Below are 57,063 nucleotides of genomic sequence, written 5' to 3' on the forward strand. Positions count from 1 at the left end.
GCGCGCGTGTGACCCCGACCCGGCCACGACGGATGCCTCGGTTGACGGCATCACCCAGTGCAACGGCAGCGTCAACGGCGGGGGCGGGTCCATGACGTGCGTGGCAGCGACGACGAGCACCTCCAACAGTGCCTTCGCCTTTCTCGTCAACCAGTGCAACGACTCCGCAAACGGTGCAGGGGCACGCATCGAGTGCACGGTCGACATCAGCACGGTGGTGCTGCCGGCCGCGGAGGTGCCCGTCACGCCCGTCGTGCCGGAGGTCCCGATCACTCCGGTCGTCCCGGAGGCGCCGGCCGGGTCCGACGCACCGCAGGCAGCCGCTCCGACGCTGCCCGCCACCGGGATGGTCGGGATGCCCGGGGTCACCCTCGCGGCGGTGCTCGCGCTCCTGGTCGGTACCGGCCTATTCGCGATTGCCGGTGTCCGCCAGACGGCGCGTCGTCGCATCGCGGGCCCCCCGCAGTAGTGCGGGTGCGGGAATACCCCGCGCACCCCGTACGCTCGACTACTCGTGACTGATAACGCACGTGGCAAAGCGCCAACCACGTCCTCCTCGGCGACGACCGCGGCCCCCCGCGATCTCGCAGCACCCTCTGACCCCCGCATCGCGCGTCGCGCGCGCTGGGCCTCCCTCGTCGGCACGTCGCTCGAGTCGTACGACTTCTACATCTACGCCTACTTCGCGGCGTTCTTTGTCGGGCCTCTCTTCTTCGAGCCGCTCGGCGGATTCGGGGCGACCCTCGCGTCGTTCCTCTCGATCGCACTCGCGTTCGTGATCCGCCCCGTCGGCGCGATCATCTTCGGCCACATCGGTGACCGCCTGGGCCGCCGAACCACGCTGATCGTCACCGTGACGATGATGGGTGTCGCCACGGGCCTGATCGGCGTGCTGCCCACCTACGAGCAGGCCGGCTGGCTCGGTGCCGCGATTCTCGTGCTGCTGCGCCTCGTGCAGGGCATCTCGCTCGGTGGCGAGTGGGGCGGCGCGGTACTCATCGCGACCGAGCACGAAAGCCGCGCCAAGCGTGCGTTCGCCGCCGCCATGCCGCAGCTCGGCTCGCCCATCGGCTCGATTCTCTCGGCCGGCGCGTTCATCTGGCTTACCCTCGCCCTCACCGACGAGCAGATCGGCGAGTGGGCGTGGCGCCTGCCGTTCCTCACCGCGATCCCGCTCTTGCTCGTCTCGCTATACCTGCGCATCTCGGTGACCGAGACGCCGGTGTTTGAGGCCGTGCGGTCGACGAACAGCCGACCCCGCGTGCCGCTGACAGAGTTGCTGAAAAGCCAGCCCGTGACCATCCTCGTCGCGGTCGGCGTCGCCTTGCTCGGCATCGGCTCGTACTCGCTGATGAACACCTACACGATCAACTACGGCGTCGCCGTGCTCGGCTTCGAGTATTACGAGCTGTTGATCGCCACGACGATCGGCGGCTTGCTGCAGTTGATCACGATCCCGCTGTTCGGCCACTGGGCGACTCGCATCGGATCGGGTCAGGTCATCGCCTGGGGCGCCCTGGGCACGCTGCTCGTCGCCTTCCCGATCTACTTCTTCCTGCAGTTCGCGAGCTTCCCCGTGCTCGTGGCGATGATGGTGATCGGCGGCATTCTGCCGACGATGAGCTGGGCGGCCCTCGGGGGCATCTTCACCGAGCTGTTCGACGAGCGCTACCGCTACTCGGCGCTCGGCTTCGCCTACTCGCTCGCCGCCGTCGTGTCGGGCTTCGTTCCGGCCCTGACGCTCACGATCGGCGAGCTCTCGGGCAATGCCTGGTGGCACCCCGGCATCGTGCTCGCCGCGATGAGCGCCATCACGCTCGTCTCCGCGCTCGTCGCAATCCGGATGCGCGTGGATCGCGACGAGGACGACCCGGCCGACGCGCGCATCTCCGCCGACGCCACCGCGGCTTAACCGCGACTCGCACACCGCTGACGGGGGCCGGCACCATCGCCGGCCCCCGTTTTCGCGCCGGTACACTGAACGCCGACCCCACACTCAGGCACCTTTACCTTTTGACACGGTGCCGCCCATAGCGAAGCGAGTTTTCGATGTCTCACGCCGCCCTGCCCGACAAGCCCGCCCTCGAAGGACTCGAAGCAAAGTGGGGTGAGGCGTGGGAGCGCCAGGGCACGTACCGCTTCGATCGGGCCGCGGCCGAGACGGCCGGTAAAGACTGCATCTACGCCGTCGACACTCCCCCGCCGACCGCCTCGGGTTCGCTGCACATCGGGCACGTGTTCAGCTACACCCACATGGACCTCGCCGCGCGATACCAGCGCATGCGCGGCCAGCACCTCTTCTACCCGATGGGCTGGGACGACAACGGCCTGCCCACCGAGCGCCGCGTGCAGAACTACTACGGCGTGCGCTGCGACCCGTCGCTGCCCTACGACCCCGACCTCACCCCGCCATTCGAGGGTGGCGACAACAAGTCGTCGAAGGCGGCCGACCAGGTGCCCGTCAGCCGCCGCAACTTCATCGAGCTGTGCGAGAAGCTGACCGTCGAAGACGAGAAGCAGTTCGAAGACCTGTGGCGCGCGCTCGGCCTGAGCGTCGACTGGTCGCTCACCTACCGCACGATCGGTGACGAGGCGCAGCGCGCCGCCCAGCGTGCCTTCCTGCGCAATCTCGCCCGCGGCGAGGCCTACCAGTCGGATGCGCCGACCCTGTGGGACGTCACCTTCCGCACCGCCGTCGCCCAGGCCGAGCTTGAAGACAAAGAGATGCCGGGTGCGTACCACCGGGTGTCGTTCCACAAGCCCGACGGCGGCACGATCGAGATCGAGACGACCCGGCCGGAACTGATCGCGGCGTGCGTGGCCCTCGTCGCGCATCCCGATGACGAGCGCTACCAGCCGTACTTCGGAACGACCGTGACAACGCCGCTCTTCGGCGTGGAGGTGCCGGTCGTTGCCCACCGCCTCGCACAGCAGGACAAGGGTTCGGGCATCGCGATGGTCTGCACCTTCGGAGACGTCACCGACGTGATCTGGTGGCGCGAACTCGACCTGCCGACGCGCCCCATTCTGGGCAAGGACGGCCGGATCCTCGCCGACCCGCCCCCCGGCATTGAGGGTGCGGCCCAGGGGGTCTACGCGGAAATCGCGGGTAAGACCGTGTTCAGCGCGAAGGCCCGCATAGTCGAGCTGCTCAGCGAGTCAGGAGACCTGCACGGCGAGCCGCGCGCCATCACCCACCCGGTGAAGTTCTTCGAGAAGGGCGACAAGCCGCTCGAGATCGTCACGACCCGCCAGTGGTACATCACGAACGGCGCGCGTGACGAGGCCCTCAACGCCCGCCTCATCGAGCGCGGACAGCAGGTCGCCTTCCACCCCGACTTCATGCGCGTGCGCTACGAGAACTGGGTCGGCGGCCTCTCGGGCGACTGGCTCATTTCGCGCCAGCGCTTCTTCGGCGTGCCGATCCCCGTCTGGTACCGCCTCGACGAGCACGGCGAGATCACCGGCGAGCCGATCGTGCCGAGCGAAGAGCAGCTGCCCGTCGACCCGTCGTCGATGGCGGCACCCGGCTTCGACGAGTCGCAGCGCGGCGAGCCCGGCGGCTTTGTCGGCGAGGTCGACATCATGGACACCTGGGCGACGTCGAGCCTGACGCCCCAGATCGCCGCGCGCTGGGAGGACGACCCGGCCCTGTTCGACCTGGTCTTCCCGTACGACCTGCGCAGCCAGGGTCAAGACATCATCCGCACCTGGCTGTTCTCGACTGTGCTACGCGCCGAACTCGAGCACGGCACGATCCCGTGGAAGAACGCGGGCATCTCGGGGTTCATCGTCGATCCCGACCGCAAGAAGATGTCGAAGTCGAAGGGCAACGTGGTCACCCCGGCCGCGATGCTCGAGACGCACGGCTCGGACGCTGTGCGCTACTGGGCCGCGAGCTCGCGCCTCGGCACCGACGCCGCCTTCGACCCGCAGAACCCGAAGCAGATGAAGATCGGGCGGCGCCTCGCGATCAAGGTGCTGAACGCGGCGAAGTTCGTCTACTCGTTCCCGGCGCCCGAGGCTGCGACTGCGGGCAGCAGCGCGGTCACCGAGGCGCTCGACGTCGACATGCTCGCGACCCTCGCGCAGGTCGTCGAGACCGCAACGGCCGCGTACGACGCGTACGACCACGCCCGTGCCCTCGAGACCACCGAGCAGTTCTTCTGGACCTTCTGCGACGACTACCTCGAACTCGTCAAGGAGCGCGCCTACGGCTCGCAGGGCGAGGCGGGGCAGGCGAGTGCCGTGGCCGCCCTGCGCCTCGCGATCGACGTCATGCTGCGCCTGCTCGCGCCGGTGCTGCCCTTCGCCACCGAGGAGGTCTGGAGCTGGACCCACGAGGGCAGCGTGCACACCGCCGCGTGGCCGACCGTCGACGAGATCGGCGTCGATGCGACGGCGGGCGGGCTGCTGGCGCTCGTCTCGCAGGCGCTGATCGGGGTGCGCCGCGCCAAGACCGACGCGAAGGCCTCGCAGAAGACGCCGGTCACCCGGGCCGTACTCGCCGGCCCGGCGCTGCTCACCTTCGCCGCCGACGACCTGAAGGCCGTCGGGCGCATCGCCGAGCTCGAACTGACCGAGGCCGACGAGATTGCCGTCGTGTCGATCGAGCTGGGCGAGCTTCCCGCCGCCTGACCCGACGCGCGACGATGCGGGGCGCGCACAGCGTCGGCTGGCGCGCCCCGCATCGTCTGCGCCACACTTGTCCGATGCTGACCGTGCGATTCGCCGCCGACGGCGATGAGGCGCGCTGGCGCGAACTGTTCACGGCCTACGGCGTCTTCTACGAGACCGCGTTCGACCGCCCCGTTCTCGATGGCGTGTGGCGCTGGATTCGCGACCCCGAGCATCCGCTGATCTGTTTCCTGGCAGAGGATGCGCGCGGCCGCGTCATCGGATTCGCGCACGTTCGGGAGCAATCCGACACGTTCACGGCGGGCCACGGGTGGTACCTCGACGACCTCTATACCGACGAGAATGCGCGGGGGACCGGCGCCGGAACCGCCCTGATTGACGCGATCGCCGCGCACGCTGCCGCCCACGGCGGCGGCACCCTGCGCTGGATCACCGCCGCGGACAACGAGCGCGCACAGCGCGTGTACGACCGGCTCGCCGAACGCACCACCTGGGTCACCTACGAGAAAGAGGTCTAGCCGCCATGCAGTTGGGAACACGATGGGCCGTCGGCGATGCTCCCCCGGCGCAGTTGACGCCTGAGGTGTTGGCGGCGATCCGCCAGGTCGAGGGTGAACTGCTCGGGCTCGACGTCACCGACTGGCGCTGGACGTTGACGTGGCTCGAACGCCGCCCGGTCGTGCAGCTCGACGACGGCACGACGATTCGCGTAGCCGCCGACGGCGAGGTGCACGTCTCGAACGAGGAGGCCTAGCGGCGGCGGACGCCGCACGCCGTGAACGTGCAACACCCCGCGTCACGCGGCGGGAGGTCGGAGATGAGGTGCTCCGGCCGATGGCGGATGCTCGGACATCCGGTGTGCCATCGGTGCGTGCGCCGCGTGGCGCGGGGTGCTGGTTGTCGAACAGCCGCTACGAGGTGATGCCGTAGCGGTAGAAGGCCAGTGCCTTCTGCCGGTCATTCTCTGCGCGAATGCTGAGCGCCTGCTGATCGTGAGTTCGATGTTGCCTGTCTGCTTTTGCCCACGCGATGAGTGCCAGGCCGAGAGCGCGCGCCACGCGGCGTACGACCGGCCGGCGCACGGCGCGCGGCGAGGCGATGACGGGGATGCTCATGGTCGTCATGACGCGTCCTCCTCGGTGATCTCGTGCCCATCGAGCACGGGGAATGCGAAATATTGAATTTGGACGGGTCGGGAACCGACGACCCGTTGACCGCGGTGCTCACGCGCGAAGTCGGCAACGAGCTGCATGATGCGCTCATTGAACTCTTCGAGCTGAGCCGCGGTCACGTGGACACTGGCGGAGTTGAGCACGGTGGCCTCGTGCCACTTTTTGTCGAGGCGCTCAAGACCCCCGTCGATGATCGAGCGGACGCCCGACTCGCGGTGGTGCAACCACTCACGCATGATGACGCGGTTGGCCTGCCGACCCGCCTCGGACTCCATCGCGTCGGGGCTCGACAGGTGGATGCCGCCGGGGGTGCGCTCCCACCACCGCTCGCGGGCCGTGCCGCGCCCCTCGACCTCGCGCACGTAGCCGTGCTTCTCGAGTTGACGGAGGTGGTAGCTCGTGGCCCCGCTCGACTCGCCGAGACGATCACCGAGGGTGCTCGCCGTGTGCGGGCCGTACGTCGACAGCGCCTCGATGATCTGCACGCGCAGGGGGTGAGCCAGCGCCTTCAGCCCGTCGAGGTCGGCAATGCGGCCTTCGGGGTGCTCGGTGTCGGTCATGACATCAGGATACGATCGCAAAGACATCTTTGCAAGTACTTCTTTGCAATGACTTTTTTGCAATGTGTACTTTGCAAGGAGTTCTTTGCGGGCGCACCCTAGGGTGGCTGTCATGACCAATCCGTTCTTCGCTCCGAGTACGCTCCCGTACCAGCTGCCTCCCTTCGCCGAGATCACCGACGATCACTACGCCGAGGCGATCGAGGCCGGCATGGCCGAGCAGCGCCGCGAGATCGAGGCGATCACCGCGCAGGCGGATGAGCCCACGTTCGCGAACACGATCGAGCCGCTCGAGCGCAGTGGGCAGCTGCTCGGGCGCGTGCTGCGCGTGTTCTTCAACAAGTCGAGCGCTGACTCGAATGACGCGACGAACGCACTGGAAGAGCGCTACGCCGCGCTTCTCTCGGCCCACGAAGACGCCATCAGCCTCGATGCAACCCTGTTTGCCCGCATCGACGCGCTGTACGCGCAACGCGACAGCCTCGACCTCAGCGACGACCAGCGCTACCTCATCGAGCGCCGCCGCACCGAGATGTTCCTCGCCGGCGCCGGGCTCGACGATGCCGCGAAGGCGCGGCTCAGCGAGCTCAACGGCCGCCTGTCGACGCTGTCGACCAAGTTCCAGAACAATCTGCTCGCCGACACCAACGACCTGGCCGTCGTGGTGGACGACGTCGCCGAACTTGACGGCCTCACCTCGGGCGAAATCGCGGCCTGCGCGCAGGCTGCGGCCGACCGGGGGCTCGACGGCAAATACCTCATCACGCTCGTCCTGCCGACGGGGCATCCGTACCTGGCGTCCCTCACCAACCGCGAGCTGCGTGAGCGCGTGATGCGCGCATCCCGTGCCCGCGGCAGCCGCGGAAACGACCACGACAACCGCGAGGTCTTGCTCGAGATGGTGCGCCTGCGCGCCGAGCGCGCCGAGTTGCTCGGCTTCGACAGCCACTCCGCGTTCATCACCGCCAACCAGACCGCGAAGACCGCCGACAACGTCGCCGCGATGCTCGACAGGCTCGCGCCCGCCGCCGCCCGCAACGCCCTCGCCGAGCAAGAGAAGCTCGAGGCCATCGCCGGCCACCCGATTGAGGCGCACGACTGGGCCTTCTACAGCGAGAAGGTGCGCGCCGCCGAGTTCGACGTCGACACGGCAGCGTTGCGCCCGTACTTCGAGGCCGAACGCGTGCTGCACCACGGCGTGTTCGCCGCGGCCACGCGGGTCTTCGGCATCACCTTCGCCGAGCGAACAGACCTCGTCGGCTACCACCCCGAAGCGCGCGTCTTTGAGGTGTACAACGAGGACGGCTCGGAGCTCGGCCTCTACGTGCTCGACCTGTACACCCGCGACTCGAAGCGCGGCGGCGCGTGGATGAACTCGTTCGTCGAGCAAAACGAGCTGCTGGGTCAGCGCGCGGTCGTCGTCAACAACCTGAACGTGCCGAAGCCCTCGGCGGGCGAGCCGACCCTGTTGACCTTCGACGAGGTGAACACGTTCTTCCACGAGTTCGGCCACGCCCTGCACGGCCTCCTCGCGCACGTCACGTATCCCTCGCAGGCGGGCACGAACGTGTTCCGCGACTTCGTCGAGTTTCCCAGCCAGGTCAACGAGATGTGGATGCTCTGGCCCGGACTCGTCGAGGACTACGCCCGTCACCACGTCACCGGCGAGCCCATTCCCGCCGAGACGATCGAGAAAATTCGCGCCAGCGAGACCTGGGGCGAGGGCTTTGCGACGAACGAGTACCTCGCGGCCTCACTGCTCGACCAGGCCTGGCACCGCCTCTCGGCAGAGGAGGCCAACGCGGTTACCGACGTCGCCGCCTTCGAGGCCGCGGCCCTCGCTCGGGCTGGCCTCGACAACCCCGCCGTGCCGACACGGTACAGCTCGACGTACTTCGCGCACATCTTCGCGGGCGGTTATGGCGCCTCGTACTACGGCTACATCTGGAGCGAGGTGCTCGACGCCGACACCGTCGAATGGTTCAAGGAAAACGGCGGCCTCACCCGCGCGAACGGCGACCGCTTCCGCGAATACATCCTCGGCATCGGCGGCACGCGCGACCCGCTGGAGTCGTATCGCGAGTTCCGCGGCCGCGAGGCGGTCATCGAGCCGCTGCTGACCCGCCGAGGGCTCGCCGCCTAGCCCCCTGAGAGGTTCCCGGCAATGCCGGGCATGCCTCGCGAGCCCGCGCGTAGCCTGACGTCACACACGAGCCGTAACGGCGTCGACGAGTAGGGAAGCGAGAGTTCAATGGACATGCGAATGATGATGGCCGGGTCGATGGCGCAGACCATGGACATGGCCGCGATGCAGAACCTCATGGAGGCTGCCTCCGCGTGCGAGCAGGCCTGCACGATGTGCTCGAACAGCATGATGGAGATGGACGGCATGGCGCGCTGTGCCGCCATGTGCTCCAACTGCGCTGACATGAGCAACACCATGATGCGGATGATGATGCGCCCGGCCGGCATGAACGCGACCGTCATGATGGCGTCACTGGAGGCCTGCAAGGCGATGGCTCAGGCGTGTATGGAGGAGTGCTCGAGCCACGCAGACATGAGCGACACCTGCCGGATGTGCGCGATGGCCTGCTCGGAATTGGTGGATGCCTGCGACGCCATGATGGCGTCGATGCGCTAAGCCTTAGCCCGCGAGTTCGGCACCCGCGCGCAGCACACTGTACGTCTGGGTGCCGACCCGCAGCACCCCGTACACCTCGTGAACCGCCACAGGGGTGCCAGACGGCAGCGCGCCGCGAAGATCGGCGTGATTCCAGACGATGGTGGTCGCCTCGCCGTCGAGATTTGCCAGCTCGACCCAGCCTGCGCCGTGCGCCGACACGATCACCGCGTCACGCCACTTCCCGGGGGTCGCCGCGGCGAGGCGATTCTGGATCGGTGAGACCGCGTGCCCCGGGGCCGTCGACGGGCACATCTCGCCGCACGCAATCAGCGCGTGCTGACGGAGTGACGGCGAGGGCTGGTCGGCGAACATGCGCCCACGGTACGGACGATCATCGCCAGCGGCCAGCGTCGCTGTCACACGACGAAACAGACGGCCCTCGCCGCTAGAACCAGAAGCCGAGCGTCGGCGGCGTTGGCGTCACCGCCATCCGGGAGAGGCGCTCGACTGCCGTCGGCTCCCCCGCCAGGCGCCCCGCAGCCGCCAGCGTGATCGGGCTCGCACCGCCGAGCAGCACGGAGCTGAGCGCGGCGACGCCGAGCGTGATGTCGGGGTTCTCGGTGCTGCTTGACACCGTCGCGCGGCCATCGGCATCGACGTCGAGCGCGATACGCCCCGAGGCGAAGTCGAGGGGGTCGGCGACGTCAAGCACAAGCCGACCCGCCTGCTGCCAGGTGCGGCCCTCGAGGCAGCGCGGCAGATCGAGGATGCGCGCCCACAGATGATCGGTGACCGACCGCGTCTGAACCGCGCGCGCATCCGCCACCATGAAGCGGACGGGTTCGTCGACGCTGCGATTGACCGCGACGACCTCGTGCACGAGGTCGAGCTCGAGAAGGTACCGCCACAGCGCCGCGTACGCGTCGTCGCTCGCCGCGATCAGTTCGATGACCTCCACGGGGTGCTTCGTGAAGTCGGGACCCGAGTCTTTCACCCGGTACACCGCGAAGCCCTGCGGCGCACCCGCCTCGTCGTCGTAGCGCACGGCACGAATGCTCGCGGCGCTCGAGGCGTCGGATGGGCGCAGGCCCAGCTGGCGATCCCAGAAGCCACCCCACGTCGCGATGCTGCCGTGGGCGCGAGCGCGCTCCTCAATGGCGGGCCCGAACTCGCGCACGGCCTCCCTCGACACGAGGTGGAGGCGGCCGGCAGGCGTCGGCCCCACCCAGTCGGCACGCGTCGTGTCGACGACCAGTTCGGCCGCCCAGGTGGCGGGGCCGAAGCCGTACCGGCCGTAGATGGTCGACTCCGATACGGTCAGCACGGCGATGGGAGAGCCGTGTGCGGCGGCGGTGCGCAGCTCGCCCTCGAGGAGCGCCCGAGCGATGCCCCGTCGGCGATGGGTGGGCGCGACGGTGACCATGCTGATGGCCCACGATTCGAGCGAGCTGCCGCCGGGCATTCCGAGGGGGCTCGTCCAACTGTCGACCGTGGCGACCGGCACGAGCGGTTCTGCGGCCATGTCGTCGTAGACGCCGATCGACCGATTGTCGGCGAAGCCGGGGCGTCGCTCGCCCAGGCGCTCAGCGGTGAGCTGCTCGCCGTAAAAGCCGCGCGATACCGCCTGAGAGAAGCCGTCGTGGCGTTCGGGGTCGTCGCCGACGAGCTCGTACCGCAGGCCCTGCTCGGCGAGGGCCGCCGCCGAACGCTCGTCGGCGGGCAGGGTACGAAAGTCGCCAGTCATGCGCTCAGCGTAGTGATCGGCGCAGCGCCTCGATGATGCTCACCTCAACCGGCACACCGTCATCGGCCGCCCGCCGACGCAGCTCGTCGGCGAGCGATGCGGGAACCGTCACGGTCAGCGCGTCACCGCTCGATGTCTGGCCGCCCACCACCGTCTCGGTGCCCGCGCTCGCTGCGTCTGCGCCATCACGCAGGAAGATCGCGAGCACCGGCACGACGACGGTTCCGAGCGCGTCGAGAATTCCGACGACGCCGGCCACCCTCCAGTAGAGCTCGGCGTCGGGCCCCGGAATGTCGCCGTCGGTCAGGATCGGGAGGATCAGCATCACGGCGACCACCGCGATCGCCACCAACGTCAGCGCGAGCCCAACCCGAATGACCCGGCGCCGCCGCCCCGCCAGCAGCAACAGCAGGTTCGCGTGCGCGACACTCACCGCGAGGATGCCCGCGGTCGCAAACGCGCGCAGCCAGTCATCGAATCCCGGCGCATCCCAGTCACGCCAGATCAGGACGAGCCCGAAAACGAGTCCGGCAGCGCTCGCAAGCAGGCCGACCGCGGCGACGACGCGCATCGCGCGGTCGGCGACGGCGAGGTGGCACAGCGCCGTAATCGAGAACGCCCCGACGAGCACGGTGGTGAGCACGACGCGGCCCTGCGTCTCGCCAAAGTCGCCGCCGAGGAGCGCCACAATGCCGACGAGCGCGGCGGCCGAGAACGAGATGATGATGCCGTAGATGGCACCCCGGCGGGCCGCGGTGATGATGTGAGGACTCATGGGTGGTGCCCGTCCTTTCGCTCGGCGTCTCTGCCGGCTATGACGCGCGAGTGCGGGTCACGAGCATCACGATAGCCCCCGCGACGAGCCCCCAAAAGGCACTGCCGATACCCGCGACGACGACGCCGGAGGCCACCACCACGAGCGTGACCGCGGCGACGACCCGAGTGGGGGGCGCCTCAAACGCCGCGACGAGTCCTGAGGCGAGCGCCGAGAAGAGCGCAAGCCCCGCGACCGCGATGATCAGGATCGGCGGCGCGGCCGTCACGAGGGCCGTCGCCGCGCCCGCTGTCAGTCCGAGCAGCACGTAGGTGACGCCGCCCGCGACGGGCGCAACCCACCGCTTCGCGGGGTCAGGATGCGCGTCGGGGCCGCCCATCAACGCTGCGGTGATCGCCGCCAGATTCAGCGCGAAGCCGCCGAACGGCGCCGCGACCACGGTCGCCGCCCCGCTCGACGCGAGGATCGCGCGGGCCGGCACCTCGCGGTAGCCGAGCGTTGAGAGCACGGCGAAGCCCGGCACGTTCTGCCCCGCCATCGTCACGATGAACAGCGGCACCCCGAGGCTCACGATGACGGCGGCATCGAAGGCGGGCGGCGTGAGCGTGATGACCGGCGCGAGGGGTGCGTCCGCGACCGCGTCGGCGCCGGTCACGACGATGCCGATGATCGCGACGAGCATGGCCGCCGGCACCGCCCACCGCGGCGCGAGGCGCAGCAGCACGAGCCACACGACGATCACGGGCACCGCGAGCAGGGGCTGCTCGACGAGCGCGGTGACGGGAGCGATGCAAATCGGCACGAGGATGCCGGCCAGCATGGCCCCCGCGATCGGCATCGGGATGCGCGTCATCGCGCGCCCGAGCGCCGGCCACAGCCCCGTGATTGTCAGCAGCACCCCGCAGATGAGAAACGCTCCGACAGCGGCCCCGTAGTCGTCGGTCACCCCCTGGGCGGCGACGAGCACGGCGGCCCCGGGCGTCGACCACGCGAACGACAGCGGCTGCTGGAACCGCCACGACAGCAGGCCCGCGAGCAGCGCCTGCGCGATGCAGAGGGTCAGCAGGCCGCTTGCCGCCTCGGCGGGCGAGGCGCCCACGGCGACGAGCCCGGCGATGACGAGCGCAAACGAGCTGGCGAAACCGGTGAGGGCCCCGATAACGCCCGCGATGATCGGCTGCAGCACGAGGCTGAGCCTAGCCGCGCAGCTCGCCGCACCCGGTCATGCGGCCGGGTACGACAGTCGCGTAGTGGGTGCCGAACTCAGCGCCCGTAGCGGTACCAGTGGCGCACGTGATCGCGGTCGTGGCGAGCCTGCCAGAACTCGATCTCGGTGGGGGTCAGCGCCCAGGCGGCCCAGTCGGGGTTCGCCTCGCCGTCCGTCGCCGGGCGAGCGCGCCAATCGGCCGCCGCGACGTCGGCGGGGAGCTCTTCCACCTCACCGGTGACGCGCACCTGGCGGCCGCGCTGTGGCCAGAAGAAGGTCATGGCGGCGCTGGGGTTGGCGGCCAGGTCGATGCCCTTGCGGGTCGATCGGGCGCCGGCGAACACCCAGCGGCCCGCATCGAGGTCTTTCAAGATCAGCGTGCGCGCGGTGACGTGGCCGGTCGGGCCGGCGGTGGACAGCGTGAAGGCGTGCGGCTGCACGAGGCCGTGGGCGAGCGCATCGTCCAGCCAGCGCAGGAAGAGGATCTGCGGGTCGTCGGGCGCCTGCGAGCGATCGAACACGGGCAGGTCATCCGGGAAATCGGGCAGGGTCCGAAGGCGAGAGCGCAGCGATTCCGACATGAGCGAAGCGTATCCCCCATCACTGATTCTTCTGGGGTGTTTCGCGCCTGTGAGAACACCGCGTGCCGCCACGAGGAATTTGCGGCGACGGCATCCCGTCGCGTTCACTCAAGACATGCCCTCTCGCGCCCGCCGTGCTGTCATCATCGTCGGGACCGCGTTCGCCCTGCTCGGCCTCCTTGTCGCGGGCTTCCTGGTCTGGGCAAACCTGCCGTATCGGGCCGACCCCGATGTGTCACTCGCCGTCTGGCGCAGCAATGCCGTGCAGATCACGGGCACCGACCGCGGCTACGTGATCGAGCCCACGACGGCAGGCGGCGAGGGCGACGAGCTGGGCCTGGTGTTTATCCCCGGCGCCCGGGTCGAGCCGTCCGCGTACCTCTACAAGATGAGCGGGATCGTGAACGCCACCGGCATGACGGTCGTCATCACGCGCCCCACCCTGAACTTCGCCATTCTCGACACCCGCCCCCTCGAGACGTTCACGGCGGACGCTCCCGACATTGACCGCTGGCTGGTTGGCGGGCACTCGCTCGGCGGCGTGCGGGCGTGTCAGTGGGTACAGACCGCCACTGAGCCCTCGGACGCACCCGCCTCCCCTGACGTGGTGGGGCTGATGCTCTTTGGCAGCTACTGCGACACCGACCTCTCGAACTCGCAGCTCGCTGTCGCGTCGTTCGTGGCGACACATGACGGCCTCAGCACCCCCGACGACATTGCCTCGCGGGCGAACCTGCTGCCCGGCGAGACCGTCACCATCACTCTCGACGGCGCGAATCACGCGCAGTTCGGTGACTATGGCACGCAGGCGGGCGATGGCGAGGCGACCGTCACGACGGAGGATGTTCAGGCGCAGATCGCGCGCGCGACCGCCGACTTCGTCAGCGGCCTCGACCCCTAAGCATCACGCCGCACGACTCGAAAGGCGCAGCTCGTCGCGCACCGCTCGCGGCGCGCGCGGGCTGTTCTACGCGGACTTTTCGCGGCGAGCCGGGCGCCGCGGCACGATGGTCGGCGCGGCGTTCTCGAGCACCGCTTCGCGGGTGACGATGACGCGCTGCACGTCGTCGTTGCTGGGCACGTCGAACATGATCGGGCCGAGCACCTCTTCGAGGATGGCGCGCAGGCCGCGTGCGCCGGTCTGCCGCAGCACGGCGAGGTCGGCGATCGCGTCGAGCGCCTCTGGCGAGAACTCGAGTTCGACGCCGTCAATCTCGAACATGCGCTGGTACTGCTTGACGAGCGCATTGCGCGGCGTGGTGAGAATGTCGATGAGCGCGTCGCGGTCGAGCGGCGACACGGTGGTGACGACGGGAAGGCGCCCGATGAATTCGGGAATCAGCCCAAACTTGTGCAGGTCTTCGGGCAGCACCTCGCTGAAGAGGTCGAGCTCTTTCGATTTGTCGTGCAGCGGCGCACCGAAGCCGATTCCGCGCTTGCCCGCACGCTGGCTGATGATGTCTTCGAGCCCGGCGAACGCGCCCGCGACGATGAACAGCACGTTGGTGGTGTCGACCTGGATGAACTCTTGGTGCGGATGCTTGCGGCCGCCCTGCGGGGGAACGCTCGCGACCGTGCCCTCGAGAATCTTCAGCAGTGCCTGCTGCACGCCCTCGCCCGATACGTCGCGCGTGATCGACGGGTTCTCGGCCTTGCGGGCGATCTTGTCGACCTCGTCGATGTAGATGATGCCGGTCTCGGCACGCTTGACGTCGTAGTCAGCGGCCTGGATCAGCTTCAGCAGGATGTTCTCGACGTCTTCGCCGACGTAGCCGGCCTCGGTCAGCGCCGTGGCATCGGCGACCGCGAACGGCACGTTGAGGCGCTTCGCGAGCGTCTGCGCGAGGTACGTCTTGCCGCAGCCGGTCGGGCCGATGAGCAGGATGTTGCTCTTGGCAATCTCGACCTCGTCGGCCTTCTGATCGGCCGGCTGAATGGTCTGGGCTGCGCGGATGCGCTTGTAGTGGTTGTAGACGGCCACCGACAGCGCGCGCTTGGCGGCCTCTTGCCCGATCACGTACTCACCGAGGAAGGAGTAGATCTCGCGCGGCTTCGGCAGTTCGAAGTCGGCGGATGCCGCCTCGCCCGACTCGGCGAGGCGCTCTTCGATGATCTCGTTACACAGCTCGACGCACTCGTCGCAGATGTAGACGCCGGGCCCGGCGATCAGCTGTTGGACCTGCTTCTGGCTCTTGCCACAGAACGAGCACTTGAGCAGGTCGGCGCTCTCTCCGATGCGAGCCATGAGCGCCTCCTTTCTCTGACCGCGGGCGGTGTGCGTCGAGCCTAACCCCCACCACCGACGTTCGTGCACGCCCTCTCCCCCGGGCGCGTCGCGCGAAGCTGAGCATGTGCCCCGATCAGCGATCGTCGGATGCTCGGGTCACGAATCGCACACAGCCCGCCCTCGCGCGCCCCGCCTACCCTGGAGACACCATGACGACCGACGATCGCCTCGCCGCACGACGCATCCGCGTCGCCGCCTCGAGCCTCGTCGCGCTGGTTGCGGTGGTCGTTGCGGCCACCGGCCACGCCCTCGCGGGCGGCGGCATCGCCGCCCTCCCGACCCTCGTCTTCGCCCTGCTGATCGGGGTGCCGGTGGGGGCGCTCGTCGTGGGCCGCCGAGCGACGCCGGCGAGGCTGGCCATCGGGGTCGCCGTCGACCAGGCCATCTTCCACCTCCTGTTCTCGGTGTTCGGCCCCGAATCAGGGGGTGCCGCCCACGCCCCAATCGAGCACGCCCCGCACGCCCAGCACACCGCCCTTGAGCACGTCGCGACCCTCGGCGCGGTGACGGCCGACGCGGCGCTCGCGTCGAGCGCGATGCTCGGCGCCCACCTCGTCGCGGCTGCCGTCGCCATGCTGGTCGTACTCGGCGGACGCTCCGCGATCGAACGCGCGCTCGTGACGCTCGCACGCGCGATCTCGCGCGCGACACGGCGGAGCAGCCTCGCGGCCGTCAGCGAGCGACCAGCGCGCGCCGCGCATCCTGCCGCTCGTCGCCGCGTTGTGCCCGCCGCGCGCCCGCAGACGCGGCCGCTGACACGTCGCGGCCCGCCCGTCCTCGTCTGAGCTCACCCCCGGCGATTCCGCCACCCGCCGTGCACGCGCACGCCCCCGGGCTATCGGCCCTCAGACACTTTGTGAAGGACGCACCATGACCACGACCACACTCCGTTCCCTCGACCGCGATTCTCGAGCGGCCGCATTCCGCACGACCCTCGGCTCACTCGCGGCCGTCGGCGCCGCCGCTCTGCTGTCGCTCGCCGCGGTCAGCCCCGCCTCGGCCCACAACTTCGTCGTCTCGACGACTCCCGGCGAGGGCGCAAGCATCACCGAGGTGCCCGAGCGCTTCGACGTCGTCACCAACGAGGAGATGCTCGACATTGCGGGCGACGGCACCGGCTTCGCCCTGCAGGTCACCGACGCCGCCGGCCAGTTCTACGGCGACGGCTGCCTCGCCGTCGACGGTGCGACGCTCAGCATGCCGGCAACGCTCGGCGAGGCGGGCACGTATACCCTCGCGTACCAGTTCATCTCGTCCGACAGTCACACCCTGTCGGGTGAGTTCACGTTCGACTACGCGCCGACCGGCGACGCCGTCGTGACGCCCGGAAGCCCCGAGCCGCTCAGCTGCGGCGACCCGATTCCGGGTGCCGCCGACCCCGCACCGAGCGAGGTTCCCGACGCGCCGGCCAGCGACGAGCCGGCCGCCAGCGAAGAGCCGACGCCCACGCCGAGCGACACGGCCGACGCGCAGGCCACGTCCGACGATGGCGGCCTCCCCGTCGCCGCGACCGTCGGCATCGCCGTGGGCGCGCTCGCCCTGCTCGCCGCGATCATCGGCGGCATTCTGTACGCGCGCCGCCGCCGCGCGTAACGCGCCGTGAACGACCGCGAGCCCCGCATCCAGAATTCGGATGCGGGGCTCGCGTCGTTCGCGCAGCGCGCAGTTAGCCCGCGGTGAGCGCCGGCTGCGTCTTGCGACTCGTAAGCACCTGGTCGATCAGGCCGTACTCGAGCGCCTCGTGCGCGATGAGGATCTTGTCGCGGTCGATGTCTTTGTGGACCTCCTCGACGCTCTTGTTCGAGTGCTTCGACAGCGTCTCTTCGAGCCACGCGCGCAGGCGGGCGATCTCTTTCGCCTGAATCTCGATGTCGGAGGCCTGCCCGCGACCCGCGTCGCCGGTGGCCGGCTGGTGGATCAGCACGCGCGCGTTCGGCAGCGCCAGGCGCTTGCCGGGCGAGCCCGCGGCGAGCAGCACGGCGGCGGCTGAGGCAGCCTGGCCGAGCACGACCGTCTGAATCTGCGGACGGATGTACTGCATCGTGTCGTAGATCGCCGTCATGGCCGTGAACGAGCCGCCGGGCGAGTTGATGTACATGACGATGTCGCGCTCAGGGTCTTGGCTTTCGAGCACGAGCAGCTGGGCCATCACGTCGTCGGCGCTCGCGTCGTCGACCTGCACACCGAGGAAGACGATGCGGTCTTCGAAGAGCTTGGCGTAGGGGTCTTGGCGCTTGTAGCCGTACGCCGTGCGCTCTTCAAAGCTCGGCAGGATGTAGCGGCTCTGCGGCATCAGGTGCGCGGGGATTCCGCCGGTGGGCATCTGCATGATCAGTCCTTCTTCGTCTCTCGTCTACCGGCCGGGTTACTTCGCGTGCTCGGTGCCGCCGCCGCCGACAACATCGCTCGCGGACGAGCGGATGTGGTCGACGAAGCCGTACTCGAGCGCCTCGTCGGCGGTGAACCAGCGGTCGCGGTCGCCGTCTTCCATGACCTGCTCGAGCGTCTTGCCCGTCGCGTCGGCCGTGATGGCGGCCAGGCGGCGCTTCATGTCGTTGATGAGCGCGGCCTGCGTCTGGATGTCGCTCGACGTGCCACCGAAGCCGCCGTGCGGCTGGTGCAGCAGCACGCGGGCGTTCGGCGTGATGTACCGCTTGCCCTTCGTACCGGCGGTCAGCAGCAGCTGCCCCATCGAGGCGGCCATACCGATGCCGACGGTGACGATGTCGTTCGGCACGAACTGCATGGTGTCGTAGATCGCCATACCCGCGGTGATCGAGCCGCCGGGCGAGTTGATGTAGAGGTAGATGTCCTTCTCAGGGTCTTCGGCCGCGAGCAGCAGCAGCTTGGCCGCGATCTCGTTCGCGTTCTCGTCGCGCACCTCCGACCCCAGCCAGATGATGCGGTCTTTGAGCAGCTTGTCGAAGACGTTGTTGGGCATTGCCGGTTCGGCCATTGAGAAAGCTCCTTGGTTTCGTCTCTGTGCTCACGAATCTACGCGACCGGGATGCGCCGACCGGGGCGTGTTCGCCGTGGGCAGAGCGGGTGTCGGCTGGTCTTCAGGAAACGACACCGGGCCCACAGCCTGATGGCTGCGGGCCCGGTCGAATCAGGATGCGCGGAGCGCCCCGATCGCGAATCGCTTAGTGGTTGTGACCCTCGTGGTCATCGTGGTCGTGCTCCTCCTCGATGACGGCGTCGCCCACGGGGGCGGTCGCCGCGGCGGTGAAGCGCGACAGGTCGACCGCGTTGCCGGCGGTGTCGACGACGGTGATCTTGCTGAGGGCGACCGAGAGGGCCTTCGAGCGCGCCACCTCGCCGACCATGCCGGGGATCTGGCCGTTCTGGTCGAGGATCTTGATGAACTCGCCCGGCTCCATGTTGTACTGCTGCGCGCCCTGGATGAGGAACTGGGTCAGCTCGTCCTGGCTGACCTTCACCTCCTCCTTCTCGGCGAGCGAGTCGAGCAGGATCTGGGTCGTGAAGGTCTTCTTCGTCGACTCCTGCACCTCGGCGCGGTGCACATCGTCTTCGAGGCGGTTCTCGTTCTCGAGGTGACGGTGCACCTCGTCCTCGACGAGCTGCTCGGGCACGGGAATCTCGACCTGCTCGAGCATCCACTCGAGCAGCTTCTCGCGCGCCTCGGCGCCCTGACCGAACGACTTGCGCTGAGCGAGCTGCTCGCGAATGTCGTCCTTTAGCTCGCCGATCGTGTCGAACTGGCTGGCGATCTGAGCGAAGTCGTCGTCGGCCTCGGGCAGCTCGCGCTCCTTCACCGACTGCACGGTGACCTCGATCTGGGCGGTCTCGCCCTCGTGGTCACCGCCGAGCAGCTTCGACTCGAAGGTGGTGGTCTCACCGGCGGTGAGCGTGTCAACGGCCTCGTCGATGCCGTCGATCAGCTCGCCCGAGCCCAGCTCGTACGAGATCGAGTTGGCGCTGTCGACCGTGTTGCCGCCGACCGTGGCGACCAGGTCGAGCTGCACGAAGTCGCCGGTCTTCGCCGGGCGGTCCACCGTGACGAGCGTGCCGAAACGGGTGCGGAGGTTCTCGAGCTCGGCGTCGATCTCGTCGTCGGTGACCTCAGCCGCCTCGACGGTGACCGTCTCGTTTTCGTACGCCGGCAGTTCGAACTCGGGGCGAACATCCACCTCGACGGTGATCTCGAGGTCGCCCGAGAAGTCTTTCTCGTTCGGCCAGGCGCTGACGTCGGCGGCGGGACGGCCGAGGGCACGGATGCCCTGCTCGGCGACGGCGGCGCGGTAGAACGTGTCGAGCCCCTCGCTGACAGCGTGGTTCAGCACCTCAGCGCGACCGACGCGCTGGTCGATGATGGGCGGCGGAACCTTGCCCTTGCGGAAGCCGGGAATCGTGACCGACTCGGCGATGTGCTTGTAGGCGTGCTCGATGCTGGGCTTCAGCTCATCGGGTGTGACCGTGATGACGAGCTTTGCGCGCGTCGGGCTGAGCTTCTCGACCGTGGACTGGACCAAAGGGGATCTCCTGGGTGTGTGGACGTGTAAGGGCCTGGTCGGGGCGACAGGATTTGAACCTGCGGCCTCCCGCTCCCAAAGCGGGCGCTCTACCAAGCTGAGCTACGCCCCGCGACCGAGCCGTGACCATGCGCGCGTCACGACGAACGGTCGCGGACGAAAAATGGCCGTGGCGAGTCTAGCCGAGTAACCGTGCCCGCCCGCCGGGAGCCGCATTCGGTGCGCTACGCTGAACACTCGCGCGGGGTCACCCCCGACGCGGGGATGTAGCTCAATGGTAGAGCCTCAGTCTTCCAAACTGATGGTGCGGGTTCGATTCCCGTCATCCCCTCCGAATTGATTGACGCGCCGCCGCTGCTGCGGCGCATCGCCTAGCCCCGAAGCAGGGCGACGACCGTGATGTCGTCGGCGATGCCGGGCAGCGTCGAGAGGTTGATCGTGGCCTCGACGGCCGCATCAGCGCTGGCCACTCCCGCCACCAGGGCAGCAACGTCGGCGAGCGGGTCGGCCGATTCGGGAAACGCGTCGAGTGCGCCGTCGCTGAGGCTCAGCAGAACGTCGCCGGCGGCGATCGTGGACTCCGCGTCGACCAGCGCCTCATCGTCGTCGACTCCGAGCGGCAGGTTGACGCTCGCCAGCCGGGTGAACGAGCCGTCGGGACGCACGATGATCGTGAGACCGTGTCCCGCATCCGCGTACTGCACGCGCCCCGTCTCGATGTCGACGTGCACCTGCACGATCGTCGCGAAGGTGGATGCGCGCTCCAATTGATCGCGGACGGCGGCGGCCGAGCGCGCGAGCACGACCGAGGGCGCGCATCCGGTGTTCGTTAAGCGGGCGGCCGTCTGCAGCGACGCCGCCATGACGCCCGCGCCCAGCCCCTTGCCCATGACGTCGCCGAGCGTGATCGCGAGCGTCGCGCCATCGAGGGACCACGAGTAGAAGTCGCCGCCCACCTCGCGGCTGGGGCGACAAGCTCCTGCCAGTTGCCAGCCCGTGAGGCCTGCCGGTACGCGGTCGGGCAGCAGAGCCCGTTGCATGTCGGCCGCGCGCCGGCGGTCGGCCTCTTCAGCCTGGGCCAGCGCGATCGAGTCGGTGACGTCGATGAACTGCAGCGAGAAGCGCCGGTGGATGTCATCGCGGGCCCCGCGGTCGGGGTCGAGCAGGGGTGCGATCGTGGCCTGCAGAATGCGACCCGATGCCGTCGCGACCCGTTCTGAGCCGCCGAGCGACTCGGCCTCTTCGGGGGTTCGGGCGGCGAGCGCCTCAATCACGAGCGCGCTCGGCGCGTCGAAGGCGTCGGTGAGGCCGCGCTCCCCCTCGCCGAGCGCGATGCGGGCCGCGTCGTTTTGTGCCTCGAGACTCCAGTGACCGTCGCGATCACGCAGTTCGGCGAACCCCGTCAGCGATGCGTCAATCGCCGAGGTCGACAGGCGAAGCAGTCGCTGTTGGGCCCCCGACACGGCGAGGACGGCGAGCAGCACGATGCCCGACGACAAGACGAACAACTGAACGATCAGCGCATTCGTTTCGGGTGTGAGGCCATCGACCGCGACGACTCCGCCCCCGCCGAGTTCTGAGGCGATGACCATCACGATCAAGAACTGCAGGATCACGAGTCGCCCGCCGAATCTTGCGGCACCCCACACGAGCGGGCCGAGCAAAAGGAACGCCAGCGGAACACCGTTGTCGCCCGCCCACGCGATGAGTTCCAGCGTTCCGAGCAAACTGAGCGACTGTGCGACCAGCTCACCCCACCGCCCGTGGACACCCGCTCGCCCGAGATCGAAGAACAGCGGCGTCACGATAATGAGGCCGACCACGTGCGCCACCACGCTCGACTGGAGATAGTCGAGAACCGCGTCGGGGGCGACAAGGGTCGCAACGGCGGTCGCGGCGATCAGCGCGAAGACGGCAGCTCCGACCATCGTGGCAATGAGAAGACTGAGTAGGTCTCCCACGCGGACGAGCCGTCGCGGCCGATCCCGCGTGCCACGCAGGATCGCGTAGACCACCGCGACCTCGAGGCCCGCGGCGAATCCCAGGGCCACGCCCAAAGCGGCTGGTCGGCCTGCGACGAGCTGCGAGAGCACGAACACAGCCGTGAGCACGACGATCAGCCACGGGGCGACGCGGCGGGGTGCGCGGAGGGCGATGCCGACCGCGATTCCGGCCGCGGGCCACCAGATGGCCCACTCGATTCCCGCCGGCCGGAAGATGATCGCAGGAACGCTGGCGAGAAATACGGCGAGGGCGCCCACCGCGATCAGCAGCCAGCCGATGCGCGGGCGCTCCGCGAGCATCCGCCCCATTATGCTCACGGCGCCTCCCCCGGCGGCGACGCGACGGACTGTCGCGACGCTCGCTCTCACTGTGGCGCGCCGGGGCCGAGAACTCCATTTCGGCCCCGGCGCGTCACGGATGCGCGCTACCGGTTCTCGACGCGGCCCTCGTCGACGACGCCCGGCTCGATGACGCCGACGCCGTCATCCATCGGCATGATCTCGTAGTCGATCGGTTCGGGCAGTTCGATGACACCCTCGATGAGGGAGACGACACCGGAGTACCAGCCGTCGGGCATCTCGTAGACGAACCCGGGAACGAGCCAGGCGTTGCCGTTCGCGTCCCACATGGTCAGCAGCGTGCGGTCTGCACTGTCGAGCGTGACCGTCACGAGCTCGGGCTCAGGCAGCGGCTCGGGGGCGGGCTCGGGCAACGGCTGCGGCTCGGTCGGTTCACTCGGCTCGACAGGCTCGCTCGGCTCTGTCGGCTCCGTGGGTTCGGCGGGGTCGCTCGGCTCGGCCGGCTTCGTCGGCTCGACCGGTTCGATCGGCGCGGGCTCGCCTGTTCCGGGATCACCCGGCGCCGCACCGGGGTCGCCCGGGGCGCCGGGCTCGGGCGCCGGCTCCATGCCGGGCATCGGCTCAACGACGCTCTCGTCGCTCCGCGCGACGCCACTCGAGCTTGCGCTGTCAGCGGCCATAAAGCCCGTGTCGCCCCAGTAGTCGGGGCCTGCCGCGGCGCTCCAGCGCCAGTCGGCGAGGCGCTCGACGCTCGCGCGAGCCGACACCGTGTCGAACTCGCCGCGGTCGACGACCTCAATCGAGTGCCCGCTCGCCCACTGAATCTCGCCGGTGGCCGCCCACGAGACGCCCCAGTCGAGCGCGGTGCGCTGCCCGTCAACCGTGAGGTAGCCACTCGCGGTCGTCTGCCACTCGTCGGCGTAGACCTCGATGTCGGCGGCGTCGATGTCGAGGCCCACGTCGGCGAAGAGGTCAGCAGCGAGTGAGCGCGCTGCGCCCTCGTCGGGCGCCTGGCTCGGCGAGGGAGGGTTCTCGGTGTATGGCAACGGGTTCGAGTACCACCAGTTGCCCGTGCCGACCCACGTGGTGGTGATCGCCGGAGCGCTGCCGTCTTCGGGGCCGACCACATAGCTCGGGAAGTCGTCACTCGACCACTCCGAGCTCTCCACCTCGCCGGTGACGCCGAACAGGGCCGCCACGCGAGCGAGCACGTCGTCGGGGCTTCCGGCCCGGCGCAGTTCGTACACGCGGCCACTCGCGAGCTCGTCGCTGAGGCCCGGGCCCGCCAGGTACTCGTACTGCACCCACGGCATGATCATGGCGTCGTCACTCATGGCCGATTCAGCGCCCGCAATGCGACCGGAGTCGGCCCCGCCCGCTGCCGCGGTGAACAGCGGCGGCTGGCTCGGCATGAATGTTCCGCTGATGACGAGGGCGCCGACGCTAGCGGCGGCGACCGCGGTGACCGAGCCGGCGGCGATCTGCGCCACCCGTCCGCGGTTGACCATGCGCGGGGCCTTGCGGCCGGGCGCACCGGTGACGATGTCGCGATCGAGGTCGGGGGCTCCGACGTCGAGCGAGCGCTGCAGGCGACCCTCCAGGTCGTCAGGTGTCGTGTTCATGCCCTGATTACGTCGCGGGGCATCCGAATCTTTCAGGCGTCGTCAGAATTCTTCTGCAGCAGCTCCGCGAGGCGTGCTCGGGCGCGGTGCAGGCGGATACTCGCCGCGTTGGCGCTGATGCCCAGCGCGGTCGCGATCTCGCCGGCCCCCAGGCCTTCCACGACGCCGAGGGCGAGCACCTCGCGATCGCGCGCCGACAGCGCGCGCCACGCCTCGGCGAGCGCCCGGTCGGCGATCACGATGTCTTCGGCCGACGGCGCCGAATCCTGCACCGTAATGCGGGCGAGGATGCTCGTGCGCGACGCAAGCTGACGGCGGTGGTTCGCGACGACGAACGACGCGATGCGGTACAGCCACGGCAACTCTTCGCCGGGAGTCACCCTGTCGCGCTTCTTCCACGCGATCGCGAACACGTCGGCGGCGAGGTCATCGACGGCGCTGTGATCGACACGGCGCGCGAGATACGCGCTGACGGCGCGCAGGTGCTGCGTGTACACCGCGACGAATGGGTCGAGCTCTTCTCGCACGGGCTCATTCTGGGCCGAGCCCCGCTGCGCGCGGGGCGCGACACTCAGGGCGGTTGTCCACCGCCCTGTTTCCTCCCCACGGCGCGCAGCCTGCCGCTCGGGAGGCCCCCGCAGCACTACCGTGTGGCGGCATGAGGAACTCTTCGGCAATCGGCATCGCGAGCTTCCCCCGCGGCCCGCACGATCTGCGCTCGACTCAGCAGTGCCCGGCCTGCTTCACGCCACTGCAGTCGACGAGTTGCCGCGTCTGCCGACTCGATCTCATGCACCCCCTGGCGGGCGAGCTGGCCGCCCTGTCGGCGTCAATCGCCGACGAACTGGATGCCCGACTCGCCCTGATTGATCGCATGCGTCGCGAGCCGGTCACCCCCGTCGCCACGGCCGCTGCTCCCGCTGCGCAGCGCGCTCTCGACGAGACAACCGTCGCGCCCATCCCACCGATCGTTGCGCAGTCGCCCGCGCCGTCACCGGCGCCGGCTGCGGCCCGAGAGCCGGCCACAGCCCCCGCGGTCACGCCGCGACGCTCGGGCGTGCAGGTCGCGCTCATCGTGGTCGGCATCGCACTTCTCAGCGTGTTCGCCCTGTTCGCTGTGATCTACGCCTTCATCGCCTACGGCGTGGTGGTGCGATCCCTCGTCATTGGCGCGGCAACCATCGCAACCATCGTCACGGCGACGGTGCTGTCGCGGCGCGGCCTTGCCGTCACTGCGGAGGGGTTGGCGGCGCTCGGCACCGTCGTTCTCGTCCTCGATGCGTGGGCAGTGAGACGTACCGACGTCGCCGGGCTGTCGTCGACTCCCGAGCTCGCCTACTGGGGCGTCGCGCTGGTCGCCATCTCGGTGATTGCGCTGACCTGGGCGCGGGCGGGCGGCCACCGGTCTCCCGTACTCGCGGCAGCAGTGATGCTCCCGATCGGAGCAGGATTGCTGGGCGCCCACGCAACGACAGGACTCGCGCGCGGCGCCGATGTCACCGTTGGCGCACTCACCGCGGCCGCCACCGCTGCCCTGGTCGCCGCTGCTTTGCACCGGATCATGGCCGACCGCATCACCGGTCCGGTGCGCGCCGCCTCCGTCGCGTCGACCCTCCTCTCGGTACCGATTGCGGCCTCAGCGATCGTGGTCTCCGCCGAACTTCTCGCCGAGCGTGGCTGGGTGTGGCCGTCGGTCTCCGGCGTGATCTTCGCATCCCTCGTTATCGGTGCGACGCTGCTGGCACTTCGTGCGCTGTCTGGGGTCGCCGCCGCGGTGACGAGTGCGGCACTGGCCGTCAGCGGAACCCTCGCACTCCTGGCCACCCTGACGATCGCGGCCGACGAGACGCGGGTCGACGGAGCGCTCCTCGCGGTGAGCGTTCTAGCCCCGGTGGTGGTGGCGGTCACCGCAGATGCCGCTGCACGCCGTCACGCGCTGGCGCGCATCCCTCTGATTGCCACGGCGGCATCCGCAGGGGCGATCGGCGCCCTTGCCGCGCTCGGAGCTTTCGGCGTCGTGGCCGAGCCGCTCGTGCGCGCGGCACTCGCCGGCCTCGGCGGTCCCGTTGCACGCCCGACCATCGATGTCATGGGCGCGGATGCTCTCGTGAGCGTCGCCGTCGCGTCACTTGCCGCAGGCGCCGGAGTTTTGGCGGGAGGGTGGGCGCTTGCTGGCCTGCTGCGCTCCCGCAGCCGCCTCGTTCCGCTGGCCGCGCTCGCCGCGGTGGTGGTTGTCTCCGCCGTCAGCCTGAGCCCCACGTGGCTGGCGGCGATGCTCGCGAGCGGTGCGGTGGCAATCGCCAGCGCCGCCGCACTCCTGCCCCTGTCGCGCCGAGACGACCGCACTGCCGAGATCGTTGCCGCCCGTGTCGCCCTCGCCATCGGCTCGCCGCTCGCCGCCGTGCTCGCCGTCAGCATGGCGTGGGCCGTTACCGACGGCTGGTGGCTCGGCACGGTCACCGCGCTTGCCGCGATCGCCCTCGGGCGCGCCGCCACCGTCGACCGGGCCGCACGGTCGATCGCCGTCGGGGTGAGCAGCCTGCTCATCCTCGTCGCGGCGGCCGCCCTCGCCGACCCCATTGAGGTCGACGCCCCGTCGTTTGTGCTCGTTGTTGCTGCAGCTCTGATCGCGCTCTCGGGGCTGCCCGGGCTGTCCGGTGCGGAACGCCTCACGGGTCTCATCACGCCACTGCCCATCGTCGTTACCCTCGCGCTCGACGCCATCGACACGAGCCCCGTCAATGCGGCCGTCGACACGGTTGCGCTGGCCGCACTCGTCGGAGCGTTCGTGGTCGTCGCCGTGGGGAGCCGCGGCACGATCGAGCGCGCGATTGCGTCCGCGCTCATCGGTCCAGCCGTGGCCCTCGCTGCCGGCCGCGCACTGGTCCTCGGCCTCGCGCTCGCGGGTGACACGCGAGCGCTCGCCATCACCCCCATCGAACAGGGCCTCGTGGCTCTCATCGCTCTCGCGACTGTTGCGGTTATCGCCGCGCTGCGCACCGCCGGCAGCATTCGCATCGGTCTCGACGCGGGGGTGACCGTGGCCGCACTCGTCGCTCTCGTCACGGTCGCCGAAGACGGAACGCGCGGGACGCTCATGCCGACAGCGCTTGCGGTACTGGTGTGTGCGGTCATCACACTCGCCATTGCCATAACCCGCGAGGGCCTCTTCCTGTCATCGAGCCCTCGCCGATTCGTAGGGTGGCTCGCGCTGGCACTTGCGACGATCGCGCTCTGGACGATGCTCGTCGATCGTGGCACGGCCGATCCGGAACCCTACGTTCTGCCGCTCGCCGCCGCGCTCATCGTGATTGCGATCCTCATCGGGCGCACCCCCGACGCTGCGTCGCGCCGCGCGATCGGGGTGCCCGCGCTCCTCGTGGGGGCGGCGATCATTGTGGCCGGTGTGCCGCTGGCAGCCGCGTCCGGTGAGGGCCCGGCCGCTCGGGGTGTTGCGGTCGGCCTGGGTGCGACACTGATCGCCCTCGCGGCGCTGATGGGGCGAATCCGCGGACAGGCTCGCTGGCGTGGACTGCACACCGTCGTCCTTACCGCAGCAGTCGTCGCGCAGCTCACGCTGACCACGAGTGTCGTCGCTCAACTGTTTGTCGACGGCACTGGGGCCGCGCTGCCGGCCGTGCAGGTGGCGGGGATTCTGGTCGTCGTGATGCTGACGGGCACCGCTACGGCGGCGTGGGCCACTGCGTCACGCGGTGACAACGATCGGGTCCGTGCCCCGCACGTCACCGCCACGACGGCCGCCACCGCCGGCGGGGCCGCGCTCGCCGCCGCGGTCATCGGCCTGCTCGACGCGGTGCGGCCGATCGAACTCGTCACCGTGCCGCTCGCGCTCGGACTCATCATGATCGGAACCCTGGAGCTGGACCAGCGCGCCTCAGCGCGCAGCGGCCCCTGGCTCACCCCGGGCCTCGTCGCCCTCCTGGTGCCGAGCCTGATCGCCATCGGCGACGACGGAGATGTTGTGCGCATCGTCTCCGTCGGCCTCGTGGCGACCATCGTGCTGATCGGCGGTGTTGTGCGCCGACTGCAAGCGCCGTTCCTCGTCGGCGGGATCGTGCTGATCACCCACCTCGTCATTCAGAGCTGGCCCCTGCTCGCCGAAATCGGGCGAGCAGTCGAATGGTGGCTGTGGCTGGGCATCGCCGGGGTGGCCGTCGTCGCCGTTGCGGCGCGCTACGAGCAACGCCTCCGCGACCTTCGTACGACCGTCGGCCGCATCCGCGACCTGCGCTGATGGCCGCCCGAAGGTGCCTGGGAGCGCGCTGGAAGGAATGTGCGTAGTGGCCTCACGCGTTCTACGGTGGAAACGCCCCGCTATCCGCGGGGCGCAACAGAAAGGGAGGACGCCATGACCGACGTCGCCGCAGCACCAGAGAAGACCACCGACCCCGACATGATCTCGGGCGTCGCTCAGTACCTCGCCCCCGTCGTCATCAACTTGACCGCTCTCGCGCTTGAGGGCAAGCAGGCGCACTGGCACGTGCGCGGCAGCAACTTCCTCCCCGTGCACGAACTGCTCGACACCCTCGTCGACCACGCCCGAGGCTGGAGCGACCAGGCCGCGGAGCGCATCGCCGCCCTGGGCTTGCCCCTCGACGCGCGCGCCGCGACCGTGGCCGAGCAAACGACGGTTCCGGCCGTGCGCGCCGGGTTCCAGAAGACCGACCTCTTAATCGCCGACATCATCGCCGGCATCGACGCGACCCTCGTGACGCTGCGCGCCGCGATCAAGGGCCTCGAAGAGCTCGATGAGGTCAGCCAGGACATCGCCATCGAAATCACCGACGGGCTCGAGCAGGACCGCTGGTTCCTGTTCTCGCACATCGCCGAGTAAGCACCGCGCGTCGCCCCACGAGGCGACGGCAGTAACGACGCCGCTGCGGCCCTAGGCCGTGGCGGCGTCGCGCTGTGCGGCGACAGCCGGGCCGAAGGTGGCGCGACCGGCCATCAGCGTGTGCGCGACGGGCATCGTCCGCAGAGCACGCGCATCCATCGTCAGCGGGTCCTCCTCGACGAGCACCAGGTCGGCGTGTTCACCCGCCGCGACGCGCGTGCGCGCGGAGGCGGCCAGCGCCTCGGCGACCGTGATCGCCTGCTCGCCGTGCCACGGCTCGCGCTCGTCGCGGGTGCGGGCGGTCGCCGCCGACATCGCGATCCACGGGTCGAGCGGTGCAACAGGCGCGTCAGAGCCGAGCACGACGTGCGCGCCCGAGTCGATGAGGTCGCGCAGCGGGAAGGCGCGGTCGGTGCGGCCGGCCCAGAAGCGGTCGGCGACGTCGCGGTCGTCCATCGCGTGCTCGGGCTGCACGCTCGCGGTCACCCCGAGGGCGGCGAAGCGGGGCAGGTCGCCGTGGCGCACCAGCTGGGCGTGCTCGATGCGGCCACCGTGGCCGAGACGGGCAAAGGCGTCGAGCGCCAGGCGGTTCGCCGCGTCGCCAATCGCGTGAATGGCAAGGCCAAAGCCCGCGGCGTGCCCCTTCGCCATGAGCGGCTGCAGGTCGCACGGCGGCACCGTCAGCAGGCCGTACGCGTGCTCGTGCGCGTCGGGGTAGGGGTCGCAGCAGTAGGCGGTGCGCGTGTTGAGCGAGCCGTCGGTGATGACCTTGAGCGGACCGACCGACACCTCGCCCGCAACCGGCAAACCGCTGCGCAGGCGCTGGGCGATCGCGCGGTCGAGGTGCTGCGGGTAGACGCCGAACTCGACGCGCAGCGCGTCGAAGCCGCCGCCGACGCGGCGCATCCAGTCGTCGAGGTTCCAGCGCATCTCGAGGTCGACGATGCCGACCACGCCACGGGCGGCAGCATCGGCGGCGGCCTCGCGCACCCACTCGTCGATCGTCGTATCGGGCGCGCTGTCGAGCTGGCGCGTGACGGCAAAGGCCGCCTCCTCGCGCAGCAGACCGTCGCCGGTGTCGATACCGAAGCGCACCATCGCGGCCGAGTTCAGCCACGCCGCGTGCACGTCGGCGCTGATCAGCACGAGCGGGCGGTCGGCGAGCACGCCATCGAGCACGGCGGCGGTCGGCACATCGGGCCACAGTCCGTCGCGGAACCCGGTGCCGACGACGACCTCGTCGAGGGTGTCGCGGGCCGACAGCGCGCTGCGCACGATGGCGGCGGCCTCTGCAGCCGACTCGGCCGCACCGACGTCGATGCGGCGGCGGGCCTGCGCCCACTGGGTCATGTGCACGTGCTCGTCCCACAGGCCCGGCAGTACGAAGCGACCGTCGGCGTCGATGACGTCGGGCCCGTCGACGATGTCGAGGGCGCCGGCGGGGGCAATGGCGGCGATGATGCCGTCGCGCAGCACCAGGTCGACGGGGTCGTGGCCGCCGAGCGGACGGGCGTTACGAATGGCGCGGATCATGCACCCTCCTCATTTCGCGGGCGAGCCCATCGTGGGCATACGGCCCGTCGCCGTCGAGCTGGTTGACGATGCGGGCGACGACCTCGGCCGGCTTGTTCTGGCTGAGCTTCAGACGCGCGTCGATGCGAGTGACCCGAAGTCGCAGCCCGACCGTTCCGCGGGCGACCCTTCGAGAATACTCCTCGTCGAGCGCCAGGCTTCGCGGGTCGGCGACGTGCTGCTCGAAGTGATCGGTGAGCTCGGCGAGGATGCGGAAGTTCTCGGCGTCGTCAAGAATCTCGGGCACGCCATAGAGGTGGGCGGTGACGTGGTTCCAGGTGGGGATGACCGCATCGTCGTCATACCAACTGGGCGAGATGTAGCCGTGGGGGCCCTGAATAATGACGAGCACCTCGGTCGTACCCAGCCGGTGCAACTCTTCGTCGGGCCGGCCCACGTGGCTGACGAGCACGATCTCGTCGCCCACCGATGCCTGCTCATCGAGCAGCACCGGGTAGTGCGAGGCCACGATGCCCGCACCCTCGACGTGCGACACGATCGTTGCCCACGGGTTCTCGCGAATCAGCCGCCGCACCTCATCGCGGTCATCGAGCAGGTAGTGCGGGGTGCGACGCATGGCGAGCCTCTCAGCGCTGGCAGGTGGGGCAGTAGTAGAGCTTTCGGGCGGCGGCCATCTCGAGCACGATGTGCGTTCCGCAGATGCGGCACGGCAGACCTTCGCGCTTGTAGACCCAGTGCCGGTCGGCGCGGTTGCGGAGGGCGAGCTTTCGCGCCTCCTCGTCGAGGCCGTCCATCGTCAGCATCTGGCCCGTGTCGACGCCAACGCCCAGCAGGTACCGCCAGTCGCGCCAGAGGTCACGCACGACCTCCTCGCTCAGTTCAGAACCGCGGATGTGCGGGTCAAGTCGCGCGCGGAACAGGATTTCGGCGCGGTAGACGTTGCCGATGCCGCTCACCACCGACTGGTCCATGAGAAGCAGCCCGATGGGCGTGCGGCGCGAACGCACGCGCTCGACCATGCGCCGCTCGCCCTCGTCGGGGTCGTCGACGAGCGGGTCGGGCCCGAGCCCGTCGATGACGCGCTGCACGGCCTCGGCGTCGAGCACCTCGCACGCGGTTGGTCCACGCAGGTCGGCGACGGCACTGTCGGTGAGCAGGCGCGCGCGCACCTGGCCCACGGGCTCGGGCGGGAAGCCCTCGAGCCCGGCCGTCTCGGTCTCCTGTTCCGCCATGCGCAGGCGCGTGCGCCGCGGCGCGCCGATCGAGGAGAGGGAGTCTTCGTGCTCGCCGACGACGCGCGTGTCGGCCTGGCGCATCCCGGTCTGCCCCATGCGACCGCGCGAGGCGCGCGTCGTCGCGTCGCGACCGACGTCGCCAGCGAAGTCCCACGCCCCGTAGATGCCGAGGTGCACGCGCAGGTACAGCGCCTCATCGAACTCGAGGAAGAGCTGCTTGCCGACTGCCTTCGCGTCGGTCATAGTGCGTCCGTCAATCAGCGCGGCGCCGTCGGCGAACCGCCCCTGCGGGGAGCTGGCGGCGACGCGTTCGCCGACGAAGTGCCGGTCGAACTGCCGCGCGATGCGATGAACGGAATGACCTTCGGGCACGGCGAACTAGTGCAGCTCGTGACCGGTGATCGTGCCGGAGGTCTCGTACTCGCCCAGCTGGCCGATGCGGCGCACGTGCCGCTCTTCGCCCGGGAAGGGGGTCTGAATGAAGATGTCGATGAAGCGCAGCGCCTCGTCGACCGAGTGCTGGCGAGCACCGACCGCGATCACGTTGGCGTCGTTGTGCTCGCGGGCGAGCACGGCGGTGGCGTCGTTCCACACGAGCGCGGCGCGAATGCCCTCGACCTTGTTGGCGGCCATCTGCTCGCCGTTGCCCGAACCGCCGAAGACGACGCCGAGCGACTCGATACCGGCCTCGCGGTCGCGCGCCACGGCGCGGGCGGCGTTGATGCAGAACGCCGGGTAGTCGTCGAGCGGGTCGTAACTCGTCGGCCCGTGGTCGATGACCTCGTGACCCTGCCCAGCCACGTGCTGCTGCACTGTCTGCGAGAACTCGAGGCCGACGTGATCAGTGGCGACGTGGATGCGCATGGTGACGATTCTAGGCGGGGGACGTTCGCCCCTGGCGCGGCTCGCACGGGTGCGTCAGGGTGGACGAGGTAGCGCAGACCGCGCCACCGACACCAGCGTCAAAGGAGACACAATCACCATGACACGCACCATCGTTGTGACCGGGGCCGCAAGCGGGATCGGGCGTGCAACCGCCGAGCTGCTGAAGAAACGCGGCGACACCGTCATTGGGGTAGACCTCGCCGGCACCGACATCTCGGCCGACCTGACGACGCACGAAGGCCGCGACCACATGGTCGCCCGCGTGCGCGAGATGACCGGCGGAACCCTCGACGGCGTGGTGGCGAACGCCGGCCTTGCCCGCGAACTGCCCGCCACGGTCGGCGTCAACTACTTCGGCGCGCTCGCCACCCTCGAGGGGCTGCGCCCCCTCCTCGCGCAGTCGGCGACGCCGCGCGCGGTCGCGACGGCGTCCATGGCATCACTGTTTCCCGTTGACGACGAGCTCGTCGACGCCATGCTCGCGCCCGACGAACCGGCCGCCCTGCACCGCGCGACGGAACTGATCGAGGCGGGCACCGCATCCACCATTTATGGCTCGACGAAGCGGGCGCTCGCGAAGTGGATTCGTCGGAACGCCGCGACCGCCGACTGGGCGGGAGCGGGCATCGCGCTCAACGCGGTCGCGCCCGGCGTCATGCGCACGCCGATGACCGAGAAGATGATGGCGACGCCCGAGGCCGAGGCGCAGCTGCTCGAGCAGGTACCCATGCCCCTCAACGGCGTCGGCACCCCCGAGACGGTCGCGCACCTGATCGGCTACCTCACGAGCGTCGAGAACACGCACCTGTGCGGACAGGTCGTCTTCATCGACGGCGGCAGCGACGTCGTGATTCGCGGAGACTCGACCTGGTAGCTCAGGCGATGTAGATCTTGCGGAGGGTCTCGTGGACCTCCCACTCGGTCTCTTCGCCGTCCTCGAGGCGGCCGACACTGCCGGCGACGAGCAGCGTCTCGCTGCCGTCGTCGCGGCGCAGGATCGCGCGGCCGGTCAGGACGATGAAGACCTCGTCGACCTCGACGTCGGTGACGGTGCCCGGCGTGATCTCCCACACCCCGATCTCCCAGTCGTCAACCTCGGTGAGGGCGGCGACTGCGGTGGTGGGCGAGCCGTCGACGACCTGGTCGGGGTCGACGGGCTCGTGCTCGAGTGGCAGCTCGAGGGCCCGCAGCACCGTGGGTGCGTCGAGAGGAAGGGCGCTCACGAGTCGAAGCCTAGGCCGACAGCGTCGAGGGTGCGAAGGAAAAGATTGCGGCGGCCGTGATTGTGGTCGGCGCGGTCGAGCGCCCAGCGCACCGACTGGACGGCCGGGTACGTCGCGGGCTCGGGCGGGAACGGCATCGGGATGTCGCGGATCGCCCGCAGGCTCGTGCGCTCGGTCTCGAGGCCCGCAAGCTGATCGAGCATGACGTCGGCCGCGAAGCGAGTCGCGGCAACGCCGAGGCCGGTGAAGCCCGCCGAGTAGGCAACGCGGCCGCCGTGCGCGGTCGCGTGGAAGGCGAAGAAGCGGCTCGAAGTGTCGATGACGCCCGCCCAGCGGTGGGTAAAGCGCACGCCCTCCAGCTGCGGGAAGGTGGTGAAGAAGTGGCTGGCGAGCTTCTCGTAACTGGCCGGCCGCTCGTCGTACTCGGCCGTGATGCGCCCGCCGTAGTGGTAGATCGCGTCGTAGCCGCCCCACAGAATGCGGTTATCGGCGCTCAGTCGGTAGTAGTGGAACTGGTTCGCGGTGTCGGCGACCCCCTGACGACCGTGCCAGCCGATCGAGGCGAGTTGCGCATCCGTCAGCGGCTCGGTCATGAGCACGTAGTCGTAGACCGGCACCGTGTGCAGCCGGTAGCGCTTGAGCAGCGACGGGAAGGCGTTGGTGGCGAGCGCCACGCGGTTCGCGCGCACCACTCCCCCGTCACGCAGGCGCAGTTCGACGGCGTCGGACTCGGCGTGCAGGCCGAGCACCGGCGACGACTCGAACACCTCGACCCCGGCCTCGAGGCAGGCGTCGAGCAGGGCGCGCGCGAGCTTGCCGGGGTGGGTCAGCGCGGTGTCACGCGTCGACAGCAGGCCGCCCTCGTAGGTGGGCGAGTTGATCTGCTGGCGCATGTCGTGCGCGTCGAAGAAGTGCTCGGTCTCACCGTCGTGGGCGTCGACCAGCTCGGCCAGCTGGTACAGCTCGGTGGCGACGGCGAACGAGCCCACCCGCTCGAAGTCGCACTGCCAGCCCCGCTGCTCGACCGTCGCCTGGATCGCGTCGAGGTTCTCCATGCCGAGGCGGGTGAGTGCCTCGAGCTCGTCGGGGTAGCGGCTTTCACCGTTCTTCTCGCCGTGGGTGAGGCTCGCCTCGACGAAGCCGCCGTTGCGGCCCGATGCCGCCCAGCCGATGCGCTTACCTTCGACGAGCACGACGCGCCGCTGCGGATCGCGCTCCTTGGCGCGAAGCGCCGTCCAGAGGCCCGTATAGCCGCCGCCGACGACGACCAGATCGGTGTGGATGCGCCGGTTCGCGAGGCGCGGGAGCGGCTCACGCGCTGGCAGCTCGTCGAGCCAGAAGACCGACAGCCGCGAATCCGCGAGGGATGCGGCGACGAGCGCGGGGTCGGCGGGGCGGCGGTCGAATACCGTGGAGGCCATGGCATCCAGGATGCCAGACATTATCCACCTGGACAATAGCGGAGCGGCGCGATGGAGCATCCTCTCGGAATCGACACGAGCATCCTCGATCGGGCGCGTCGCACCGCGACGAGCGACGCCGATTGGGCGGTGTTTCGCGAGCGCGCCGAGCGCGAGATTCCCCGACTCGCCGCGCTCTTCGAGCGGGTGTACGGCGACGACGACGCGGTGCGTCAGCACCTTGAGGCGCTGCTCGTCGAACTCGCCGAGAGCTGGCAGCGCCGGCCCGCCGACCTGAAGGCGCTCGACGCGCACCGCGAGGCAGAGCCCCACTGGTTTCAGTCGAATCGGATGCTCGGCGGGGTTGCGTACGTCGACCGCTACGCGGGCGACCTCGAGGGCGTTCGCGCGCGCATCCCCTACTTCCGCGAACTGGGCCTGACGTACCTGCACCTCATGCCACTGTTTCTCGCCCCTGAGCCGAACAGCGACGGCGGCTACGCGGTCTCGAGCTACCGCGAGGTGAACCCGGCACTCGGCGACATGGCGCAGCTGACGCAGCTGGCGGCTGACCTCCGGGCGAACGGCATCGCGCTCGTCGTCGACTTCATCTTCAATCACACCTCGAACGAGCACGAGTGGGCGCAGCGCGCGCTCGCGGGCGAAGAAGAGTTCGAGGACTACTACTGGATCTTTCCCGACCGCACGATGCCCGAGCGTTATGAAGAGACCGTGCGCGAGATCTTCCCTGACGACCACCCGGGGTCGTTCGTGCCGATGCCCGACGGCTCGGGGCGCTGGGTATGGGCGACGTTCCACAGCTTTCAGTGGGACCTCAACTACGCGAACCCCGGCGTCTTTCGCGCGATGGCGGGTGAAATGCTGTTTCTGGCGAACCAGGGCATCGACGTGCTGCGCATGGACGCTGTCGCGTTCATTTGGAAGAAGCTCGGCACGACGTGCGAGTCGCTACCCGAGGCGCACCTGCTCTTGCAGGCCTTCAACGCCGTCTGCCGCATCGCCGCCCCCGCGCTGATCTTCAAGAGCGAAGCGATCGTGCACCCCGATCAGGTGGTCGAGTACATCTCGCCCGGCGAGTGCCAGATCTCGTACAACCCGCTGCAGATGGCGCTCATCTGGAACTCGCTCGCGACGCGCGATGCACGCCTGCTGCAGCAGGCCCTCGACCTTCGGCACAACCTGCCCGCCGGCACCGCGTGGGTCAACTACGTGCGCAGCCACGACGACATCGGCTGGACCTTCGCCGACGAAGACGCGGCCGAACTCGGCATCAACGGCTTCGAGCACCGGCGCTTCCTGAACAACTTCTACGTCGGGCGCTTCCCCGGCAGCTTCGCCCGCGGGATCCCGTTTCAGGACAACCCGAAGACGGGTGACTGCCGCATCAGCGGGGCCACCGCCTCCCTCACCGGGCTCGAGGCGGGCGACCCCGGGGCCATCGACCGCATCGTGCTCGCCCACTCGATCGCCCTCTCGACCGGCGGCCTGCCCCTCATCTACCTCGGTGATGAGGTCGGCCAGACGAACGACTACTCGTACCGCGATGACCCCGGCAAGGCCGACGACAGTCGATGGTCGGGGCGGCCCCTCTACCCGGCCGAGAAGTACGCCCAGCGCCACGACCCGACGAGCAACGCGGGCCGGCTGTACACGATGCTGACCGCGCTCATCGAGCTGCGCCGCCGCACCCCCGAGCTCGCCGGCGGCACCCTGATTGGCTTCGACGCGAAGAACCCGCACGTGCTGGGGTATCAGCGACCGGGCGTGTTTGAGGGCGTGGCCACGCGCATCCTGTGCTTTGCCAACATGGCCGACGAGCCGGAGACGGTGGCGGCGCTGACCCTGTCGGGTCAGCCGCCGACCGCGACCGATCTGATTACCGGCGAGCGCCGATCGCTGCGCACAGACCTCACGATCCCGGAACACGGCATCGTCTGGATGCGCGTGGTCGACGACCCGGCATACGCCAGCGCGATCGACGGGGCCGCTCTCGGAGGAGCGCACTAGGCTGAGCGGCTGTGTGGCCACGAGCCGCACCATCTGACGACCGTCGCCGAAGGAGGCCACACTCGTGCCCGCAGACAATCTGACCCGCGTCGAGGCGAGCGAGCGCTCGTCGCTCGTCGAGACCTCGAGCTACCGCGTCGAGCTCGACCTGACCACGGGGCCGGAGGTGTTTCGCTCGACGTCGACGGTGACGTTCACCGCGACGCCCGGCGCCTCGACGTTCATCGACGCGATCACCCGCACCGTGCACTCGGTCACCCTGAACGGCGTGGAGCTCGACCCGGCCGAGGTGGCCGACGGCATTCGCATTCAGCTGCCGAGCCTCGCCGCCGAGAACGAGCTGACCGTGGTCGCCGACCACGAGTACACGAACACGGGTGAGGGCCTGCACCGCTTTGTCGACCCGGTCGACGGCGAGGTGTACCTCTACTCGCAGTTCGAGGTGCCCGACAGCCGCCGCGTGTTCGCCGTGTTCGAGCAGCCCGACCTGAAGGCCACGTTCACCTTCACGGTGCGCGCGCCGAAGCACTGGAAAGTCGTCTCGAACGGCGTCACCCCCGAGCCGGTCGTCGAGGGCGACAGCGCGGTGTTCGCCTTCCCTGAGACCCAGCGCATCTCGAGCTACATCACCGCCATCGTCGCCGGCCCGTACCAGAGCGTGCACTCCGAGCTCACCTCGAGCGACGGCCGCACGATCCCCCTCGGCATCTACGCTCGCGCCTCGCTGTTCGAGCATCTCGACGCCGACTACATCTTCGACATCACCCGCAAGGGCTTTGCGTACTTCGAAGAGAAGTTCGACGTGCCATACCCCTTCGAGAAGTACGACCAGCTGTTCGTGCCCGAATTCAACGCGGGTGCCATGGAGAACGCGGGCTGCGTGACCTTCACCGAGGTCTACGTCTTCCGCTCGAAGGTGACGGACGCGATCAAGGAGCGCCGCGTCGTCACGATCTTGCACGAGCTCGCCCACATGTGGTTCGGCGACCTCGTGACCATGAAGTGGTGGAACGACCTCTGGCTGAACGAGTCGTTCGCCGAGTGGGCCTCGACCATCGCCACCGCCGAGGCCACCGAGTGGACGGAAGCCTGGACCACCTTCCAGGCCATGGAGAAGAGCTGGGCGTACAAGCAAGACCAGCTGCCCTCGACCCACCCCATCGTCGCCGACATTCGCGACCTCGAAGACGTGCAGGTCAACTTCGACGGCATCACCTACGCCAAGGGTGGCAGCGTGCTCAAGCAGCTCGTCGCCTGGGTCGGCGAGGACGACTTCTTCGCCGGCGTCTCGAACTACTTCAAGAAGCACGCGTGGGGCAACACCGAGCTCGTCGACCTGCTGCGCGAGCTGGAGGCCACGAGCGGCCGCGAGCTCACCGACTGGAGCGCCAAGTGGCTCGAGACGGCGGGCGTCAACACGCTGCGCCCCGAACTTGAGGTCGACGAGAACGGCGTCATCACGGCGTTCTCGGTGCTGCAGAGGGCGCACCCCGACTACCCGACGATTCGCCCGCACCGCATGGCGATCGGCTTTTACGAGCTCGACGGTGGGTCGCTCGTGCGCACCCACCGCCACGAGCTCGACGTCGACGGCGAGCACACCGAGGTCGCCGAGCTGGTCGGAAAGACCCGCCCGGCGCTGATCCTCCTGAACGACGACGACCTCGCCTATGCGAAGATCCGCCTCGACGACTCCTCGCTCGAGACGGCGATCGCGCACCTGAAAGACATTGAGAACCCGCTCGCCCGCGCGATTGTGTGGGGTGCGGCGTGGGATGCGACGCGCGACGGCGAGACGGCCGCCCGCGACTACGTGCGCCTCGTGCTGAACAACATCGCGAGCGAGACCGAGTCGACCACGATCCGTACGACGCTGCTGCAGCTGGCGCAGGTGGCCCGCAGCTACGTCGAGCCGGCGACGCGGCACGACACCGTGGTGGAGGTCGCCGACGCGCTGTGGAGCCTCGCCGCCGAGGCCGAGCCGGGCAGCGACGCGCAGTTCCAGTTCGTGCAGTACTTCGCGAACATGGCGGCGACGCCGGCGAACGTCGCCACGCTCGCGGGCCTGCGTGACGGCACGATCACGCTGCCGGGGCTGACGATTGACACCGACCTTGAGTGGCTGCTGATCGAGGGCCTCGCGCTCAACGGCGCGATCGGCCACAGCGAGATCGACGCGGCGCTCTCGACGGACAACACCTCGAACGGTCAGCAGGCCGCGGCCCGCGCGCGGGCGGCGCTTCCCGGCGCCGACGCGAAGCGCGCCGTGTTCGACCAGCTCGTCGGCGACGACACGGTGCCGAACGCGATCGTGCGCATGACGACGATGGGCTGGCAGCACGCCAACGGCCCGACTGGCTTTGCCGAGCTCGTCGACGCATACTTCGACGCGATCGTGCCGATCTGGGAGTCGCGCACCTACAAGATCGCCGAGTACCTGATCCTCGGCCTGTACCCGGCCGCGCTCGCGAACGAGAACCTCATCGTGAAGACGCGCGCGTGGCTCGAGGCGAACGCCGAGCAGCCCGCGGCCCTGCGCCGCATGGTCAGCGAGAACCTGGCCGGCGTCGAGCGGGCCGTTCAGGCGCAGCGTCGCGACGCGCGCGCGTAACCCGCGCCGAGCATCCGCTCACGATCTCAGCCCCGCGCACTCCCCCATCGGGATGCGCGGGGCTGAGTCGCGTCTGCGCTGACCGCCGGCCGCCTGATCCGAACGCAGAGACCCCGTCGCTAGGCTTGCCGCAATGGACGGTTTCAGTTGGGCAGGGCTCTGGGAGAGCATCGTCACGTTCGTGCAGACGAACGAGGCCGTGTTCCGCATCGCCGGAGTCATCGTCGGCGCGGTCATCCTGCGCTGGGTGCTGCTGATCTCGATTCGCCGCGTGGTCGATCGCGTGGTCTCAGGGGTCAAGAAGGCGCAGGCGGTCGAGCACACGGTCGAGCTCAGCGCGTCGCCACTGCACGCCGTTCGTGTGGTGCAGCGCACACGCACGATGGGCAGCGTCTTGCGCAACATCGTCACCTGGTCGATCGTTGCCGTCGCGATCGTGCTGATCCTCAGCGAGCTGAACTTCTCGGTCACGGCGCTCATCGCGTCGGCCGGCGTGCTCGGCGCCGCCCTCGGCTTCGGCGCGCAGAGCCTCGTCAAAGACATGCTGAACGGCCTGTTCATGGTCTTCGAAGACCAGCTCGGCGTCGGCGACATCGTCTCGCTGCAGTCGACGCAGGGGCCGGTCGACGGCGTCGTCGAGTCGGTCGGCGTGCGCGTCACCCAGGTGCGCGACGTCGGCGGCACCCTGTGGTTCGTTCGCAACGGCGAAATCGTGACCGTCGGCAACAAGTCGCAGGGCTGGGCGCGCGTCATCATCGATCTTCCGGCCCCGTACACGAGCGACGTCGAGGCGGTCGAGCGCACCATGCTCGAGACCGCGCAGCGCCTCGCCGACGACCCCAAGTGGCGCCGCAAGGTGCTCGAAAAGCCCGAGATCTGGGGCATCGAGTCGATCTCGGCCGAGGCGCTCGTCATTCGCCTCGTCATGAAGGTGCGCGGCCCCGAACAGTTCGAGATCGCCCGCGAGCTGCGCCTGCGCCTGAAGCTCGCCCTCGACGAGCTCGGTGTGGCGTTGCCCGCGCTCAACCGCGTCGTCATGGATGGTCTCGACCGTGCCGGCAAGGCGACCGAGCAGAAGCCGAGCACCCGCGGCGGTGCGCCGAAGACGAAGCAGCTGCCCGTCGAATCCGAGAAGGACGCCTAGGTGGCCGACATCACGCTCGGCCCCACCGGCGGCCCCAGCGACAGCTTCTTCACGCAGATCGGCGGGCACGCGACCTTTGAACGCCTCGTGCGTCGCTTCTACGAGGGCATCGAGCACGACGAGGTGCTGCGCCCCATGTACCCCGACGACGACATGGACGGCGCGGTGTGGCGACTGACGGCCTTCCTCGAGCAGTACTGGGGTGGCCCGAGCACGTACAGCGAGCAGCGCGGCCACCCGCGCCTGCGCATGCGGCACATGCCCTTCAAGGTCAACCCGGATGCGCGCGACCGCTGGCTCACACACATGCGCGCGGCGCTCGACGAACTCGCGCTGCCGCCGATGCACGAGGAGGCCCTGTGGGACTACCTGCAACGCGCCGCCTACGCCATGGTCAACACCTTCGAGGAGTAACGCGATGACACGACCGACGCAGGCCGGCTGGTACCCCGACCCGAACGGCGAGGCCGCTGAGCGCTGGTGGGACGGGGAAGAGTGGTCGGAGAAGACCCGCCACCGCTACACGGCGCCGGCCTACGAACCCCAGCCCGCCCCGGCGGGAACCTCGCCGACGACCATCTGGATCTGGCTGCTGGCTCTCGCGCCGCTGATCAGCATCTGGTCGGCGCTCACGCTCGACGTGGAGGCCCTGCTGGCCCAGACACTCGCCGCCGTCGAGGTCGACCCAGACGGCACGGTCACCGGCCGGGCACCGGTCACGGCGCCCGCGGCAAACGCCCTCGGCCTCGTGGGCTGGATCGCCGGCATCGGCATCGCCCTGCTCGACTGGCGGGCCCTGCGCGCGCGCCAGATCGACCGCCCGTTTCACTGGGCCTGGGCGATTCTCTGGAGCCTCGTCTACGTGATCGGCCGCTCGATCGTGGCGCGCCGCCGCACCGGCACGGGTCTCGCCCCGATGTGGGCGACGATCGCCCTGCAGGCCCTGCTCGTCATTATCATCTTCTCGATCTCGGTGCAGATCGTGAACGCGACACTGTCGGCTGTTCCGCTCTAGCGGGGGCTGACCCGGCCGAGCGGCCGCTCGGCCCCGCGGCCGCTCGCTAGCTGATCAGCGTCGCGAGCTGCGCACGAAGATCGCGCGGGCGGCGGCCCAGCAGTCGCTCGAGGTCTGCGCTCACGGCAGCGAGCTCGCCGGCGCGGGTGTTGGCGTCGAGCCCCACAATGAAGCTGGCGGTGGCGTCGTCGAGGCCGGCAGAAGTCAGCTGCGCGCGCTGCTCCTCCGGGTCGAGCGCGTCGTACACGACCTCGCGGCCGAGTAGCTCGCTGAGCGCGCTCGCCAGCTCGAGGTGGTTCCACGCTTCGGGGCCCGTCAGCTCGTACGTCTGGCCCGCATGATCGTCGTCGAGCAGAGCAACGGCGGCCGCCTCGGCGTACTCGTCGCGGGTGGCACTCGCGATGCGCCCCTCGCCGGCGCCCGAGGCCACGACGCCCGTCTCGGCGGCGGTCGCGACGTCGGCGGCAAAGTTCTCGATGTACCAGTTGTTGCGGAGAACGGTCACCGCGAGGGAACTGGCAGCGAGCATCCGCTCGGTTTCGGCGTGCTCAGGAGCGAGCAGGTGCTGCGAGTCGAGCGCGTTAACGATCGACGTGTAGACGAGGCGCTGGGCGCCAACGCGCTCGGCTGCGGCAATGACCGCGGCGTGCTGGGCGACGCGCTGGCCGATCTCACTGCCCGAGACAAGTAACACGACGCGGCTGCCGGCGAGGGCGGCGTCGATCGATGCTGCGTCGGCGTAGTCGACGGCGCGGACGTCGACGCCGCGCTCGCGCAGCCCGTCGAGGGTCTCAACGGCGCGGCCCGCGGCAATCAGCTCGCTCGGCGCGACACCGCGGGCGAGCAGGTGATCGATGGCGGCGCGGCCGAGGTGGCCGGTGGCTCCGAGAACGGCAATTGACACGGGAACTCCTTCGCGTGGGGGCGGGACGTCGACAGCAACCCGCCGCCGACCCCGCGCATTCCTCAGTCGGAGGAACGGTGCCGCGCCAGCACCGAGCGGGCGTGGCGCAGCACGGGCTCATCGACCATCTGGCCCTCGAAGCGAAAGACGCCCCGCTCCCCCACCGAGGCGGCGAGCACACGCTTCGCCCACTCGCGTTGCTCGGGGCTCGGTGCGTAGGCGCGCCGGATCGCGTCGACCTGGCTCGGGTGGATGCACGCGGTCGCGACGAATCCGAGGGCTGCGGCATCCGCCGCCTCCTCCACAAGACCCGCCTCGTCGGCGATGTCGAGGTGCACGGCGTCGATCGTCGCCTTTCCGCGGGCGGCGGCGGCGAGGTGAACGCTGGCGCGCGCGTGCTGGACGACCGCGCGGTAATGGCCTCGCGCATCCCGGCTGGCGGTGCCGCCCATCGATGCGACGAGGTCTTCCGCTCCCCACATGAGGGCAACGACGCCGTCGACGGCGGCGAGCTCGCCCGCGGCGACAATGCCCGCGGCCGTCTCGCAGAGTGCGATGACGGAGTAGCCGCGAGTGACGAGCTCGGCGAGCGCCGAGGCGTCCTCCGCCTTCGCGACCATCACCGTGCGGTACTCGGTGCCGCCGAGCGCCTCGAGGTCGGCCTCGGCGTCGACCGTTCCCAGCGGATTGATGCGCACGATCGTCGTGGCGGGATCGAGGCGGGAGGCGGCGAGCGCCTCGCGCGCCGAATCCTTTGAATCGGGAGCGACCGCATCCTCACAATCGAGAATGACGGCGTCGGCGCGCTCGGCCGCCTTCGCGTAGCGCTCGGGCCGATCGGCCGGGCAGAACAGCAGCGCGGGCCCCATCGCGAAGGCGGTCACCGTGCGGCACCCTCCTGCCAGATGAGAACGGCGCGGCGGGCGACGCCGACGATGTCGCCGTGCTCGTTGCGGCCGGTGTGTTCGAGCGTGACGATGCCCTGGCCGGGCCGCGACTCTGACAGGCGCTTCTCGACGACGAGCGTCTCGCTGTAGAGCGTGTCGCCGTGGTGCAGCGGATGCGGGAAGCGCACGTCGGTGAGGCCAAGGTTCGCGACGATCGTGCCCTGCGTGAGCTGCTGCACCGAGGCGCCGACCATGACGGCGAGCGTCATCATCGAGTTCACGAGCCGCTCGCCGAAGGGCTGCGTGGCCGACCACGCCGCGTCGAGGTGCAGCGCCTGCGGGTTCATGGTGAGGGTCGAGAAGAGCACGTTGTCGGCCTCGGTCATGGTGCGGCCCGGCGCGTGCGCGTAGACAGTGCCCACCTCGAACTCGTCGAACCATAGGCCGCGCTGCTCGACGCGGCGGCCGCTCATGCGCTGAGCCCCAGGGTTCGTGCAATGACCATCAGCTGCACCTCCGTCGTGCCCTCGCCGACCTCGAGCACCTTCGAGTCACGGTAGTGCCGAGCGACGGGGTTCTCGTTCATGAAGCCGTAGCCGCCGAAGATGTGGCTCGCGTCGCGGGCGTTCGCCATGGCGGCCTCACTCGAGATGAGCTTCGCCATCGCCGCCTCGGCCTTGAACGGCTTGCCGGCCACGATGCGGTGCGCGGCGTCGTAGGTGGCGAGGCGGGCGGAGTGCACGCGCGACTGCATGCGGGCGATCATGAACGCCACGTGCTGGTTCTCGCCGATCGCACGGCCGAAGACCACGCGCTCTTTCGCGTAGCGCAGCGCCTCCTCGAGGCAGCCCTGGGCCGCTCCGGTCGCGAGGGCGGCGAAGGCGACGCGACCCTCGTCGAGGTACTCGAGGAAGTTTGCATACCCGCGCCCGCGCTCCCCCAGCAGGTTCGCCTCAGGCACGCGCACGTCGTCGAAGGTCAGCGGGTGGGTGTCGCTCGTGTGCCAGCCGACCTTGTCGTAGGCGGGGTGCACCGTGAAGCCGGGGGTGCCCGACGGCACGATGATCGCCGACAGCTCGGGGGTGCCGTTCTCTTTGCGGCCCGTGACGGCGGTGACGGTGACAAGGCTCGTGATCTCGCTGCCCGAGTTGGTGATGAACTGCTTCGACCCGTTGATGACCCACTCGCCATCGACCACCTCGGCGGTCGTCTGGGTTGCGCGGGCGTCCGAGCCCGCCCCCGCCTCGGTGAGACCGAAGCCCGCGAGCGCCCGCCCGCGGGCGAGGTCGGGCAGCCACTGCTGTTTCTGCTCTTCGGTGCCCTGGCGGAAGATCGGCATCGCCCCGAGGCCGACGCCCGCCTCGAGCGTCACGGCGATCGACTGGTCGACCCGGGCGAGCTGCTCGACCGCGAGGCACAGGTCGACGTAGGTCTTGCCCTGCCCGCCGTACTCGACCGGGAACGGCAGCCCGAACAGCCCCATGTCGCCCATCTGCCGGATGATGTCGTACGGCAGCTCGCGCTTCGTGTCGTACTCGTACGCGGCCGGCGCGACGACGGTGTCGGCGAACTCGCGCACCTCGTCGCTGAGGCGCTGCTGTTCGGGGGTCAGGTCGATCATGCGGGGTCTCCTTCGATGCCGCCGGCCGGCCCCGGTTCGGGCTCGGCCGGTGTGATGCGGGCGACGACCTGGTCGAGTGCGACCTGGTCGCCCACGGCGACCGTGAGGGTCACCGTTCCGGCGATGGAGGCGAGCATGGTGTGCTCCATCTTCATCGCCTCGATCGTCACGAGAGGCTGACCCTCGGCGACCGTGTCCTGGGAGGCTGCGCCGAGCGCGACGACGGCGCCGGGCATGGCGGCGCGGATCGTCGGGTCGGCGGTGCCGGGCGTGCGGGTGAGGCCAGCGCGGTGCTCCGCAACGCGCGCGGCACGGTTCGGGCGGGCGAGCCGGTGGGTCGCGCCGTCGAGGTGTAGCCACGTGGCGTCGTCGGCGCGCGCCACCAGCGCGGTGAGGCGGCGGCCGTTGTGGGTCAGCGTCACCTCGAGCGGCTCGGCCGCGGCGGACGCCGGCGCGCCGGGAACGCGCGCGGCGCTGTCGGCGGGGGCGAGCATCCGGATGCGCGGGGCGAGGCTCGCGACGAGCCCCGCGTCGATCGCGAGCTCCTCGCCGTCGATCGCGTAGCGCGGCGCCCGCGAGGCGCCGACGCGCCAGCCGCTCGGACGCGACCATGCGCTCGTCGCGGCCCTCTCGGCGCGCTCGTGTTCGACGAGCGCCGCGATCGTGCGGGCGAGGGCGGGAGTCGGCGGGGCGGCGAGATCGCTGCGCTCGATGAGGCCCGTGTCGAGGGCGCCGGACTGCACCTCGGGAAGGGCGGCGAGCCGGCGCAGGAACCCCGCGTTGGTCGGCACGCCCAGCACGACCGTGTCGGCGAGGGCGGCGTCGAGGCGGGCGAGCGCGGTCGCTCGGTCGGGGCCGTGGGCGATGACCTTGGCGAGCATCGGGTCGTAGTCGCTACCGACCACGAGCCCGTCGATCAGGGCGCTGTCGACGCGCACGCCCTGCCCCGCCGGCTCGCGCAGCAGCGTGACGGTGCCGGTCTGCGGGGTGAAGCCGCGCTCGGGGTCTTCGGCGTACAGTCGCGCCTCGACGGCGTGCCCGCTGAACGCGAGCGGCGGCACCTCGAGCGGCAGGCCCGCGGCGATGCGCAGTTGCTGTTCGACGAGGTCGACGCCCGTCACGAGCTCGGTGACGGGGTGCTCGACTTGCAGGCGCGTGTTCATCTCCATGAAGAAGAACTCGTCGGGGCGGGCGTCAGAGACGAGAAACTCGACGGTACCGGCGCCGCGGTAGTCGACGCTGCGGGCAACCTCGCAGGCCGCCTCGCCGATCGCCGCTCGGGTGGCCGCGTCGAGCAGCGGCGACGGAGCCTCCTCGATGATCTTCTGGTGGCGGCGCTGAAGCGAGCACTCGCGCTCGCCGAGGTGCACCACGGCGCCGTGAGCGTCGGCGAGCACCTGCACCTCGATGTGGCGGGGGCTTTCGACGAAACGCTCGAGCAGCAGGGTGTCGTCGCCGAACGACGAGCGGGCGACCCGGCGCGAGGCGACGAGCGCGTCGGCGAGCTCACCCTTGTCGCGCACGACGGTCATGCCCTTGCCGCCGCCGCCGCCCGAGGGCTTGATGATCAGGGGAAATCCCACGGTGTCGGCGGCGTCGATCAGCTGCTCATCGCTCCAGCCGGCGGCGCCCGCGCCGGGAGTGACGGGCACACCGCGGGCGGCGACGTGGTCGCGGGCCCGAATCTTGTCACCCATCGCCTCGATCGCGCTCGCGGGCGGCCCGATCAACACGACGCCCGCCTCCTCGAGGCGGCGCGCGAACGCCGTGTTCTCGCTCAAGAATCCGTATCCCGGATGCACGGCCTGCGCCCCCACGGATGTCGCCGCTGCGACCACTCGCTCGATATGGAGGTAGCTCTCGGTGGCGGGGGCGGGGCCGAGGCGCACCGCGAGATCCGCTTCGCGGACGTGACGCGCATCCGCATCGGCGTCGCTGTAGACCGCGACGGAGCGGATGCCGAGCGCGCGCAGGGTGCGGATCACGCGGCAGGCGATCTCGCCGCGGTTTGCGACGAGGACGGTGTCGAAGAGGGGCGTGGTCATCTCGCTCACATCCGGAAGAGGCCGAAGCGCGGCTCGGGCAGCGGCGCGCGGCTGACGACGTCGAGGGCGAGGGCGAGCACGTGGCGGGTATCGGCCGGGTCGATGATTCCGTCGTCCCAGAGGCGGGCGGTGGCGTAGTAGGGGTTGCCCTGGGCCTCGTACTGGGCGCGGATCGGGGCCTCGAACGCCTCTTGCTCGTTGGCCGGCCAGTCGTCGCCGAGCTGGTCGCGGCGCACGGTCGAGAGCACCTTCGCGGCCTGCTGGCCGCCCATGACCGAGATGCGGGCATTCGGCCACATCCAGAGGAAGCGCGGCGAGTACGCCCGCCCGCACATCGAGTAATTGCCGGCGCCGAACGAGCCGCCGATCACGATGGTGAGCTTCGGCACGCGCGTGGTGGCGACGGCGGTGACCATCTTCGCGCCGTGCTTGGCGATGCCGCCCGCCTCCGCGTCGCGGCCCACCATGAAGCCCGAAATGTTCTGCAGAAACACGAGAGGGATGCCGCGCTGGTCGCACAGCTCGATGAAGTGCGCGCCCTTCATGGCCGACTCGCTAAACAGCACGCCGTTGTTGGCGACGATGCCGACCGGGTGACCCTCGATGCGCGCGAAGGCGGTGACCAGCGTCGTGCCGTAGTCGGGCTTGAATTCGCTGACGCTGCCGGCGTCGACGATGCGGTCGATGACGAGGTGCACGTCGTAGGGCGTCTGCACGTCGGCGGGCACGACGTCGAGCAGGGTCGCCGGGTCGTGGGCCGGCTCGTCGGCGGCGGCACTGACGGCCCACGCGGGCTCGCGCGGCGGCGGCAGGGTGGCGACAATGTCGCGCACGATCTCGAGCGCGTGGGTGTCGTCGTCGGCGAGGTGGTCGACGACGCCCGAGGTGCGCGCGTGCAGTTCGCCGCCGCCCAGCTCCTCGGCGCTGACGACCTCGCCGATGGCGGCCTTCACGAGCGGCGGGCCGCCGAGAAAGATGGTGCCCTGCTCGCGCACGATGACGGTCTCGTCGCTCATGGCCGGCACGTACGCCCCGCCCGCCGTGCACGAGCCCATGACGCACGCGATCTGCGCGATGCCCTCGGCGGATGCACGCGCCTGGTTGAAGAAAATGCGCCCGAAGTGGTCGCGGTCGGGAAACACCTCGTCTTGCAGCGGCAGGAACGCCCCGCCCGAGTCGACGAGGGCGATCGACGGCAGCCGGTTCTCGAAGGCGATCTCTTGCGCACGCAGGTGCTTCTTGACCGTCAGCGGGAAGTAGGTGCCGCCCTTCACGGTGGCGTCGTTCGCGATGACCATGACGGGGCGGCCGTGCACGAGGCCGATACCGGTTATGAGCCCAGCGCTCGGCGCGTCGCCGCCGTAGAGCCCGTCGGCCGCGAGCGGCGCGATCTCAAGAAAGGGGCTGCCCTCGTCGAGCAGCCGGTCGACGCGTTCGCGCGGCAGCAGTTTGCCGCGCGCGACGTGGCGTGTGCGTGACGATTCGCTGCCGCCGAGCGCCGTCTGCGCGAGCTTCTCGCGCAGCTCGGCGACCAAATCGGCCATGGATGCACGCGGGGCGGCGGCCGCGGACGTCGCGTTCGCGTCGGGCTCGGCCGGAGTGGTCTCGGCGGGTGCGGAGGTCGACATTGACTACTCCCCTTGTCGCTTGTGGCGTCGGGGCCGGCTCGGCCGGTCGGTTAGTGGTGACTAACTGACCCAAATGTTAGTCACGACTAACTGGAATGTCTACACTGGCGCACATGAGCATCGTCGTGTCGCGCGAGCAGGCCAAGGCGGAACGTCGCCGGGCCCTGCTTGCCGCCGCCGCTCAGCTGTTCGCCGAGCGCGGCTTCGAGCGCGTCTCGCTCGACGACCTGGGCGCCGCGGTCGGCGTCAGCGGGCCGGCCGTCTACCGTCACTTCGCGGGGAAGCAGGCGGTGCTCGCCGCCCTGCTGGTCGATGCGAGCGCAGGCCTCCTCGACGGAGCGCGCGCGGTGCTCGCCGACCATGACACGAACGCGAACGGCGCAATGCGTGCGGACGGCGACGCGCGCGCGGACGCCGCGTCGAGCATCCCGGATGCGCGTCAGGCGCTGCGCGCGCTCGTCGCCTTCCACGTCGCCTTCGCCGTCGAGAACCCTGACGTCATTCGCGTGCAGTCGGCCGACCTCGAGAGTCTCGCCGACGCCGACCGCCGCACGGTCCGCGGCCTCCAGCGGCAGTACGTGGAGCTCTGGGTCGACGTGCTCGAGTCCCTGCACTCGGGCGAGCAGCGGTCGCTACTGCGCACCCGCGCCCACGCGGCGTTCGGGCTCATGAACTCGACCCCGCACAGCGCGCGCGGTGCCGCCCGCGACACCCGCGCGGTGCTCGCCACGATGGCCGAGGCGGCCCTCAGCCCCGAAGCGAGCTAGTCGCCGTCTCCCCCGTCGAGGGGAGATAGCGCGTCGCCCTGCTCGGCCGCACTCGGCTCGGGCGCCGCCACGAGCGTCACCGACTCGGTGTGCGGCGCGCCACCCGCGGGCAGCTTCGCCTCGCGCAGAGCGCGATCGATGGCGTCGGCCAACTCAGCAGTCGTGTCGTTGTGCGCGGTCATGACGTCACGCTACGCCTGCGCCGACGGCGGCGCCAGGGTGCCGCTCAGCCGAAGTGGCGGCGGCGAGTGGCGTCCTGCACCTCGCCGACGAGCTCTTCGAGGATGTCTTCGAGGAAGAGCACGCCGACGGTCTGCCCCTCAGTGTCGACCGAGCGCGCGAGGTGCGAGCCCGAGCGGCGCATGAGGGCGAGTGCGTCTTCGAGCTCGGCGCTCGCGAGAATCGACACGAGTCGGCGAATGCGCTTCGGCGGCACCGGATCGTCGAACTCGTCCTCGGGCAGGTCGATGACGTCTTTCAGGTGCAGGTAGCCGGTCGGCTCCCCCGCCTCGTCGACGAGCACGTAGCGACTGAAGCCGCGCTGCGCGACGCCGCGTTCGACGTCACTGCCGGACGCGTCTTCCGGGAGGGTGACCAGCGCATCCATCGGTACGGCGACATCGCCGACCGTCTTCGTCGTGAATTCGAACGCGGCGCTGAGCGCCCCGCTCGCGTCGTCGAGCACGCCCTCGCGGGTCGACTGCCGCACGATCGTCTCGACCTCGTCGAGCGTGAAGGCGCTCGTCGCCTCGTCCTTCGGCTCGACGCCAAAGAGGCGCAGGATGCCGTTGGCCGTCGCGTTGAGACTCCAAATGATGGGGGCCAACAGTCGGGCAACCGCGACGAGGGGCGGCGCGAGAATCAGCACGGCCCGCGTCGGCAGTGAGAACGAGAGGTTCTTTGGCACCATCTCGCCGAGCACCACGTGCAGGAACGACACGATCAAGAGGGCGATGATGAAGGCGATCGTCGACACGACCTCCTCCGACAGCCCCGTCAGCGCGATCGGGATCTCGAGAATGTGGTGGATCGCCGGCTCGGAGACGTTCAGGATCAGCAGCGAACAGACGGTGATGCCGAGCTGACTGGTCGCCAGCATGAGGGTTGCCCGCTCCATTGCCCAGAGCGCCGTCTTCGCGGCGCGCGAGCCGGCTTCGGCCCGCGGCTCGATCTGCGAGCGCTTGGCCGAGATGACGGCGAACTCGGCGCCCACGAAGAACGCATTGCCGGCAAGCAGCACGACGAGCCAAACGAGGCCCCACCAGTCGGCCGAGGTGATCATGCGGCACCCCCAGCGAGCTCGGCGGGGGATGCCGGAACGGCAGTCGGCGTAAAGCGCACGCGGTCGATGCGGCGGCCGTCGAGGCGCTCAACGCGGAACACGCCCTCCCCGACCTCCACCGTGTCGCCGACGCGGGGCAGGCGGCCGAGCTCAGCCATGAGCCAGCCGGCGACGGTTTCCCACGGGCCGTCGTCGGGCACGTGGACTCCGGCTCGGTCCGCGAGCTCGTCAGGGCGCAGGATGCCCGGGAAGGTCAGCCAGTCACGCGCGCGAACGACGTCAACCATCGCCCGGTCGTGCTCGTCGCTCACCTCGCCGACGAGTTCTTCCACGAGGTCTTCGAGAGTCGCGACGCCGGCCGTGCCGCCGTACTCGTCGACGACGACGGCCATCTGGTACCCCTGGCCGCGCAGTTCGGTGAGCAGCGTGTCGAGGCGCATCGTCTCGGGCACGCGCAGCGCCTCCGACATTAGCGCCGAGGCGGGGACGTCGCCGCGACGGTCGTGCGGCACCGCGACCGCCTGCTTGATGTGCACGATGCCGATCACGTCGTCGAACGATTCGCCGACGACGGGGAACCGCGACAGGCCGGTGCGCCGAGCCGCCGCGATCACGTCGAGCGCGGTCTCGCCGCGCTCGACGCTCACGAGCCGGGCGCGCGGCGTCATGACGTCTTGGGCGGTCAGCTGCGAGAAGGCGAGCGTGCGCGACAGCAGGGTGGCGGTGTCGGCCTCCAGCAAGCCGTGCTGCGCCGAGCGACGCACGAGCGACGACAGCTCTTCGGCGGTGCGCGCACCGCTCAGCTCTTCCTTGGGGTCAATCCCCATGGCGCGGAGGATGCGGTTGGCGGTGCCGTTCAGCACCCGAATCGCGGGACGAAATACGGCCGTGAACAACCACTGGAAGGGAATGACCACCTTCGCGGTCTGGCGGGGCAGCGCAAGGGCGAAGTTCTTGGGCACGAGCTCGCCGACGATCATCGACAGCAGGGTCGCGACGACGATGGCGGTGACCGACCCGACGGGGCGCACGGCGCCCTCGGGCAGCCCGAGCGCGAGCAGTGGGCCGGCGAGCAGGCGCGAGATCGCGGGCTCCATCGTGTAGCCAGTGAGCAGCGTGGTCAGCGTGATGCCCAGCTGCGCGCTCGACAGGTGTGTCGAGGTGATCTTGAGGGCGGCAATGGTCATGCCGAGGCGCGTTTCCCCGCGCTCGCGCCGCGCCTCGAGGTCAGAGCGGTCGAGGTTGACGAGCGCGAACTCGCTCGCAACGAACAGGCCCGTGCCGATCGTGAGCATCACGCCGACGGCGAGGAGTAGCCACTCGTCGCCGAGTAGTTCAGCACCCACGGGTGACCCTCACGATGTCGAGGGTCGCGCTAGACGGAGGCTCCATAGGCTGACGAGTATAGGTCGCGGTCGGCTCACCACGACACGGGAAGCGCCTTGCCCTCCTCATAGCCCGCCGCCGACTGCACCCCGACGACGGCGCGCTCGTGGAACTCGGGAAGGGTGGCCGCGCCGGCGTAGGTCATCGAGCTGCGCAGACCCGAAGTGATCATGTCGAGCAGGTCGTCGAGGCTCGGCCGCTGCGGGTCGAGGTAGATGCGCGACGACGAGATGCCCTCGGCGAACAGCGTCTTGCGGGCCCGCTCGAAGGCGTCGAGGCGGTGGAAGCGTTGCTCGACAGCCTTCGTCGAGGCCATGCCCCACGAACTCTTGAACCAGCGGCCCTCGTCGTCGGTTTCGATCTCACCGGGCGCTTCGAGGGTGCCGGCGAACCACGAGCCGATCATGACGGCGGATGCACCCGCGGCGAGCGCCAGGGCGACGTCGCGCGGGTAGCGCACTCCCCCATCGGCCCAGACCCGTGCGCCGAGCGAGCGCGCGGCCTCGGCCGTTTCGAGCACGGCCGAAAACTGCGGGCGCCCCACGGCCGTCATCATGCGGGTCGTGCACATGGCGCCCGGCCCGACACCCACCTTCAGGATGTCGGCGCCCGCGGTCACGAGGTCGCGCACCGCCTCGGCGGTCACGATGTTTCCCGCAACGATCGGCACGCCGAGCTCGGCGGCCGACACGGCCCGCAGCGCCTCCAGCATCTGCTCTTGGTGCCCGTGGGCGGTGTCGAGCACGAGCACGTCGACTCCGGCCTGAACGAGCGCCCGCGCCCGGGCAGCCGCATCGCCGTTGATGCCCACCGCCGCGGCGACCCGCAAACGGCCGTGCGCATCCACCGCCGGTCGGTAGAGCGTCGCACGCACGGCGCTTCGCGCACTCAGCGAGCCGACGATGCGACCGTGGTGGCGCACCGCGACGGCGCCGACGCCGGCCGCGTCGATGAGATCGAACGCGCGCCGCGCATCCGTCACATCGTCGTCATCGATCGACGGAACCGGATCACCGACGAGGTCGCCGACGACCGCATCCGGCAAGACGTGCCGCAGGCGCGATGCCGGGATGCACGCGGTCGGCTCACCGTCGGAATCGACGAGCGTGAGCAACGCGCCCTCCGTGTCGGGGACCCGCCGTCGGGCCTCGCCGACGGTCGTCTCGGCCGACACGGCGACGAGCGGATCGAGCATGGTCGGCGCGGCCTTCACGGCGTGGATCGCCGCGTCAAGTTCTTGCAGGGGCAGGTCTTGCGGGAGCACCCCTAGGCCGCCGCGACGAGCGAGCGCCGCGGCGAGGCGCGGGCCCGTCACCGAGGTCATGTTGGCGGCCACGATCGGCGTTTGCATGCCCGTCGGGTCGTCGACGGCGAGGTCGACGCCGAGGCGGCTTCCGGCCGCAGAATGCTGCGGAGTGAGGAAGACGTCGGAGTAGGTCAGATCGTGGGCGGGTGTCTCGTTCGCAAAGCGCACATGACCACGGTACAAGCGTGGCCGATGCGGCGCTCGGCTGGGCACGAACCGGGCGTTGGCGGTGCGCCGAGGCGTTAGGCTTGCTCGGTGCCGCCATCGTCGGCGGCCTGTCGAGAATTAACCCTCCAGCAGAAGCGAAAGTGGGCGGTCGGCTGTGTCAAGCCACGTGTCCGGTACGGGTGCCGAGGGCGGCGCCTCCGGTGAGTTCGGTGCTAACGAATGGCTCGTCGATGAGCTGTACGAGCAGTACCGCGAGAACAAAGAGTCGGTCGACCCCTCGTGGTGGCCGATCCTCGAAAAGTACGAGCAGTCGTCCACCGAGCGGGCGACCGCGAGCGCCCCGACCGCTGTCGCGGTTGCAGAGGCCACACCGGTGACAGCCACCACGGTCACCGACGACGACCCCACGACGGCGCTGCCAAGCGGGTCGACGGGCGGCTCGGTCGGCTCGGTCAGCATCGGCTCGGCGCCCGTGACGGGCAGCCAGCCGGTCGCGAAGACCACCTCGATCGCTCCGCAGCCCCAGCCCATTCCGGCGCAGGCACCCGCCACGGCCCCCGCTCCGGTGGCCGACGAGGCGGCGGCAGAGAAAGAAGACGAGGTCACGCCGCTGCGCGGCATGGCGAAGACGCTGGCGACGAACATGGATGCGTCGCTGACGGTTCCGACGGCAACCAGCGTTCGCACGATCCCCGCCAAGCTGATGATCGACAACCGCATCGTCATCAACAACCACCTGAAGCGTGCCCGCGGCGGCAAGGTGTCGTTCACCCACCTGATCGCGTGGGCCATGGTGCGGGCGCTGCGCGAGTTCCCGAGCCAGAACGTCTACTACGACGAGCACGACGGCAAGCCGGTCGTCGTGACGCCGGCCCACATCAACCTCGGCATCGCGATCGATATCCCGAAGCCCGACGGCACGCGTGCCCTACTGGTTCCCGGAATCAAGAAGACCGAGTCGATGACGTTCGGCGAGTTCCACGCCGCCTACGAAGACGTCGTGAAGCGCGCCCGCGACAACAAGCTCGCCGCTGCCGACTTCCAGGGCAACACGATCTCACTCACGAACCCGGGCGGCATCGGCACCGTGCACTCGGTGCCGCGCCTCATGAAGGGGCAGGGCGCCATCATCGGTGCGGGCGCTCTCGAGTACCCCGCCGAGTTCCAGGGCATGTCGCAGGCGACACTCGCCGAGCTCGGCGTCGGCAAGACGATCACGTTGACGAGCACCTACGACCATCGCGTCATTCAGGGCGCCGGCAGCGGCGAGTTCTTGAAGAAGGTGCACGAGCTGCTGATCGGTCAGCGCGACTTCTACGAGGGAATCTTCGCCGACCTGCGCATCCCGTACGACCCGATTCACTGGGCGCAAGACATTCACGTTGACCTCGCCGACGAGGTCAACAAGACGGCGCGCGTTCACGAGCTGATCAACTCGTTCCGGGTGCGCGGGCACATGATGGCCGACGTCGACCCGCTCGCCTACCAGCAGCGCAGCCACCCCGACCTCGACATCTCGAGCCACGGCCTCACCTTCTGGGACCTCGACCGCGAGTTCGTCACCGGCGGCTTCGGGGGCAAGCGCACGATGCTGCTGCGCGAGATTCTCGGTGTGTTGCGCGACACGTATTGCCGCACGGTGGGCATCGAGTACATGCACATCCAAGACCCCGAGCAGCGACGCTGGTTCCAGACGCGGCTCGAGAAGCCGTACCAGAAGCCGACGCACGATGAGCAGATGCGCATCCTGGGCAAGCTCAACCAGGCCGAGGCGTTCGAAACCTTCCTGCAGACGAAGTATGTCGGCCAGAAGCGCTTCAGCCTTGAGGGTGGCGAGTCGCTGATTCCGCTGCTCGACGAGGTCGTGCAGCAGGCCGCCGACAACGAGCTCGACGAGGTCGCCATCGGCATGGCGCACCGCGGTCGCCTCAACGTGCTCGCCAACATCGCGGGCAAGACGTACGGCCAGATCTTCCGCGAGTTCGAGGGCACGCAAGACCCCCGCAACGTGCAGGGCTCGGGTGACGTCAAGTACCACCTCGGCACGCAAGGCACCTTCACCTCGGCGACGGGTAAAGAGATCGAGGTCTACCTCGCCGCGAACCCCTCGCACCTCGAGGCCGTCAACGGCGTGCTCGAGGGCATCGTGCGCGCCAAGCAAGACCGCAAGGGCGACGGCAAGTTCGGCACGCTGCCCGTGCTCGTGCACGGCGACGCGGCCATGGCCGGCCAGGGTGTCGTGTTCGAGACCCTGCAGTTGTCGCAGCTGCGCGGCTACCGCACGGGTGGCACGGTGCACGTGGTCGTCAACAACCAGGTGGGCTTCACCACGCCCCCCGGCGAGGCGCGCTCGTCGATCTACTCGACCGACGTCGCCAAGACGATCCAGGCCCCGATCTTCCACGTCAACGGGGATGACCCCGAGGCCGTGGTTCGTGTCGCCGAGATCGCCTACGCCTACCGCGCCGAGTTCAAGCGTGACGTGATCATCGACCTCGTCTGCTACCGCCGCCGCGGCCACAACGAGGGCGACGACCCCTCGATGACGCAGCCGCTCATGTACAACCTCATTGAGGCCAAGCGCAGCGTGCGCACGCTCTACACCGAGGCGCTCGTCGGCCGCGGTGACATCACCGAAGAAGAGTTCGAGAACGCGCACAAAGACTTCCAAGACCGCCTGGAGGTCGCGTTCGCTGAGACGCACGCCGCGCAGACCGGCTCCATCCCGGTCGTCGGCGGCGAGACGCCGTCTGACGAAGGCCTGGTTGGTGAGCCGGAAACGACCGGCGTTGACATTTCGGTCATTCAGCACATCGGAGACGCCCACGACAACCCGCCCGCCGGCTTCACGGTGCACACGAAGCTGCAGGCGATGCTGAAGAAGCGCGTCGAGATGAGCCGCAACGGCGGCATCGACTGGGGCTTCGGCGAACTGCTCGCCCTCGGCTCGCTGCTCATGGAGGGCACGCCGGTGCGCATGGCGGGTCAAGACTCGCGGCGCGGCACCTTCGTGCAGCGCCACGCGGTGCTGCACGACCGCTCGAACGGCCAAGAGTGGCTGCCGCTCGCGAACCTCAGCGAGAACCAGGCGAAGTTCTGGATCTACGACTCGCTGCTCAGCGAGTACGCCGCCAT

General features: G+C 69.6%; 50 protein-coding genes and 2 tRNA genes (2 of these 52 cut by a window edge). 21 read left to right on the top strand and 31 right to left on the bottom strand.

Annotated features, from left to right (window positions below):
* From EV141_RS02775 to EV141_RS02795, 5 genes are all read left to right on the top strand, one after another.
* Positions 1 to 469, top strand: the 3' portion of a protein-coding gene (locus EV141_RS02775; RefSeq protein WP_130484433.1) for an LPXTG cell wall anchor domain-containing protein. 404 nt of this gene lie to the left of the window's left edge; the window shows 469 of its 873 coding nt (coding positions 405-873); the start codon falls outside the window, past its left edge; it ends in the stop codon at positions 467 to 469.
* A 45-nt stretch (positions 470 to 514) separates the two neighbouring features.
* Positions 515 to 1,912 (top strand): MFS transporter, encoded by a 1,398-nt coding sequence (locus EV141_RS02780; RefSeq protein ID WP_241968967.1) that lies wholly within the window; start codon positions 515 to 517, stop codon positions 1,910 to 1,912.
* 137 nt (positions 1,913 to 2,049) lie between these two features.
* Positions 2,050 to 4,638, top strand: coding sequence for a valine--tRNA ligase (gene valS, locus EV141_RS02785; RefSeq protein ID WP_130484434.1), 2,589 nt, complete (start codon positions 2,050 to 2,052; stop codon positions 4,636 to 4,638).
* Positions 4,639 to 4,712: 74 nt separating this feature from the next.
* Positions 4,713 to 5,156: a GNAT family N-acetyltransferase gene (locus tag EV141_RS02790; protein ID WP_157985489.1), complete on the top strand. Its 444-nt coding sequence runs from the start codon at positions 4,713 to 4,715 to the stop codon at positions 5,154 to 5,156.
* 5 nt (positions 5,157 to 5,161) lie between these two features.
* Positions 5,162 to 5,392: a hypothetical protein gene (locus tag EV141_RS02795; protein WP_130484436.1), complete on the top strand. Its 231-nt coding sequence runs from the start codon at positions 5,162 to 5,164 to the stop codon at positions 5,390 to 5,392.
* Between the two features lie 157 nt (positions 5,393 to 5,549).
* Here EV141_RS02795 and EV141_RS02800 read toward each other — a convergent pair whose 3' ends face one another.
* A complete protein-coding gene (locus EV141_RS02800; protein ID WP_130484437.1) occupies positions 5,550 to 5,762 on the bottom strand; it encodes a hypothetical protein in 213 nt (70 codons plus the stop codon).
* Positions 5,759 to 6,370 carry an ArsR/SmtB family transcription factor gene (locus tag EV141_RS02805; protein WP_198675489.1) on the bottom strand — a complete coding sequence of 204 codons (612 nt, stop codon included), beginning with the start codon at positions 6,368 to 6,370 and terminating at the stop codon, positions 5,759 to 5,761. Before EV141_RS02805 ends, EV141_RS02800 begins: the two co-directional genes overlap by 4 nt.
* 112 nt (positions 6,371 to 6,482) lie before the next feature.
* Between EV141_RS02805 and EV141_RS02810 the strand changes: the two genes are divergently transcribed.
* Together EV141_RS02810 and EV141_RS02815 are read left to right on the top strand one after the other, a co-directional pair.
* On the top strand, positions 6,483 to 8,513 hold the full coding sequence (locus EV141_RS02810) for a M3 family metallopeptidase (protein ID WP_130484439.1): 2,031 nt from the start codon (positions 6,483 to 6,485) through the stop codon (positions 8,511 to 8,513).
* A 108-nt stretch (positions 8,514 to 8,621) separates the two neighbouring features.
* Complete coding sequence (locus tag EV141_RS02815) at positions 8,622 to 9,011, top strand: four-helix bundle copper-binding protein (RefSeq protein WP_130484440.1); 390 nt, start codon at positions 8,622 to 8,624, stop codon at positions 9,009 to 9,011.
* 3 nt (positions 9,012 to 9,014) lie between these two features.
* On the opposite strand, the gene EV141_RS02820 is transcribed toward EV141_RS02815, so the two are convergent.
* The 5 genes from EV141_RS02820 to EV141_RS02840 form a co-directional block, all read right to left on the bottom strand.
* Positions 9,015 to 9,365, bottom strand: a complete 351-nt coding sequence (locus EV141_RS02820; RefSeq protein ID WP_130484441.1) for a hypothetical protein — start codon at positions 9,363 to 9,365, stop codon at positions 9,015 to 9,017.
* 73 nt (positions 9,366 to 9,438) lie between these two features.
* Positions 9,439 to 10,737, bottom strand: coding sequence for a GNAT family N-acetyltransferase (locus EV141_RS02825; RefSeq protein ID WP_130484442.1), 1,299 nt, complete (start codon positions 10,735 to 10,737; stop codon positions 9,439 to 9,441).
* A gap of 4 nt (positions 10,738 to 10,741) precedes the next feature.
* A complete protein-coding gene (locus tag EV141_RS02830; RefSeq protein WP_130484443.1) occupies positions 10,742 to 11,512 on the bottom strand; it encodes a hypothetical protein in 771 nt (256 codons plus the stop codon).
* A gap of 37 nt (positions 11,513 to 11,549) precedes the next feature.
* Positions 11,550 to 12,698 (bottom strand): benzoate/H(+) symporter BenE family transporter, encoded by a 1,149-nt coding sequence (locus EV141_RS02835; RefSeq protein WP_130484444.1) that lies wholly within the window; start codon positions 12,696 to 12,698, stop codon positions 11,550 to 11,552.
* Between the two features lie 77 nt (positions 12,699 to 12,775).
* Positions 12,776 to 13,300: a pyridoxine/pyridoxamine 5'-phosphate oxidase gene (locus EV141_RS02840; RefSeq protein WP_130484445.1), complete on the bottom strand. Its 525-nt coding sequence runs from the start codon at positions 13,298 to 13,300 to the stop codon at positions 12,776 to 12,778.
* Positions 13,301 to 13,415: 115 nt separating this feature from the next.
* On the opposite strand from EV141_RS02840, the gene EV141_RS02845 reads away from it, so the two are divergent.
* Positions 13,416 to 14,201, top strand: a complete 786-nt coding sequence (locus EV141_RS02845; protein WP_130484446.1) for an alpha/beta hydrolase — start codon at positions 13,416 to 13,418, stop codon at positions 14,199 to 14,201.
* A 66-nt stretch (positions 14,202 to 14,267) separates the two neighbouring features.
* Here the strand turns inward: EV141_RS02845 and clpX are convergent, their stop codons facing one another.
* Positions 14,268 to 15,545 (bottom strand): ATP-dependent Clp protease ATP-binding subunit ClpX, encoded by a 1,278-nt coding sequence (gene clpX / locus EV141_RS02850; protein WP_130484447.1) that lies wholly within the window; start codon positions 15,543 to 15,545, stop codon positions 14,268 to 14,270.
* A gap of 191 nt (positions 15,546 to 15,736) precedes the next feature.
* On the opposite strand from clpX, the gene EV141_RS02855 reads away from it, so the two are divergent.
* Positions 15,737 to 16,372: a hypothetical protein gene (locus tag EV141_RS02855; RefSeq protein ID WP_130484448.1), complete on the top strand. Its 636-nt coding sequence runs from the start codon at positions 15,737 to 15,739 to the stop codon at positions 16,370 to 16,372.
* A gap of 85 nt (positions 16,373 to 16,457) precedes the next feature.
* A complete protein-coding gene (locus tag EV141_RS02860; RefSeq protein ID WP_130484449.1) occupies positions 16,458 to 17,180 on the top strand; it encodes a copper resistance CopC family protein in 723 nt (240 codons plus the stop codon).
* Positions 17,181 to 17,253: 73 nt separating this feature from the next.
* On the opposite strand, the gene EV141_RS02865 is transcribed toward EV141_RS02860, so the two are convergent.
* From EV141_RS02865 to EV141_RS02880, 4 genes are all read right to left on the bottom strand, one after another.
* Positions 17,254 to 17,916, bottom strand: coding sequence for an ATP-dependent Clp protease proteolytic subunit (locus EV141_RS02865; protein ID WP_130484450.1), 663 nt, complete (start codon positions 17,914 to 17,916; stop codon positions 17,254 to 17,256).
* 36 nt (positions 17,917 to 17,952) lie between these two features.
* Positions 17,953 to 18,543 (bottom strand): ATP-dependent Clp protease proteolytic subunit, encoded by a 591-nt coding sequence (locus EV141_RS02870; protein ID WP_130484451.1) that lies wholly within the window; start codon positions 18,541 to 18,543, stop codon positions 17,953 to 17,955.
* A 187-nt stretch (positions 18,544 to 18,730) separates the two neighbouring features.
* The gene (gene tig, locus EV141_RS02875) at positions 18,731 to 20,080 is read right to left on the bottom strand and encodes a trigger factor (protein ID WP_130484452.1); all 1,350 of its coding nucleotides are present in this window, start codon (positions 20,078 to 20,080) and stop codon (positions 18,731 to 18,733) included.
* A gap of 35 nt (positions 20,081 to 20,115) precedes the next feature.
* Positions 20,116 to 20,192: transfer RNA gene (locus EV141_RS02880), tRNA-Pro, on the bottom strand.
* A gap of 148 nt (positions 20,193 to 20,340) precedes the next feature.
* On the opposite strand from EV141_RS02880, the gene EV141_RS02885 reads away from it, so the two are divergent.
* A tRNA-Gly gene (locus tag EV141_RS02885) sits at positions 20,341 to 20,411 on the top strand.
* Positions 20,412 to 20,451: 40 nt separating this feature from the next.
* Here EV141_RS02885 and EV141_RS02890 read toward each other — a convergent pair.
* The 3 genes from EV141_RS02890 to EV141_RS02900 form a co-directional block, all read right to left on the bottom strand.
* A complete protein-coding gene (locus EV141_RS02890; protein WP_185740161.1) occupies positions 20,452 to 22,383 on the bottom strand; it encodes a SpoIIE family protein phosphatase in 1,932 nt (643 codons plus the stop codon).
* Between the two features lie 125 nt (positions 22,384 to 22,508).
* Positions 22,509 to 24,005, bottom strand: a complete 1,497-nt coding sequence (locus EV141_RS12485) for a hypothetical protein (RefSeq protein WP_185740162.1) — start codon at positions 24,003 to 24,005, stop codon at positions 22,509 to 22,511.
* 32 nt (positions 24,006 to 24,037) lie between these two features.
* The gene (locus EV141_RS02900; protein WP_157985490.1) at positions 24,038 to 24,532 is read right to left on the bottom strand and encodes an RNA polymerase sigma factor; all 495 of its coding nucleotides are present in this window, start codon (positions 24,530 to 24,532) and stop codon (positions 24,038 to 24,040) included.
* A 131-nt stretch (positions 24,533 to 24,663) separates the two neighbouring features.
* On the opposite strand from EV141_RS02900, the gene EV141_RS02905 reads away from it, so the two are divergent.
* Positions 24,664 to 28,260 (top strand): SCO7613 C-terminal domain-containing membrane protein, encoded by a 3,597-nt coding sequence (locus tag EV141_RS02905; protein WP_130484455.1) that lies wholly within the window; start codon positions 24,664 to 24,666, stop codon positions 28,258 to 28,260.
* 114 nt (positions 28,261 to 28,374) lie between these two features.
* Complete coding sequence (locus EV141_RS02910) at positions 28,375 to 28,860, top strand: Dps family protein (RefSeq protein WP_130484456.1); 486 nt, start codon at positions 28,375 to 28,377, stop codon at positions 28,858 to 28,860.
* A gap of 51 nt (positions 28,861 to 28,911) precedes the next feature.
* Here EV141_RS02910 and EV141_RS02915 read toward each other — a convergent pair whose 3' ends face one another.
* Genes EV141_RS02915 through EV141_RS02930 form a run of 4 tightly spaced genes read right to left on the bottom strand, consistent with a single transcriptional unit; the run spans position 28,912 to position 32,492 of the window.
* A complete protein-coding gene (locus EV141_RS02915) occupies positions 28,912 to 30,393 on the bottom strand; it encodes an amidohydrolase (protein ID WP_130484457.1) in 1,482 nt (493 codons plus the stop codon).
* A complete protein-coding gene (locus tag EV141_RS02920; RefSeq protein WP_130484458.1) occupies positions 30,374 to 31,009 on the bottom strand; it encodes an FMN-binding negative transcriptional regulator in 636 nt (211 codons plus the stop codon). Before EV141_RS02920 ends, EV141_RS02915 begins: the two co-directional genes overlap by 20 nt.
* 10 nt (positions 31,010 to 31,019) lie before the next feature.
* On the bottom strand, positions 31,020 to 32,000 hold the full coding sequence (locus tag EV141_RS02925; protein ID WP_130484459.1) for an Fpg/Nei family DNA glycosylase: 981 nt from the start codon (positions 31,998 to 32,000) through the stop codon (positions 31,020 to 31,022).
* A gap of 6 nt (positions 32,001 to 32,006) precedes the next feature.
* Positions 32,007 to 32,492, bottom strand: a complete 486-nt coding sequence (locus EV141_RS02930) for a ribose-5-phosphate isomerase (RefSeq protein WP_130484460.1) — start codon at positions 32,490 to 32,492, stop codon at positions 32,007 to 32,009.
* Positions 32,493 to 32,610: 118 nt separating this feature from the next.
* On the opposite strand from EV141_RS02930, the gene EV141_RS02935 reads away from it, so the two are divergent.
* Positions 32,611 to 33,387 carry an SDR family oxidoreductase gene (locus EV141_RS02935; protein WP_130484461.1) on the top strand — a complete coding sequence of 259 codons (777 nt, stop codon included), beginning with the start codon at positions 32,611 to 32,613 and terminating at the stop codon, positions 33,385 to 33,387.
* Between the two features lies 1 nt (position 33,388).
* Here the strand turns inward: EV141_RS02935 and EV141_RS02940 are convergent, their stop codons facing one another.
* On the bottom strand, positions 33,389 to 33,736 hold the full coding sequence (locus EV141_RS02940; protein WP_130484462.1) for a cupin domain-containing protein: 348 nt from the start codon (positions 33,734 to 33,736) through the stop codon (positions 33,389 to 33,391).
* The gene (locus tag EV141_RS02945) at positions 33,733 to 35,157 is read right to left on the bottom strand and encodes an NAD(P)/FAD-dependent oxidoreductase (protein WP_130484463.1); all 1,425 of its coding nucleotides are present in this window, start codon (positions 35,155 to 35,157) and stop codon (positions 33,733 to 33,735) included. The genes EV141_RS02940 and EV141_RS02945 overlap by 4 nt, the downstream gene beginning before the upstream one ends.
* Positions 35,158 to 35,208: 51 nt before the next feature.
* Between EV141_RS02945 and EV141_RS02950 the strand changes: the two genes are divergently transcribed.
* The 5 genes from EV141_RS02950 (at position 35,209) to EV141_RS02970 (ending at position 41,934) form a co-directional block, all read left to right on the top strand.
* The gene (locus EV141_RS02950; RefSeq protein ID WP_130484464.1) at positions 35,209 to 37,164 is read left to right on the top strand and encodes an alpha-amylase family protein; all 1,956 of its coding nucleotides are present in this window, start codon (positions 35,209 to 35,211) and stop codon (positions 37,162 to 37,164) included.
* A 64-nt stretch (positions 37,165 to 37,228) separates the two neighbouring features.
* Positions 37,229 to 39,775, top strand: a complete 2,547-nt coding sequence (gene pepN, locus EV141_RS02955) for an aminopeptidase N (RefSeq protein WP_130484465.1) — start codon at positions 37,229 to 37,231, stop codon at positions 39,773 to 39,775.
* Between the two features lie 133 nt (positions 39,776 to 39,908).
* Positions 39,909 to 40,919, top strand: coding sequence for a mechanosensitive ion channel family protein (locus EV141_RS02960; protein ID WP_130484466.1), 1,011 nt, complete (start codon positions 39,909 to 39,911; stop codon positions 40,917 to 40,919).
* Positions 40,920 to 41,333, top strand: coding sequence for a globin (locus tag EV141_RS02965; RefSeq protein ID WP_130484467.1), 414 nt, complete (start codon positions 40,920 to 40,922; stop codon positions 41,331 to 41,333). It begins immediately after the preceding gene.
* Between the two features lie 4 nt (positions 41,334 to 41,337).
* Positions 41,338 to 41,934, top strand: coding sequence for a DUF2510 domain-containing protein (locus EV141_RS02970; protein ID WP_130484468.1), 597 nt, complete (start codon positions 41,338 to 41,340; stop codon positions 41,932 to 41,934).
* A gap of 46 nt (positions 41,935 to 41,980) precedes the next feature.
* Here EV141_RS02970 and EV141_RS02975 read toward each other — a convergent pair whose 3' ends face one another.
* From EV141_RS02975 to EV141_RS03000, 6 genes are all read right to left on the bottom strand, one after another.
* Entirely contained in the window at positions 41,981 to 42,838 is an 858-nt protein-coding gene (locus tag EV141_RS02975) for an SDR family oxidoreductase (RefSeq protein WP_130484469.1), read from the bottom strand.
* 62 nt (positions 42,839 to 42,900) lie between these two features.
* A complete protein-coding gene (locus EV141_RS02980) occupies positions 42,901 to 43,707 on the bottom strand; it encodes an HpcH/HpaI aldolase/citrate lyase family protein (RefSeq protein ID WP_130484849.1) in 807 nt (268 codons plus the stop codon).
* Positions 43,708 to 43,718: 11 nt separating this feature from the next.
* Complete coding sequence (locus EV141_RS02985; protein WP_130484470.1) at positions 43,719 to 44,198, bottom strand: MaoC family dehydratase; 480 nt, start codon at positions 44,196 to 44,198, stop codon at positions 43,719 to 43,721.
* Positions 44,195 to 45,346: an acyl-CoA dehydrogenase family protein gene (locus EV141_RS02990; protein WP_130484471.1), complete on the bottom strand. Its 1,152-nt coding sequence runs from the start codon at positions 45,344 to 45,346 to the stop codon at positions 44,195 to 44,197. The genes EV141_RS02985 and EV141_RS02990 overlap by 4 nt, the downstream gene beginning before the upstream one ends.
* Positions 45,343 to 47,391: an ATP-binding protein gene (locus EV141_RS02995; RefSeq protein ID WP_130484472.1), complete on the bottom strand. Its 2,049-nt coding sequence runs from the start codon at positions 47,389 to 47,391 to the stop codon at positions 45,343 to 45,345. The genes EV141_RS02990 and EV141_RS02995 overlap by 4 nt, the downstream gene beginning before the upstream one ends.
* A gap of 5 nt (positions 47,392 to 47,396) precedes the next feature.
* Entirely contained in the window at positions 47,397 to 48,935 is a 1,539-nt protein-coding gene (locus tag EV141_RS03000; protein WP_241969042.1) for a carboxyl transferase domain-containing protein, read from the bottom strand.
* Positions 48,936 to 49,132: 197 nt separating this feature from the next.
* Here EV141_RS03000 and EV141_RS03005 point away from each other — a divergent pair, with 197 nt between their 5' ends.
* A complete protein-coding gene (locus EV141_RS03005; protein WP_130484474.1) occupies positions 49,133 to 49,786 on the top strand; it encodes a TetR/AcrR family transcriptional regulator in 654 nt (217 codons plus the stop codon).
* On the opposite strand, the gene EV141_RS03010 is transcribed toward EV141_RS03005, so the two are convergent.
* The 4 genes from EV141_RS03010 to guaB1 form a co-directional block, all read right to left on the bottom strand.
* The gene (locus EV141_RS03010; protein ID WP_130484475.1) at positions 49,783 to 49,968 is read right to left on the bottom strand and encodes a hypothetical protein; all 186 of its coding nucleotides are present in this window, start codon (positions 49,966 to 49,968) and stop codon (positions 49,783 to 49,785) included. The two genes, EV141_RS03005 and EV141_RS03010, sit on opposite strands and share 4 nt — an antisense overlap.
* A gap of 44 nt (positions 49,969 to 50,012) precedes the next feature.
* Positions 50,013 to 51,068: a hemolysin family protein gene (locus tag EV141_RS03015; protein WP_130484476.1), complete on the bottom strand. Its 1,056-nt coding sequence runs from the start codon at positions 51,066 to 51,068 to the stop codon at positions 50,013 to 50,015.
* Positions 51,065 to 52,363: a hemolysin family protein gene (locus EV141_RS03020; protein WP_130484850.1), complete on the bottom strand. Its 1,299-nt coding sequence runs from the start codon at positions 52,361 to 52,363 to the stop codon at positions 51,065 to 51,067. Before EV141_RS03020 ends, EV141_RS03015 begins: the two co-directional genes overlap by 4 nt.
* 125 nt (positions 52,364 to 52,488) lie before the next feature.
* Positions 52,489 to 53,928: a GMP reductase gene (guaB1, locus tag EV141_RS03025; protein ID WP_130484477.1), complete on the bottom strand. Its 1,440-nt coding sequence runs from the start codon at positions 53,926 to 53,928 to the stop codon at positions 52,489 to 52,491.
* Between the two features lie 154 nt (positions 53,929 to 54,082).
* Between guaB1 and EV141_RS03030 the strand changes: the two genes are divergently transcribed.
* On the top strand, positions 54,083 to 57,063 hold the 5' portion of the coding sequence (locus tag EV141_RS03030) for a multifunctional oxoglutarate decarboxylase/oxoglutarate dehydrogenase thiamine pyrophosphate-binding subunit/dihydrolipoyllysine-residue succinyltransferase subunit (RefSeq protein ID WP_130484478.1). It continues 796 nt past the right edge of the window; the window shows 2,981 of its 3,777 coding nt (coding positions 1-2,981); the start codon lies at positions 54,083 to 54,085; the stop codon falls past the right edge of the window.

The sequence above is a fragment of the Microcella putealis genome, from assembly GCF_004216575.1.
GTDB lineage: Bacteria > Actinomycetota > Actinomycetes > Actinomycetales > Microbacteriaceae > Microcella > Microcella putealis.

What these genes read in the sequence shown, in the direction of transcription:
- EV141_RS02890 (WP_185740161.1), bottom strand. Translation starts at nt 22,383, where the DNA reads ATGCTCGCGGAGCGCCCGCGCATCGGCTGGCTGCTGATCGCGGTGGGC.
- EV141_RS02910 (WP_130484456.1), top strand. Translation starts at nt 28,375, where the DNA reads ATGACCGACGTCGCCGCAGCACCAGAGAAGACCACCGACCCCGACATG.
- EV141_RS02920 (WP_130484458.1), bottom strand. Translation starts at nt 31,009, where the DNA reads ATGCGTCGCACCCCGCACTACCTGCTCGATGACCGCGATGAGGTGCGG.
- EV141_RS02815 (WP_130484440.1), top strand. Translation starts at nt 8,622, where the DNA reads ATGGACATGCGAATGATGATGGCCGGGTCGATGGCGCAGACCATGGAC.
- EV141_RS02790 (WP_157985489.1), top strand. Translation starts at nt 4,713, where the DNA reads ATGCTGACCGTGCGATTCGCCGCCGACGGCGATGAGGCGCGCTGGCGC.
- EV141_RS02865 (WP_130484450.1), bottom strand. Translation starts at nt 17,916, where the DNA reads ATGCAGATGCCCACCGGCGGAATCCCCGCGCACCTGATGCCGCAGAGC.
- EV141_RS02950 (WP_130484464.1), top strand. Translation starts at nt 35,209, where the DNA reads ATGGAGCATCCTCTCGGAATCGACACGAGCATCCTCGATCGGGCGCGT.
- EV141_RS02945 (WP_130484463.1), bottom strand. Translation starts at nt 35,157, where the DNA reads ATGGCCTCCACGGTATTCGACCGCCGCCCCGCCGACCCCGCGCTCGTC.
- EV141_RS03000 (WP_241969042.1), bottom strand. Translation starts at nt 48,935, where the DNA reads ATGGCCGATTTGGTCGCCGAGCTGCGCGAGAAGCTCGCGCAGACGGCG.
- EV141_RS12485 (WP_185740162.1), bottom strand. Translation starts at nt 24,005, where the DNA reads ATGAACACGACACCTGACGACCTGGAGGGTCGCCTGCAGCGCTCGCTC.
- clpX (WP_130484447.1), bottom strand. Translation starts at nt 15,545, where the DNA reads ATGGCTCGCATCGGAGAGAGCGCCGACCTGCTCAAGTGCTCGTTCTGT.
- EV141_RS02995 (WP_130484472.1), bottom strand. Translation starts at nt 47,391, where the DNA reads ATGACCACGCCCCTCTTCGACACCGTCCTCGTCGCAAACCGCGGCGAG.
- EV141_RS02960 (WP_130484466.1), top strand. Translation starts at nt 39,909, where the DNA reads ATGGACGGTTTCAGTTGGGCAGGGCTCTGGGAGAGCATCGTCACGTTC.
- EV141_RS02860 (WP_130484449.1), top strand. Translation starts at nt 16,458, where the DNA reads ATGACCACGACCACACTCCGTTCCCTCGACCGCGATTCTCGAGCGGCC.
- EV141_RS02980 (WP_130484849.1), bottom strand. Translation starts at nt 43,707, where the DNA reads ATGGGGCCCGCGCTGCTGTTCTGCCCGGCCGATCGGCCCGAGCGCTAC.
- EV141_RS02915 (WP_130484457.1), bottom strand. Translation starts at nt 30,393, where the DNA reads ATGATCCGCGCCATTCGTAACGCCCGTCCGCTCGGCGGCCACGACCCC.
- EV141_RS02930 (WP_130484460.1), bottom strand. Translation starts at nt 32,492, where the DNA reads ATGCGCATCCACGTCGCCACTGATCACGTCGGCCTCGAGTTCTCGCAG.
- EV141_RS02935 (WP_130484461.1), top strand. Translation starts at nt 32,611, where the DNA reads ATGACACGCACCATCGTTGTGACCGGGGCCGCAAGCGGGATCGGGCGT.
- EV141_RS02855 (WP_130484448.1), top strand. Translation starts at nt 15,737, where the DNA reads ATGACGACCGACGATCGCCTCGCCGCACGACGCATCCGCGTCGCCGCC.
- EV141_RS02840 (WP_130484445.1), bottom strand. Translation starts at nt 13,300, where the DNA reads ATGTCGGAATCGCTGCGCTCTCGCCTTCGGACCCTGCCCGATTTCCCG.
- EV141_RS02845 (WP_130484446.1), top strand. Translation starts at nt 13,416, where the DNA reads ATGCCCTCTCGCGCCCGCCGTGCTGTCATCATCGTCGGGACCGCGTTC.
- EV141_RS02870 (WP_130484451.1), bottom strand. Translation starts at nt 18,543, where the DNA reads ATGGCCGAACCGGCAATGCCCAACAACGTCTTCGACAAGCTGCTCAAA.
- EV141_RS02805 (WP_198675489.1), bottom strand. Translation starts at nt 6,370, where the DNA reads ATGACCGACACCGAGCACCCCGAAGGCCGCATTGCCGACCTCGACGGG.
- EV141_RS02810 (WP_130484439.1), top strand. Translation starts at nt 6,483, where the DNA reads ATGACCAATCCGTTCTTCGCTCCGAGTACGCTCCCGTACCAGCTGCCT.
- EV141_RS02905 (WP_130484455.1), top strand. Translation starts at nt 24,664, where the DNA reads ATGAGGAACTCTTCGGCAATCGGCATCGCGAGCTTCCCCCGCGGCCCG.
- EV141_RS02970 (WP_130484468.1), top strand. Translation starts at nt 41,338, where the DNA reads ATGACACGACCGACGCAGGCCGGCTGGTACCCCGACCCGAACGGCGAG.
- EV141_RS02830 (WP_130484443.1), bottom strand. Translation starts at nt 11,512, where the DNA reads ATGAGTCCTCACATCATCACCGCGGCCCGCCGGGGTGCCATCTACGGC.
- EV141_RS03020 (WP_130484850.1), bottom strand. Translation starts at nt 52,363, where the DNA reads ATGCTCACGATCGGCACGGGCCTGTTCGTTGCGAGCGAGTTCGCGCTC.
- EV141_RS03015 (WP_130484476.1), bottom strand. Translation starts at nt 51,068, where the DNA reads ATGATCACCTCGGCCGACTGGTGGGGCCTCGTTTGGCTCGTCGTGCTG.
- EV141_RS02800 (WP_130484437.1), bottom strand. Translation starts at nt 5,762, where the DNA reads ATGACGACCATGAGCATCCCCGTCATCGCCTCGCCGCGCGCCGTGCGC.
- EV141_RS02825 (WP_130484442.1), bottom strand. Translation starts at nt 10,737, where the DNA reads ATGACTGGCGACTTTCGTACCCTGCCCGCCGACGAGCGTTCGGCGGCG.
- valS (WP_130484434.1), top strand. Translation starts at nt 2,050, where the DNA reads ATGTCTCACGCCGCCCTGCCCGACAAGCCCGCCCTCGAAGGACTCGAA.
- EV141_RS02990 (WP_130484471.1), bottom strand. Translation starts at nt 45,346, where the DNA reads ATGATCGACCTGACCCCCGAACAGCAGCGCCTCAGCGACGAGGTGCGC.
- EV141_RS03010 (WP_130484475.1), bottom strand. Translation starts at nt 49,968, where the DNA reads ATGACCGCGCACAACGACACGACTGCTGAGTTGGCCGACGCCATCGAT.
- EV141_RS02795 (WP_130484436.1), top strand. Translation starts at nt 5,162, where the DNA reads ATGCAGTTGGGAACACGATGGGCCGTCGGCGATGCTCCCCCGGCGCAG.
- EV141_RS02820 (WP_130484441.1), bottom strand. Translation starts at nt 9,365, where the DNA reads ATGTTCGCCGACCAGCCCTCGCCGTCACTCCGTCAGCACGCGCTGATT.
- EV141_RS02985 (WP_130484470.1), bottom strand. Translation starts at nt 44,198, where the DNA reads ATGAGCGGCCGCCGCGTCGAGCAGCGCGGCCTATGGTTCGACGAGTTC.
- EV141_RS03005 (WP_130484474.1), top strand. Translation starts at nt 49,133, where the DNA reads ATGAGCATCGTCGTGTCGCGCGAGCAGGCCAAGGCGGAACGTCGCCGG.